Here is a 57,671-nt window from a genome sequence, read left to right on the forward strand (position 1 = left end):
TTAATATGAAAAAAAACAAACATACCTTTTAAAGGAAAATCCTGAACTGTAATGGTTTTATGAAAACCTTTTGAAATTAATTGACGTGAATTAAATTCTTGGGGAACAGTATTCTTTTCCTCAAAATAAAGGTTCAATCGTTCTCCTACTTTTTTTGATTCCGTAAGCTCAAAATGTGCTACTAAAATCTCAGGTAAAATCATTTTTATTAAGTCTAAATATCCCTCCAAAACTTATTCTTTTTTACAAAGAAAATCATTTTAGTCTAAATTCTTCCCCAACTTTTGTGACTGATCCGTAAAAGTCTCAAATAAGGAAGGCTTTTTCATAGAAGATGTTGATGTTTTATTAAGGGTTCAAGACGAAGATCCTCATTCCAGAATTGATGTTTTAATAAATAAAAATGTTCCTATTCAGACCTTCTCATCGTATAAGAGTAAGTTGATTGGTGGTGTTAGTTGGATGAATATTTCAAATATATTTTCAATTAATATGTTTAAATATCATACATGGTTTTTTGATGTTGAACTTGGGTCTCTAGAAATTCCGTTATCTCAACTTAATTTTTTTGAATATTTGGTTGAAGAGTTAGACCCCAAAGGAACAAGTGTTATTGAAATACAGAGTCGAACTCGACAAAGTATAGAGTTGGATAGTAAAGAAAGTGAGTTTGACCGAGACTATAAAGGGGTTGTAGCAAAGGTGGTGTATCCAAATCCGTCAAGATATGAGGCTTCTCTGGAAAGAATCAATCGACTTACTAAAGCGTCTGTTGATAAAGAGTTTTTTAGTGTAGTAATCAAAAATGAAGATTCAAAATGTATTTTTTGTGGATCGAAAAATCTTAATAGAGAACATATTGTTTCAAAGTGGATGAGGCGTTATTTTAAAGAGGAGTATTTTGATACTAATTTGATGCTGTTAGATGATGATACTAATTTAAATGATTCATTTAGAGTTGCAATTTCAAAAGGTAAAGAAAGTAATTATGGATATGTAACTAAAGATCTCGTCTGTAAAAATTGTAATGGTGGTTGGATATGTAAATTAGATGATAAGGTGTCAAATTTGATGACTGATAATTTAGCGTTCAAATCAGCTATTCAAATTGTACAATTAGAATTTAAAGATTTGAAAACTATAATTAGATGGTTGATAGTCAAAACAATTTTAATACCATTAAAAAATAACGTGGTACCTAGTTTACCAAAAAATATAGGTGAGCTTTTACGGAACGATATAATTGATGACCGTTTTATAGTTGAAGTTACTGAGTCTAATAACTATAATTTAAACTTTACTTTTAGAAACGGGAAAGGTTTGATGGATTTATCAGAACTCACTTCACTTGATTTGTCAATCGCAGAAGATTTAAAAAGGAAATTTTTTGTAGTGAGTTATCAAATAGGTTATTTAATATTTAGGATTAGTTTTTGGGATAATGAATTGGGGGTGCGGAGAGAGACTTGCGGTATACCGAGTTATGTTTTGTTTCCACAGAAAGCAAACATAAGTCATTCTTTAGATTCAGTTCTTTATGAGGAATGGAAAGGTTTTCCAAAAGAATCTCAGTTGTTGTTTTTTGATTCTACTTTGTATTTGACAGATAGATATAGGGTTTAATACTTTTTACATCAGTTTCTTGTCTAGTTGATTAATAAGCTCTTTTAATTCGGTGTCAGGGCTAAACCTCGTTAGCATAGAGCCTGTTTCTTTGTTTACCCAATCGTTAACACTTGGTAGATATTTTAGTGTGCTCGGGTTGGTTAATATCGTTTCTTTATTTTTCGGTTTGATGATTTGTTGAGGTAGATTATATCCATAGTGTGCAACAATATGTTTGCCTTCAAATGCTTTCATTATTGATAGTAGGCTCTTGCATATAATTTGTAATTTTTGCTTTTTATACCCTTTTTTGCATCTGGATCTGTAAAAATTTTTGTACCGTATTTTATAACCTCAACTAAGTGTTTTTCAATGTCCTTAATTTTTATGATTTTTTGAACAAAATGTTTTGCACGAATCTCTCCGAACGCAGTTAGCCATTCCTTTTTTAATATTAAAGCTGTTTTTAAATCGGGTGTGATAATATGAAAGTGTGGATTATACCATTGTTTGTTCGGGTTAAAATGGATCAAATGCAAAAGTTGTGGGTTTACATTTTCTAAGCAAAAATTTTAGACAACTTAATTAGGATGAATTTGGTGTTTCTAAATGATTTATAGGTTGACTATTAAGTTGTTTATATACAATCCAACACCATCGTCCACGCGCTTTTAAAAGCGTTCTCCTCGCACCCTAAATAAATTCCATTAATTTTGTTTAATCAAATACTGAAATGAATGAACAATATTAAGACTTCTTTTACCATTCAAGATTTAGAGCTTTTAAGCGGTGTTAAGGCGCATACCATAAGGATTTGGGAGAAACGATACAATCTTTTGAATCCGGAACGGTTGAATAGAAAAATAAGAATGTACAATATTAATGATCTTCAAAAAATGTTGAATGTCAGTTATTTGTATTTACAGGATTATAAAATATCTACACTGGCTAAATTAAGTGAGAAGGAGTTGGCAAAGGAAGTCGAAAAAGTTGCCAGTGCAGCCATCTCAAATAACTATGAAATTCACCAGTTGATTATAAGCTTGTATACTTTTAACGATCAACTTTTTGAAGATATTTATAAGCAGCAATCCAAAAAAATGGATTTCAAAGAAATCTTTGTTGGTACATATTTGCCATTATTACAACACATAGGTTTATTGTGGCAGTCAAGCACAATTCAACCTGTTCATGAACATTTTATTTCGAATTTAATTCATCAGAAAATTGTGCTAAATACTGTTGCTAACAGTAATAAACGCAAGGTTGAGGATGATGAGGTTTTTGTTTTATTTTTACCCGATGGAGAAATCCATGAAACAGGTCTTTTATTTCTAAATTATCTATTCCAGGCAAAAGGTTGTCGAACTATTTATTTGGGTAGAGATGTTCCTGTAGATAATTTAAGCCGAATCAATTCTCAGTTTAGTAAGATCAATTGGATATGTTATTTTTTATTAGAAATGACATATCCAGACAAGGAGAGCCTTTTGGTTGATTTCGAAAACTTATTGTCAGCAACGAATAATAAGGCAACTATTCTGGGAGGAAATTGGGATGAGATATCGTCTAAAAACAAGCAAATCAAGGTTGTTCCTGCACAAGATATACACACGTTTATAAAAGAAATTTAGGCGAATATTTTTATTTTGTTTAATAAAACAGTAGTTTTGTTAAACAATGAATGAAGAAATTGCAATATTAGGAGCTGGTTTTTCGTCGCTATCAGCGGCTAGTTATCTAGCAAAAGCTGGCTACGACGTAACTATTTATGAAAAGAATGGTCAAGTTGGTGGTCGTGCCAATCAATATCGAAAAGATGGGTTTTTATTTGATATGGGTCCGACTTGGTATTGGATGCCTGACGTTTTTGATCGTTTTTTTAACGATTTTGATCGTTCAACAAAAGAATTTTATGAATTAAAAAGATTGGATCCTGCTTACCAAGTTTATTTCGGTGAGAATGATAGTGTAAAAATTTCTGCAAGGCTTGAAGAGATTTATACGCTTTTCGAAAAAGAGGAAAAAGGAAGTTCTGTTCAATTAAAGAAATTTTTAAATCAGGCAGAGAAGAATTACAATGTTGCGGTTAAGGATATTGTTTACCGTCCTGGTGTATCTCCATTAGAATTGATCAGTTATAAAACGATCACGAAATTGAATCAAATGTTTTTTAGTATTCGAAAACAGATTCAAAAGAAATTTAATAATCCAAGATTAACGAAGATACTCGAATTCCCAGTCTTGTTTTTGGGTGCAAAACCTGGGAATACACCAGCTATGTACAATTTTATGAATTGGGCAGATTTTGGTCTTGGTACTTGGCATCCAATGGGTGGTATGTACGAAGTTGCTGCAGGTATGGAACGTTTAGCGATCGAATTGGGTGTAGAGATTAAATATAATTCTCCTGCTGAGAAGATTAATGTAGATGAAAATGGTAGGGTGAAAAGTCTTATTGTTAACAGAGAGGAAATTAAAGCGGATATTATTTTAAGTGGGGCTGATTATTTTCATACGGAGCAATTGCTCGAACCAAAATATAGACAATACAGTGATGAATATTGGTCGAAAAAGACATTTGCACCATCATCATTGCTTTTTTATGTTGGTTTTGATAAGAAATTAGAGAATGTCTCGCATCATACTTTGTTTTTTGATGAAGAATTTGATAAACATGCTGAAGATATTTACGACAATCCTAAATGGCCAAAGGATCCATTGTTTTACGCAAGTTTTGCAAGTAAATCGGATACGGCTTTTGCACCTGAAGGAAAAGAAGCAGCTACATTTTTAATTCCAATTGCTGCAGGACTGGAAGATAATGAAGCTTTCAGAGCAAAATATTTTGACATTATTATGACGCGATTGGAGAATTTGACCAATCAAAAACTAAAAGATCATGTCCTCTTTTCGAAATCTTATTGTGTAAATGATTTTGTAGAAGATTACAATTCGTTTAAAGGCAATGCTTACGGCTTGGCAAATATTCTAACACAGACTGCTTTTTTACGTCCGAAAATTAAAAGTAAAAAAGTGAAGAATCTATTTTTTACGGGTCAACTTACTGTACCTGGACCAGGTGTTCCGCCTGCATTAATTTCTGGAAAATTAGCAGCAGATTTAATTATTAAAAACTCATATCATGAAGCAATTATTCGATAAAATATCTAACGAAGGCAGTAAAGTAATTACACGGAATTACAGTACTTCATTTTCTATTGGTGTGCGTTTATTGGCCCCTAGTATTCGCCAAGCCATCTATAATATTTACGGTTTTGTTCGTGTGGCAGATGAAATTGTTGATAGTTTTAAAGATTATCCTCAAGCCGAATTATTAGATCGATTCGAGGCGGAGTATAATTATGCTGTAGAAACAGGTATCAGTTCAAATCCGGTGATCAATGCCTTTCAAAATACGGTGCGAGAGTATGAAATTGATCAAAAATTAGTTTTAGCTTTTTTGAGAAGTATGCGCGCTGATTTGACAAAACTGGTCTATGAAAATGATTCAGATATTACAGAATATATTTACGGTTCGGCGGATGTTGTCGGCTTAATGTGTTTAAAGGTTTTTGTACAAGGAGATCAAAAGGAATATGAACGATTAAGTAGCCCTGCGATGAAACTTGGTTCGGCATTTCAGAAAGTTAATTTTTTAAGAGATTTAAAGCAGGATTATGATGAGTTAAGTAGAATGTATTTTCCCGGTGTTGATCCGAATAATATCAGTGCAGAAGAAAAGAATAAAATTGTAATAGAAATAAAACAAGAATTCCAAGTTGCAAGAGAAGGTATTAAACAATTGCCTAAAGAAGCGAGATTGGGTGTATATGTGGCTTATAAATATTATGCCCAATTATTGAATCAGGTAGATCGTACACCCGCAGTTAAATTAAAGGAGCAAAGAATAAGTGTGTCTAATCTTAAAAAAACGTCATTGCTTATTCGTTCATACATGAATTTTAAATTGAATATTTATTAGTGTTTTATCTTTGAGGTAATTATAAGCTATGACAATTGTTTTCTACATATTTATTATCATTCTAACTTATGCTTTAATGGAGGTGGTAACTTGGTTGATGCATAAATATGTGATGCATGGATTTTTATGGTATTTGCATAAAGATCATCATCAACCAAAATATCAAAATACATTCGAAAAGAACGATGCTTTCTTCGTTATAGGTGCCATTCCGAGTATAACTTTGTTTTATCTCGGTATGTACCCATCGCTTAACTATAAGTTTTTCATCGCGATCGGTATTTTTCTTTATGGTTTGACTTATTTTTTAATTCACGATGTATTAATTCATCAACGTTTTAAGTGGTTTAAGCACACCAAAAATAAATATTTACTAGGTCTTAGAAAAGCACATAAAGTGCATCATAAACATTTAACAAAAGAGGATGGGGAGTGTTTTGGTATGTTAAATGTCCCGAATAAGTATTTTCATAAATTATCCAGAAAATGATGCCGATATATTTTATTGTGCTCGTTCTTTCTGGTTTGGTACCTCTTTTATATACCATTTATAAGCAAGATTTTATTAAAAACTGGTCGAGTTTTACCATTTCAACGATTATTATTGCAACAGTATTTTTAATTTGGGACGGCTTTTTTACCGCTCTTGGTATTTGGGGGTTTAATCCTGATTATATATTGGGGTTTAATCTGTTTCTAATGCCATTAGAGGAGTTTCTATTCTTCATTGTTATCCCATTTTGCAGCTTGTTTTTACATTATGCTATTTTTTATGCACTGCCGAATATGCGATTGAATAAGCAACTCACCATCGCCGTCTCATGTGCATTAATTCTCTTATCAATTCTACTTGTTGTGATGAATTTTGATAAAGCTTATACAGCAGTCAATTTTACATTTTTAGCGCTTGCTATCATTGTAGGATTAATAATGAATATTAAAGCATTGCAGCAATTCTATTTATCCTTTTTAGCTATTTTATTCCCTTTTATTTTGGTAAACGGAATACTAACAGGTATGGCTACAGAGCATCCCGTCGTTTGGTATGATCATATAGAAAATTTAAATATTCGTTTAATTACAATACCAATAGAAGATATAGGATATGCTTTTTCGATGCTATTCGGAAATTTATTGATATTCGAATCTCTGAAAAAGAGATGGACAAAAGTTTGATTATTGGGTTAAATCAAAACAAATGGCGCCAAAACTGAAAGGCTACTTCAGTTTTGGGCCATTTATCTTAGAAACTCGCATTTCAAGAAAAAAAATTAGCTAAATATTAACAGTTGAAGATATTAGTTGAAAATTCATGTAACTTTATTCATTCAATTACCCATAGTATAATCAATTTTCGAATGAATTCAGGCTTGACTCGTTTTAAACGAATTTCTACTCTTCTTGTGATTTGTATGCAGCTGTATTCGAATGTGTTGTTTGGGCAATTTGACTATGTTTTTAATAATTTTAATCGTGAAGATGGTTTGCCTACTTCCGAAGTATACGGGGCCTTGCAAGATGATGAAGGTTTTATGTGGTTCTGCACAGACCAAGGGGTAGCGAAGTATAATGGATTCGATTTCGAGATTATTACAATCAACGACGGTTTATTGGATAATGTGGTAATTAAAATGCACAAAGACAAGTTTGGAAGAATTTGGTTTATTGGCATGAGTGGTACGCTTTGTTATCTTGAAAATGGGACTATAATTCCTTATGAGTTTAATCATGTTTTAAAAAAATATGGCAAAGGAAGAATGATGATTAAATCACTTCTGATTCTACCAAATGGTGATATTGTAATTGGTACCACAAATCACCGCTCCGTTATTTTAAATGAACAAGGGGAATTAAAATTGTTTGAAAGTATTGATGAAAATGTCTGTATGACAATAGATGAAAATAATTACAAACATCTATTAATGTACTCTGGTCAGTCTAAATCGATCAATAAGCAAAAAACTATTTTTGTACAATATAAAAATGGAGATAGTGCGTTTTTTCCGTTTAAACATCTCTTTCAAAATCATTCAAAATTTATCGCGCTTGATGAAAATGCTTATGCGTTAAATATTGGAAGGGAATTGCATACTATGCAAAAAGATAAACATTCAATTATCGTTTTTGACAAGTTGATTTTAGATTTATTTGTCTTAGATAATTATCTATGGGTAACGACTATGAATGATGGGGTAATTAAATTTAAGTGGGAAAATAACGAACTTATAAAGGAGGGGCAATATTTAAAAGGTCATTCTGTAAGTAGTATTTTTAAAGATGATAATAATTCCATTTGGTTGACGACGACGGATAATGGGGTTTACTATATCATCAATGAAAGAATCTCTGTCATTAATAACAATCAAGTTAAAACGAGTTCAATCATAACAAGGGGACAAGAATTGTTTATTGGGTATATGAATCATCAATTAATCGGCTATGATTTATTGACGAATAAAGAAATTCTAAATCGAAAAATGGACGGTTTCGTGCATGATTTAGAAGTTTTGACGGATAATCGAATTGTAGTTTCTTCAGAAGAATTATCAATAATTAGTGCAGATTTGAAAAATTTAAAAATCGTCAATCAAACGGAATCTTATTATGTCCTGAGGAAGGGACTGGAGAACGGGTTAATGTTAGGTCGTGCTTCTACATTGATCGAAACTACTGATTTTAAATCATATAAAGTTTTAGTTGAAGGAAGGGTTTATGCGTATCATTACGATGATCAAAAAAGATTGATTTATTCGATTGATGATGGGGTTTTTAGTTTGGATACCAATGGAAATAGAACTTGTTTATTGTCAGGCTTGCGAATTAAATTTTTGTTGAATTCAAAAATGGGGCTGCTGGCATTTGACGAAACGGATAAAATGTATTTAGTCAAAAAAAATGAAGTTAAAGAATTCGATTTGAAACCATTACTGGATGAGTCGCTGATTAGAGGTGTTCAGTTGGAGGGTGATACGACATTGTGGATCGCAACGAATGATGGAATATTTAATGTGCGATTGGAAGATGAATGGCAACTTAATTCAATTTTTTATGGGATGCAAAATGGACTCTATAATGACGAAATTGAAGAGTTTATTGTGTTGCCTAAGTTTTTTATTATTCGAACGAAAGATGTTGTTATTAAGATAATAAGGGCAGATGTGAAACAACAATTTAAAAAACAAATTAAGGTTGAAAATTTATTTGTGAATGAAGAACAAGTCTTCATCACAAATAATTTGAATTTTCCCTATAATAAAAATGATATCAGAATTGATCTATCTATGTGTATGTTAAATGGGTTAGGTCAAAATGAGATTGAATATAGTATCAATAATAAAGTATTTAAAGTCAAGGATAATACGATCAATTTATTAAATCTCGAGCCTGGAGAATATCAATTGAAATTTAACTTAATGAATTCAAATTGGAGTGCTAGCTTAATGCATACATCCTTAAGCTTTACAATTGAAAAACCTTTTTGGAACAAGTTATGGTTCTATTTTATTAGTGCGATTTTAATATCATTTATTACTTTTTTGATTGTTAGATATTTATTTGTCAAACAAAAACAAAGTGCTTTGCAAAATGAACTAATTGTTAATTATCAACAAAAAGCGTTGCTGGCTCAAATGAAACCGCACTTTATTTATAATTCGCTTAATTCTATTCAAACGCAAGTGTTAAAGAGTGATAAATTTGAAGCACATAAATATATCTCGAAATTCGGTGAGCTAATTCGTAAAAATCTCGAATGGTCCGAATTTGAGCTTATTTCGCTTAAAGAGGAGTTAGAGCTGATTCATTTATATGTTGATTTAGAACAAAAAAGAATGGCAAAACAAATTGTTTTTAATGTCCTTCTTTCTGACAATATAGAAAAGGAAAAGGTTCGAATTCCTCCATTTATAATTCAGCCCATTATTGAAAATTCTTTTTGGCATGGCATTAATATACCAAGTATTGAAAATGGAAAAATAAGCTTAGAAATTGCCTTTTTCAACGATTTTTTGCATTTCACTATTATTGATAACGGAATTGGAATAGATGCATCAATGAAAAAAAATAAAGAAAAGCATTTATCCATGTCCTCAAAAATTACAATTAAGCGAATTAAACTTTTAGAGAGCAAGTATAATTTTAATTCAAATTATACGATTGTCGATTTAAGCAGGGAAGGTATAACAGGAACAAAAGTTGAATTTGTTTTACCTAAACTCTACGCATAATAAAGTAAAAATTGGCGCCATGTGATCATTGGTAACTGCAGACTCATAGGTGTGGCAGATTGAATTTTTTGATCTTCGACTTTTTATTTTGTTAGTGTAAATTTTACTTTAAAACACTTAGTTTTTTAGTTACATTCCCATCATTTGATTTTAATTGGAGGAAATATATTCCATTCTCAAAATTTGTTAAATCTAACTTATAGTCTCTAGGGATTGAAGTTGCCTTGTAAACTTCTCGTCCAAGTTCATCCAATATTGTCAAATTGACATTTTTATTTATATGATAACTTTCAATTGTGATGAAACCTTTACTTGGGTTAGGGAAAATGTTAAAATTGTTTTCTGTTAGCGTATTGATAGATAAACCAACAGCCTCTATACAATCAGTTGTATCAGTACATTCTCCTTGCGATATAATACAAGCATAATTCCCTACGGTTTCAGGGAAATAGTAAGCATTAGTTTCTCCTGGAATTGGATCCATAGTTGAACAATCTATCCATTGATATTCTGCTCCATCTGCTTCTTCATCAATATAAATAGTATTTGGTCCAGCACTGATTGAAGTATTGATGTCGCAACATGAAGATGTCACATTGAATAGTAAATCTACCTCCCAATCTAATAATATTCTATTATAGAATTTGAAGTCATCAAGATAGCCTGGCCAGTGATAAGATCGTGTGGGGTTACACACTTCACCGTCAGATCCCATTGCTTGGCCAATGGATAGGTGAGCAGTACCTACTGGAATATTACTTAATGTTCCAGCGCTGCCCTCAATGAATAATGTTTCACGAACATTATCGAGATAAATTTCAGCACGGGCTAATCCAGATTCAGCATCTGTACTTCCGTCATAGTTGATAACAATGTGATGCCATAGTGTGTCATTTATAGATGTTGATCCACTGGCTACAACATAATGTGTTGGTCCAGTTAGCCTTGAATAAAAGGTTAGTGAAATTTTTCCAGCAGGACTTTTCCTGATTATAAATTGTCTTTGATGTTCGTCACAACCATTTGGTCCATCCGAACCATATTTTGCAAGTATAAAACTGTTATTCGCTGACCTATCTGATAATTTTACCCAAGCAGAGACACTCCAGCTTAGATCAGGGGTTGCAAATTCGTCATTAAAATTATTTCCTAAACCAATCACCGATTGATCACCTGTAACAAAATTGTAAGCTTTACCTGGACATCCGAATCTGTCATTTGCAAGATACGCATTGCTTACTACACCGTCAACATCACCAACAGTTGCATCGGCCGTACCATCATTAAATAGATATTCTGCAAATAACCCATCAGTAACCTGACTAAAAGTGATGGTGTTGAAAATTAAAACGCAGAAAAGTAATATTATTCGATGTTTTTTCATTTGTAAAAGTTTCATAGTTAGGTCCGTTAAAGATACAGATGTTTTTGTTATAAGGTTTAAGTTCGTAGAAATTTATCCAAAAATTCAAATTATTTTTATTAAAGTAGCTTATGATCCTGCGCTCGAATTATAAGTCTTAAATAATTTTTGATATTTGTTGTCGTTTAAGGTTTATATTTAATTCTGGTAACCTTGTTAAACATAGATTTAGCCAAAATAAATTTTTTAGTAACCAGTTGTAGATAATGTTTATAAAATCACATTTGTATAATGCTTTTTTGTTGACTTCATTCATTTTTTTGTCTTGTTTTACCATGGGGCAAGCGCAATACGATTTTCATAATTTTAATAGTGAAGATGGGTTGCCGAGTGCCGAAGTGTATTTTTGCTTGCAAGATAATGGTGGTTTTATGTGGTTTGCAACTGATCAGGGAGTTGCGCGATACAATGGGTTTGAATTTGAGATTTTTACTATTAGAGATGGTTTAACTGATAATGTAATTATAGATCTAGAAAAAGATCAATTTGGTAAAATATGGTTTATTGGTTTAAACGGTAGTCTTTCCTTTTTTGATGAAGGTAGAATTATACCTTATCAATTTAATGATCACATTAAAGTTGGAGGAAATGAAAAAAAGAAAAGGATTAATTATATAAAGTCCATTTTTGTTTCGAAAGAAGGCGATGTAACCTTAGGTTCTGTTTATTCACGATCAATGAAAATAAGTGCGGATGGTAAAATAACATACTTTACTGCAGCTAATAAAAATGTATGTTTGATCTATGATCGTGATATTGATAATGGAACGCTATTGTATACCGGTTCTGACCGAGACTTAAAGCTTAAGAATAGTATTCAGATTTTAGAAAAAGGTGCTGTAGTAGGTTCGACAGAATTTGAAGGTTTAGATATCACTCACACCATGGCAACAAAAATTGAAGGTAAGGGATTCGTTTTAAATCAGTCGAATGAGCTTAAATATTTTCAGGACAGTCTAATTATTATTTCACCGCTCGATTATTATATTTTGCATACACGCTATGATGGTGAATTTTTATGGGTTGGGACAATATGCGGTGGTTTGTTAAAACTAAAGTTTGTCGATGGATCATTTAAATTAATTGATCAGTATTTAAAAGATAAAAATGTAAGCTCTTCTTATCGTGATAAAAATGGGTCCATTTGGTTAACCACAACAAATAACGGTGTTTATTATTTGATCAATGATCATACGGTTAATTATTACGTAGCAAACGATAAAATTACTGATATTGCCGTTAGTGACTCAATTTTATATATCTCTAACCTAAGTGGCAAAGTTTATGGTTGGAATTTAGAAAATAATAAGTTAATTCAAACTGAAGTGTTTGATTCTTATATTGATGAGATTAATGCCTATAAAGATGGTTTAATTGTATCAGGCAAAGAATTGCATTTTATTAATGTTAATCGTAAAGAAAAAATTAAATCAGGTCTGACGATGTCACATTTAAATATTGCCGGAAATAGAGCGGGTCCACTAATTTTTTATTCCTCTTCTAATTTGTTTTATACAAGAGATTTAACCGATTTTAAGAGGATTTATGAGGGGAGAACATTTGATAATATATGTTACGATGATTCCACAATTGTTAGTGGTGTTGATGATGGTATAATTAGGATTGATACTTTAGGTAATGTTGAAAAGATTTATACTGGTGATCGGATCATCAAATTGTCAAATTCAAATTTTGGATTGATTGCCTTATCTATTAAAAGTGAAGTTTTAATTATAAACGAAGACAATGTTCAGGCTTATAGATTTGATGATAAAGGTGAATATATCAAGAGTTTTTTAATTGATGATGATTGTTTATGGTTGGTTGGAAATATTGGGCTAATAAGACTATCTAAAAATAGTCAGGATGAATTTGTTAAAGAAACCTTTCTACTATCAGATGGGCTTTTGTCAAATGAGATTTTTAAAATAGCTGCAACAAAAGATTTAATAATATTGGCTTCAAAAAAAGGTGTTCAATCATTCCCGAAAAAGGAATTAAAAAAATTAAATAGTGGTAAACTATCAATTGAAAACGTTGTTATTGATGGTGAGTCGATAGATTATTCTAAAACACTTGAAATTAAGTATGATCAAAATAATATGGAGGTGGTTTTATCTGCTTTAATGATAAATGCTTTAGGAAGTAAAAATATTGAGTATCAGATTAATAATAAGCTTTTTAAAACGAATAATAGTAGAATTAGTTTGACCAATTTAGCGCCGGGAAATTATGTTCTTAACTTTCGTTTGAAGAATGATAATTGGGAGGAATTAATTGCTCAAACTACTCTAAAGTTTACGATTAAAAAACCTTTTTGGAATACAGTATGGTTTTATTTTTTATGTGCATTATTGATCTCCCTCTCCACGTTTGTAATCGTTAAAAATCTATTTGACAAACAGAAACAACGATTGAGGCAGAATGATTTATTGGTGTCATATCAACAAAAGGCGTTGTTGGCCCAAATGAAACCGCACTTTATCTATAATTCGCTCAATTCTATTCAAACACAAGTGTTAAAAAGTGATAAATTTGAAGCACATAAATATATCTCGAAATTCGGTGAGCTAATTCGTAAAAATCTTGAATGGTCCGAATTTGAGCTTATATTGCTTAAAGAGGAATTAGAATTAATTCAATTGTATGTTGACTTAGAACAAAAAAGAATGGCAAAACAAATTGTTTTTGATGTCGTTCTTTCTGTTGATATAGACATAGAAAAGGTTCGTATTCCACCATTCATAATTCAGCCTATAATTGAAAATTCTTTTTGGCATGGTATCAATTTGCCAAGTATCGAAAACGGTAAAATTAATTTAGAAATTACACTTGCCAACGATTATTTACATTTCACCGTTGTAGATAATGGAATCGGAATTGATGCCGCGATGAAAATGAATAAAGAAAAACATTTATCGATGTCATCAAAAATTACAATGAAGCGAATTCAACTCTTAGAGAGCAAGTATAATTTTAATGCTAATTATAGTATTGTCGATTTGAGGAATGAAGGTGCTACCGGTACAAAAGTTGAATTTATTTTACCCAAATTCTATGCGTAAAAAAGTAGTTATTGTTGATGATGAAAAGGCTGGTGTAGAGAACTTGACTCTTCTATTTGAAGAATTTTGCCCGAATTTTGAACTTGTTACAAGTTTTAACGACCCAAATCTTCTGGTAGATTACCTCGAGAATAATGATTATCCAGATATTTTGTTTTTGGATATTCAGATGCCCGAATTGTCAGGTTTCGAATTACTTGAAAAAATTAATAACGAAGTTATTGATGTTGTTTTTGTTACAGCCTTTGCTGAACATGCCATTGAAGCTATCGATTATAAACCTTTTGCCTATCTGCTCAAACCTGTTGACATAGATAAATTGATTAATGTGTACAAAAGAATTTGTGTAGATGATAAATCAAATGCAATTGATACAATTCAAATTTCAGCTCAAGAAGGGGTCAGGTTAATTAAAATTGTTCAAATACTTAGATTAAAAGCAGATAGAAGTTATTGTCAAATTCTTCTCGATACCAAAGAAGAAATTTTGGTGTCTAAAAGTTTAGGGCAAATCATGAAAGGGGTAAACCATCCCGATTTATATAGATGCCACAAGTCATTTGTGATTAATATCAACGCAATATCAAGTTATTTATATCGAAATGGTGGTGCAGTGTTATTGAATAACGAACATGAAATTCCTGTTTCTCGTGCTAGAAAAGACGAATTATTGAAAATTATAAATCTCTAAATGACAAGTTTAATACCGTTGGGAAACTCAACTTTGCAATTGGGAAACTTGGGTTTTTTAATTGCAAAATAGGGTTTACATTTGAACCAGTATTGAAAATCCTAACTTTCAACATATATAAATGGTGTTATTTTTTAGTAACACCATTTTTAATAAAATTACAAAAGACAGGATCAACTCTGTAAATGTAACTTGTTATTTTCTTATTGAATTTTGTAAATCGAATTATTAGAATTTAACCCAAAAGACCAATGTTTCAGCATTGGTTTTTTCGTTTAAGTTAAATCCTGTCAATTTCAATTCGGGAGAAAAATTATTTAAAAATGAATGGTAATTCAGTATATTTTTGTACCATTATATTCTTATGAAAAATCTGTGCTTCCTCCTCTTAATGCTTTGTCCAATGTTGGCAATTTCTCAAACCAAATCAACTGATGTTGTTGGTGTTTGGTTGACAGAATTGAAAGATGGTAAAATTGAAATTTATCAAAAAGACAATAAATTTTTTGGTAAAGTTGTTTGGATTGCTAGTCCTAATGATGAAAATGGACAGCCCTTAAAGGATATTAATAATCCAAAAGATGCTTTAAAATCTCGACCTATTTTAGGGATGAATACAATTGTTAATATGAGTTATGATGATGGTGTTTGGTCCGGCGGAACAGTTTATGATCCTAAAACAGGTGATTCCTATACGTGCAAAATTTGGCTTGAAGGTGCGAATTTAAAGGTGCGTGGGTATTGGGGTGTTTTCTATGAAACCAAAACCTGGACAAAATCTAAATAGTCTTTTTACTAGTGTTAGTTCGAATGGCTTATCGGTAAAATTTGCCCTTTTAACGATCCTTTTTTTAATTTTGGTATGAAAAATGCATTAGCAATTTTCAAAGTAAGTTAAATCGAGTTGAGATTTATATCTTGCGAATTATAAATTAATTATAAGCGTATGAAGCAATTTTCTACACTATTTCTATTATTCTTTTTATTTGTCGGACAAGCTTTTTCTCAAAGTCATATCAATTATGATCGGGATTCAAGATGGTTTATTGGTGTTAACATGGGAGGAACATGGACAACCAGAACTGAGGTGAAATCCAATCTTGGTTTAGGATATGGATTTACTTTTGGAAAATCTTTTGGGATGGAACCGGATAAGGCAATTGCCTGGGATTGGAGATTTAGATTTTTACATGCGCAATTTCACGGTCAAGCGACTGAAAGATATATGCTTAATGATTCAAGTGTAAACGGTTTACACATGTATGATAATGCAATCATTAAAAATTATAAAGATTCTGTAGGATACTTTATTCCTAATTACCATACAAACTTAATTAGAGGTTCATTTGAGCTTGTGATGAATACTAATCGGTTGCGCCAAAATACAGGATGGAACATAATGATTTTTGGAGGTATCGGTATAACTGGTTATCACACTAAAACTGATTTAGTTGATAATGGTGGTATTTATGATTATGACCAAATAGACAAACTGTCTAAATCAAATATTAAGTCTGTGCAGGATGCAGATTTTGAAACGGATGTCGTTGGCGAAGCTGGTCACTTTAATGGTGATATAATGCCGAGTTTTGGTTTTGGTTTAAGTTACCAAGTCCATCCTGCCGTTGCTTTAGGAATTGAACATAAAATTACTTGGCCGCAAACCAATTTATTTGATGGTATGCCGAATGGAAATTCGGGTGTTAATAGTGAAGAAAATGATGTTTACCATTATACTGCGTTAACCGCAAAATTTCATTTATTCAGAAGTCGTTATTATCAAGAGCATGAAGAAGAAATAGAGGATGAAGTAGTCATTAAAGAGAATCCTGTAGATCAAATACAAGTGCAAAAACCTGTTGTCGATATCTATGATCCTAATAATAGCCCATATACGGCCGAAACGAATTCTTTTTTATTAAAAGCAAAAGTTTATTATGTAGATGGAAAGCGGAATATCACCTTCAAACAAGATGGTAATGTTAATTCAAATTTTAATTATAATCCGTCAACAGACGAGTTTGAGAGCAGAGTTGTACTACATACTGGACAAAATCTTTTCGAAATAACTGCTCAAAATGAAGCCGGTGCCGATTACGAAACGGTCGTTATCATTTATGATGAAAAGAAAATAATAACTCCCCCAATTGTAACCATTACCAATCCTTCTGGTAGTTCGACTCAAACAAGTTCTTCGCCGTTTAATTTTTCTGCACAAGTATTAAATGTCAATACAAAATCGGATATTCAATTGTATTTGAATGGCGTTAATTTAACTGGATTTAGTTATAATTTATCGAATAAAGTATTGAATGCTACTTTGCATTTAAATGAAGGAACAAATACTGTTATAGTTACTGGTACTAATCGTTATGGGAGTGATAGTAAAACCACTAAAATAATCTACAAAAAACCAGTTTCAATTCAACCGCCAATTGTAACATTTATTCAGCCTACTGTTGATCCTTTTTATTCTGATGTAGCTTCCACTAGTATTAAAGCTTCTGTTTTAAATGTTGAGGGTAAATCAGATATTACTGTTTGGTTGAATGGAAACAATTTTTCAAGTTTCTCATTTAATAATATAACAAAGGAATTAATTTTTACGGCTCGACTAATTGAAGGTGCCAACCAAGTAAAAATTCAGGGTAGAAACGCTGCTGGAACAGATATTGAATCAACTACAATTATTTATAATAAACCGCAAACAATACAACCACCTGTTGTTACAATTCTAGACCCTTCTTCTAGTCCAACAAATGTATTTACGCCAACTTATAATCTTGCTGCAAAAGTTGAATATGTTAAGGATAAAAGTAAAATTCGTTTAACAATTAATGGTGTCGCATCAACTAGTTTCAATTATAGTAACTCTTCTAAATTAATGAACTTTACAACCAGTTTGTTAGAAGGGTCTAATGTGATTGAAATTAAAGGTGTCAATGCTTATGGGAATGATACGAAAACAACAACAATTGTTTATAAGCGTCAACTTACTAAGGTTCCACCAATTGTGAATATTACTTATCCAGGGTCGGATAATCAGATTTTCACTACGGCAAATATTAATTTAAGTGCTTCCGTGTTAAACGTGACGAATAAAAGTAGTATCAATATAGTGGTTAATGGGAATACTACATACGATTTTACTTATAATTCAGGAACAAAAGTGGTTGATTTGCCTCTAGTCTTGCGTGAAGGTGATAATTCAATCACAATAACTGGTACCAATGCCAATGGAACAGCATCCAAAACGAGAATAATTAAATATGAGAAACCAATAGTAGCCCGACCACCATTCGTAAGCATTATTCATCCGTCTAGCTCTCCTTTTATGGTTGTTGTGCCGGATTTTACTTTTACGGCCAATACGACAAATATTGAATCTAAATCTCAAATTCAATTTAAGGTAAATGGTATTCACGTTTCTGATGAATTTTATTCGTTTACTGCTGGTCGACAAATTGTTTATACAACAAGATTAAGTAACGGTAATAATATTTTTGAGGTTACTGTAACCAACGAGTTTGGGTCAGATAATGCCGTCGCTATTGTGAATTATACAAAAGATGAAGCGCCTTGTATTATACCAACGGTAGGTTATATTTCTCCTGTCCCTTATTCAACTGTTGAGGTTGCGCTAGTTAATATAGATGCGCAGATTAATAATCATTCTGATGATACGGAAATTAGTATCAAATTAAATGATGTCAATAAAGGATCGATGACTTATAATCCAGGAACTTCTATTGCTTCTAAATCAATTACGCTCAATGAAGGGTCAAATGCTATAACTGTTATTGTTACGAATGCATGTGGATCGAATCAGGCCACCTTTACATTGAATTATATTAAGGAAAGTGATCCATGTACTTCACCGTTATTATCTACCGCTGAGGAAACATCAATTACTACCCTTGCAGAAACAATAAGCCTAATGTTGAATGGTACCGCGATTGGTGACTCAAGAGAGTTGTCTGTAAAATTAAATGGACGTTCAATTCCATTAATCTTTGATGAAGGTTCTGGAAATATTCAAGTGAATGCTATTCCTTTAATAATTGGAACAAATACAGTGACAATAAGTGTGGTTAACGATTGTGGAGCTGATAATTTAGTCTATACAATTGTGAGAGAGGAATGTAAATTGCCTAATAATTCTGCCTTATCTCATCTTGATGGAGCGGTAGTTGAGAATGGAGAAATTGTATTTGAAGCGACAGTTTTAAATGTTTCTGAAGAAGATATTACAATTGTTCACAATGGAATTGCTCAAGCTATAAATTATAATGGCATTACTAAAAAGGTAAGTGCTGCTTTAAGTTTAACTGAAGGAGTAAATACTATCCAACTAAAATCCACTAATGATTGTGGAGAAGATGTTGAAACGGTTAAAATCACAAGAAAAGTACCTTGTACGAAAATTACAACGAATTATTTAGTGCCAAATACGCCGGTGGTAACTTCAACGACTAAACTTTATACTGTTTTATTTAATGCAACAGGCATTACAAGTAAAGATCAAATTGTAGCAACTTTTAATGATGTTAAGATTGATGTTGATTTCGATTTGGTCTCAAATAATATTACTGCTAAAAATTTAAAGTTAAAAGAAGGAGTAAATATTTTAATCTTCCAATTAAAAAATGATTGTAGTGAAAGAAAAGTAACCTATACAATTAATTATAATGGATGTAAAGCACCTATCATTAAGTTTAACGGTCTTACTCCAGGTATGGAAGTCGGAGAATCAGGATTCAATTTGGCTGCTTTGGTTAGTAATATAACAGATGCTGAAGATTTAAAGTTTTATTTCAATGGGGTATTAACTGATTTTGATTTTAATCCAGTATCACATTTATTAACTGCGGTAGTCGCACTGAATGAAGGGAATAATACATTTAAAATTTCAGCTAGAGGATGTGAAAATGTGAATGAAGAAATATCTATTAATTATAAGTTGCCATGTGAAATTACTGCTTATAGTTTAATGATTCCTGCAACAACAACAGCTGTTTCTATTGAGGATAATTATTCAATCAGTTTGACTGCTACTGGTGTTGAAAGAAAAGAACAAGTAACCGTAAAAAAAGGACTTGCAGATCTAGCCTTTACATTTATTGCTGAGACTGGTGCAATTCGTATTAATGATATTAGTTTATCCGACGGAGAGAACAATATTCAGGTAAGTCTAAAAAATGATTGTAGTGAAAATACTGTAAATTATAGTATTACATATAACGGTTGTGAATCGCCAGATATTTCAATTAATACTGTTATGTCTGAAGTGTATGAGTCCGAATTTTTATTCAATGCAAATATTAGCCATATTGAAGAAGCTGGACAAATCACATTGACTTTGAATGGTGATAGGATTGATTTTGTTTATGATTCGGAAGTGGGTGTTTTAGATGCGACTTTAATGCTTAATGCAGGGGAAAATATTGTGAATATTGAGGCGGATGGATGTGAGACAGCAAATGAGACAATGCGTGTTAATTATGTTGTGCCATGTGAACCTATTGTGTATAGTTTAATCACACCGGCAGAATTAATTGTTGAGGTGGGGGAAGATACTTATGACATCGCTTTATTTTTAGAAAATGCTACTTCTAGAGGAATAGAGGTTCAATTAGATGGTGCCGACTTGCCATATGTTTACGCCGACAATATCTTGAATATAAACACTATTAATTTAGTGGATGGCGTGAATATGATTCGCGTTAATTTATCTAATGCCTGTAGCGATGAAACCTTAACTTTTGAGGTGAATCATGCTGGATGTAGTACACCTATAATTGACGCAAGTAGTAATTTGATTTCAGTTGAATCTGCTGGTTATAGTTTGATGGCGACGATTGAAAATATGGAAAGTGATGATGCTGTAGAGGTTAAATTAAACGGTACAACTATACCCAGTGAATTTAGTGCACTCAGTAATTTATTAACAGCTTCTTTTGATGCACGGGCTGGTTCTAATACGATTGATATAATTGCCAATGGATGTGTGAGGATAACAGAGCGTTTATCGGTTGAATATATTGCGCCTTGTTTTCCAATTACATTCGAATATATTACACCGGCAACTTCGGTTGAACTGATTGATGGAGATCGATTCGAAATGAGCTTGTCTACAGAGAATGTTGATCCAGCATTAGTCTCTGTTTCCGTTAATGGTACGGAAGTGCCGCATACTTTAAGTGCAGGAATTGTTTCTTTTACAGCAGTTGACTTATTTGATGGGCCAAATAATGTGGAGGTCAACTTATCTAACGCCTGTAGCAGTGAATTGATAGTTTATACACTCGATCGAGCAGGTTGCACAACCCCTGAGATCATTTTGGGCGATTTCAGAGATGGTTTAATTCTTACTGAACCAGAATATGCGTTTGAGGTAAATGTAATGCACGTGGATGATGCCGGTATAATTGAGTTGCTTCTTAATGGCGTTGCTGTTCCTTTCGAATTTGATAGCGGTTCTGGTCAGATTACTGCTGATTTGAGATTAATCGTCGGTTTAAATGATGTAACAATTACTGTTGATGGGTGTGAATTAGTTATGAATATTGTAAATGTAACTTTGGATGAGCCATGTGTGAAACCGGCTTATAGCTTAATTATTCCAGGTGCCCTATTAGAGCGCACGGATGCAAGTCCATATTTAATAAACCTAAACGCGACGCATGTTGGTGCTGATGAAATTACTGTGCTCCACAATGGATCAAGTCACGTATTCGATTTAACTGATGAGATATTAACTATAGAATTGGATTTAGTTGATGGTGCAAATACTGTACTTGTCACAATGGCGAATCATTGCGGTACTGAAACTGTTGAGTATGTAATTAATTATAGTTCACCTGATGCTTGCGTACCGACTATTACAGTTGATTTTGAGGAAGATTTTTCTGCTGTTTCCGTTCGTTCAGATAAAGAATTGATCAATGTCATGTTGAATTTGAGCGGGGGTGGAAACGAATTGGTTGAAGGACTATCTGGTTATACGACTACACTTTCACCTTCAGGAGAGAATGTAGGGAAATGTATTACTGGTGTATGGGTGCGTTCAGGATGTAATACCAGTGCAGCAGGCGAACCTTTTGGTGATTATATTAATGACGATCGTTGGACAGGTATATGTGATTTAGCGGAACCTTGCGAACCTTTAACTTATCGTTTAATTAGTCCAACAAGCAGAAGCGCTGTAGCGGCAACTAGTCCTTATACAATAGTTTTAAGTGTTGAAAATATGGATGGCGGATCGGTTGCAGTATTGGTGAACGGAATAGCTAAGCCGGCTAGAGTAGAGGGGGGCATGTTGACAATTAACACAATTAATTTGCGTGCTGGTTCTAATACTATTCGAGTTGATTTGACTAATGATTGTGGATCAGAAACCATTATTTATACCGTTTCTTATACTACTCCTGTCATAATAAAAGATGATGGGGCAAAAGATGATGATAAGGTTGATGGGGCAATCAAAAATAAAGTTGAATCGGGTAAAATAGATGGTGACAAGACGGACGGTAGTACGGATCTGAAATTAAAAAAAGAGGATTTAGAAAAGGAAAAAACGAGTTTTACAAAACCTGATCCAGTAATCTTGCCTATAATGCCAAAGACTACTTTGTCCAATGTGGCCTCAAAAAATTATTCGTTTAAGGCTAAAATTGAAAACTTAACAAGCGCCAAAGATGTATCGCTATACCTTAATGGGATCCGTTTAAACGATTTTAACTATAACCTTTCAACAAGGACTTTGTACGCAAAATTTGTATTAAAGAACGGTGTTAATCTAGTTAAGGTTGTAGCCACATCAAATGGTAAAAAGGTTGAAAAGGTATTTACGATTAAATTGAATGCGCAATTAGAGAATAAGGTAGATACACCAACTAAATTAGATTTAAAACCTGTATTCACAAAAGTTAATCCAAGATCAACTTTTGCCACAAGTAAAACGGCACAGTATAAAATAACAACTAAGGTTAAAAATGTAAAAAGCAAAACTGATATCGTTGCGACTATAAATGGTAATAGAATTTATAACTATACCTATAATACAGGTTCAACCGAATTAATTGTCAATGCAAACCTTAAGTCAGGAGCAAATAAAATCGTGATCACCGCAACTAATGGGAATCAAAAAACGACATCAACTTATACAATTACGTATAAAGCCGAACAAAATAAAGTTGATGTGAAACCAACAGGTGTAAGTAGTAAAGTCGTGCAAACACCTAGTTTTAAATTGGATTATCCTGCAAGTACTACGTTTAAAGTAGAATCGGCAAGTATAGCGTTGAAGAATAAAATTGCTAATGTAAAAAGTAAAGCTGATATTGTATTGACTGTAAATGGTGTTAAAGTAACAAGTTTTACTTATAATGCAGCGAGTGATCAATTCTATTCGAATATAAAATTGAGATCTGGTAAAAATACAATTAAAATAACGGCTAAGAATGGGGATAAAGCAAAGTCGTTAACATATTATATCACCTATACGGCTAAAGTATTACAAGCTGAACCTATCGATAAAGATGGCGGGAAATCTAAAAGTAAATTAACTCAACCGAAGGATAAAGACGAGAAAAAGCCGACTTTAACTTCGCCAACTAAAGGGAAATAAAAAAAGGGGATTCGTTTAGAGTCCCCTTTTTTTTTGAAAATCAATCTGAATTTAATTGCCATTGTCATTAAAAATCCAGATTTTTTTCAAATTTTCCAAATGTAAATCATTTATCATAAGCGTGTTTTAAAGATTTAATTCATGTTCCAATCTAAAGAGAATTAATTAAATTTTATACCGTTAAGAATTTTAGAGTTGTAGCTTTTTATTAAAAGGTGTTAAATTTAGATTCTATGGTTTATAACAATTTTGTATTTTTAGGTAAATTATACTCAAATAGAATAAGAATTAGTGATACAGGGTGTTTAGAAGTGGTGGGAAAGAATATTTTAATAACTAAATAGAATTTAAGGATGGCTTTAAAAGCAATAATAGTAGATGATGAGGATTTAGCACGTAAAAACCTAATGATGTTGTTAGAGGAGTATTGCAAGGATATTGAAGTGATTGGTGATGCTGGTAATATTGATGATGCGGAGTTGCTGATTGAGGAAAAATCTCCAGATGTCGTGTTTTTGGATATCAGAATGCCGAGTGGGGCAGAGGGATTTGATTTATTAGATAGAATAAAAAAGCGAAATTTTTTGGTTGTTTTTGTAACTGCATTTAAAGATTACGCTTTGAGGGCATTCAACGCCAATGCAATTCATTATGTTTTGAAACCTGTTGATATTGACGATTTAGTTATTTCTGTTGATAAGGTATTAGAGGCAAGAAAAATTATGGGTGATAACCCAACTAATTTTGAAACTTATTTTGAATCAATTGATAATCTTGCTAATTCAATGACAACGCAAGGTTATGGTAATAAAGTTGCCATTAGTCATACCAAAGGAATTAAGTTGATTGATATACATGATATAATGTATTTGGAAGCTTCGGGTAACTGTACTGTACTTTATTTTAATGACGGCACAAGATATTTGGATACAAGAACTTTAAAAATATATGAGGGTATTTTGAATCCCGCATTTTTCTTCCGTATCCATAAATCACATATAGTAAATATGGAGTACCTGAAAGAATACCTAAATGAGGATGGACATTTTGCGATTTTGAAAAATGGTAAATTATTGTCGGTTGCAAGAAATAGAGTTTCGAATTTTGTGAAGACATTAAAATCACTTTAGGTGCGTTTTTTATTCCTCGTTTGCCTACTTAATTTTGGGCATATTGTTATTGGTCAACAATATAATTTTATAAGTTATAATGTTGAAGACGGATTGGCTCAGTCACAAGTTCGAGATATCTGTCAAGATCAAATGGGATATTTATGGGTAGGTACAGTCTCAGGATTAAGCAGGTTTGACGGTGTAAATTTCGTAAATTATTCGATTGATGACGGTTTGCCAGATAATAATATCAGAAAGCTTTATTTGGCTAAGAATGGAGTGATTTGGGCTGCAACCCCTAAAGGTATCGTGAAAATTGAAGATCAAAAAATTAAATCTTATTTGTTTGATGATCAGTATCGTATAAATGATATCACAGAGTTTAATAATGAATTGTATTTGGCGTCAAATTCTGGTCTAATTCGTTTTGATGGAAAGAATTTTCACAGTGTAGAGTTAGCAGAAGGCCATTATATAAGATCAATAGAGAATTATAATGATTCGGTTTTGTTTTGTGGAGGTAAAGACGGCTTGTCTGCTTTAACAAAAGAAGATTTTCGCGTGTTAGAAATTGAAGATAGTCCAAATTTGAATATTATGGATTTGAAGATCTTCAATAATCAAATCTATTTCGCTGGAAGGAATGTTGGATTTATGAAATACAATGTTTCAGAAAATAAGGCCTCAATCTATCAAGAGGTAGGTAACACTATTTTGACATTTGCAATTACTGAAAAATTTATGTTTGGTGTCGGAACCAATTCTGGCGGATATCTGATTGATAGACAAAAGAAAGTTGATTATTTCACATCACAAAATGGACTGACTACTGATAATTTAACGAGTGTCTTTATTGATGCTGAAAAGAATATTTGGCTTGGTACAGATGGTAAAGGTCTACTTAAATTTTCTGGTAAATCTATCGTCTCTTATTCGCAAAATGATCGGTTAAGTAGTGATTTAGTATTGTCTATTAATCAGGATGCTAAGGGGAATTTTATTTTCGGGACTTATGATGCAGGTATTACTAAATGGATGAAAGATGGCGCGCATAAGTATATTGTTGGAAAAGATAAAATTGCAGACAATACTATTTGGACAGTTGATTACGACGAGCAAGGTAATCTTTGGTATGGAACATCTTCGGGCTTAACAATTCTAAACAGTCAAGATGAAATTTTAAATCATCCCTTATTAGGTGTTAAACGGAAATTCAGATCTATTCTCCGATTAAATGATTCTCTGGCTTTATTAGGTGGTGATGACGGCCTAACTATCCTAAGTAAGGACAGTTCTTATATTTTGCATAAAAATCTAAATATTAACAAATTAATTAGGTTGAATGGTAAAGTGTATAGTGGTGGGTTTAATGGGCTTTATGAATTTAGTAAAGATTTTACAAGTTATAAAGAGATAAAAATGCCCATTAAAGATATCAACTCTCTTTGTGTTGATGCTGAAAACAATTTGTGGATTGGTACCATGAATGGTTTGTATGTGATGAAGCAAGATTATGAAATGTATTTGTTCCCATTAGACGAATTAGAATATAGAGCAAAAACAATATTGGGCTTAATTCGTTCAGCTGATAATAATATATGGGTGACAACAATGAACGGTGTTTATACCATTGATTTTGATGAAAATTTAAAGGAAGGATACAAAATATTTAATTATGGGGTATCAGAAGGGATGGTTAATATGGAGTGTAATATAAATGCGCTTTATGAAGATGATGAAAGAAAAATTTGGGTCGGTACTTCTGGTGGACTCATTCGAATTGATCCAGCGCTCAATTCACAACTTTTTAATTTTTCACCGCCAATCGCACATATAACAGGATTAAGATTGTTTTTAGAAACATTTAATTATTTAGATTATCCCGTGGAAATGGATACCGTGCTGGATATTCCAAAAATGATTACGCTTCCTTCTAATAAAAATCACTTGACTTTTGATTTTATTGGTATAAATCTTAAAGATCCTAAATCTGTACAGTATGAATATAGGATGATAGGTACATCAGAAGAATGGTCCCCAATTTCATCAACTAATTATGCCACTTATTCTTTTCTACAACCAGGAGATTATGTATTTGAAGTGCGGGCGATGAATAAGAATAAATTATGGTCCTTGGTCAGATCAATCACATTTAAAATCACACCTCCTTATTGGCAAACTTGGTGGTTTATATCTTTGTTGTTATTAGCAATTTCGGGGATTATTTACCTGATTTTTCAAAGTAGAATAAAAGCCATAAAGCAATCTCAAGTCAACGATCAATTAGGTTTACAAAATCGCCTTTTATTCCTAGAACAAAGGTCTTTGAATGCAAGTATGAATAGACATTTTATATTTAACTCGTTAAATTCAATTCAATATTTTATTAATAGTTCTGACAAACGATCTGCTAATAAATACCTTTCTAATTTTGCAAACTTAATACGTAAGAATCTAGATAGTTCGGCCGCGAATAATTTTATTGTTAGTTTAAACGAAGAAATTGAACGAATAGAATTATATCTCTCACTCGAACAAATGCGTTTTGCAGGAAAGTTTGATTATGTAATTGATCTTGATCCTGGTTTGGATGGGGAAAGTATTGAGATTCCTTCAATGATCTTGCAGCCTTTTGTTGAGAACAGTATTATACATGGTGTTTTGCCTTTGGAGGCAAAAGGAAAAATTGAAATCAAGATTTTTGAAGAACTAGATGAGGTAATGTTTGTTGTCACTGACAATGGGTTCGGTATAGATAATAGTATAAAAGCAAAGAAACGTACCGTTGACGGTGATCATGAGTCGAAAGGTGTGGAAATAACGAATAGACGAATTGAACTTTTGCGGAAATTGACAGGTGAAAATCTTTTTATTATCGGTCCTTTTCAATTGAACGATTAAAACGGTGTCTGCAAAGGAACAAAGGTTATTATAAAGCTAGGAAGTACAAGTAGATTTTAAAATTATTGGGTAAACAGTTGTATTATAAGATATTTGTATGTATATTTGTTACAATTGTATAGTTATATTATAAGCAATGAAAAAGATTTTATACATATTCGGACTTTTAGTTTTCATGTTTGCATTCAATGCATGTGAGAAAGAAGTGATTACTATTGTCGAAAAGGATAGCGTTTCTGATGAAATAGAAGCGAGTTCAGCTGCTACGGGTGGTGGAATAGGTGTTATTATCGATCGTGATGATAAGGATGATGATGTGGAGGATGATAATGATAAAATTATTGATCCGGATGATGATGATGATGATGTTGAAGAAGATAACAATAAAAAAGTTGTTGGCGCTTAATCAAAAAGAATTATTTAAATAACAAATATGAATGCACCTCAATAAGGTGCATTTTTTTTGTGCTTATTTTTGACTATCGATGAATCGAAATGTTATTGCCTTAGGAAGTTTAAAAGCGTTTTGCATTGGTTCTCTTTATTAGATGATAGATAATATCCTACTTATTTTAATTGAACGTACAATCTCAATACTTTTCATATTTCCAAATCGAAAATAGGATTAATGCATAGGTCTCCGTTTCAGAATTAATCTTTATCATGCAATGATCACATCTTTTTATTTTCTGTTTAGGTCGTTTTAAGGAACTTTTTAAGTAAAGTTAACTCACTTGTTGTTTGCGTTTCCAAACTGTTCTAATTACCGCTCTTATATGTCTTAATTTTTATGAGGTTAAAAGGTCCTAGAAAGTCATTCGATTAATGTGGTAAAATAGATTTAAATTCAAATAGGAGAGTGCCGTTTTCGTTGTTGATGTTTATAGAGTCAAGGTGCTAAAAATAAAAAAACGCATCAGCCTAAACCGATGCGTTTTTGAAACTTAACATATTTGGGTAAGTTTAATCTTTTACTAGTTTAATAGTTTCAACTTGATTGTTTGATTCAATTTGAACTAAGTAGATACCAGTTGCTAATTGACCTGTTTCCATTTCAAGCGTATTATATCCATTTCCTAATTGACCGTTGTAAACATCTAATACACGTGAGCCCATTGTATTTAATACTGTAATTTTATAATCTTCACCTGCTTTTGCTGTGATGTTTAATGTTGTGTTTCCTTTTGAAGGATTAGGGAATAGCTTCAAGTTTAAAGCTTGTTCGAATTCAGTTAAACCAGCCATTGACGCAGCATACATATTGATTTCATCGATATATATATTGTTTCCGTTATCGTTTTCGAATTCAATTTTATATCTGAAATCTGATACATAATAATCAGAAATGATATTTGTTATATCAACTTGATACCATTCGTCTACTGAAGCCGGTGTATAAGCTGAGCTATTCGTTACTTCACTTAAATTGTCACCTTGAATATTTTTTCTGAATGCCCATGTCTCACCACAATCTTTAGAGATGTAGAATTTTAATTTTTCTAAATCGTCGTCTCTACGAAGGTTATAAGCATATTTAAAGTTGAAAATCATATCGTCATCAGGATCTACTTCACTTAAATCAATTGATCCTGAAATTATACTTCGAATAGAACCATTGTCCATATCGAAATTTTCAAGTTTTAAACTCTTAGATCCGTGTGATGCAGCTTCTGACGTGATTTCCCAATTTGCGAGATCTTCAGATCCTTCAACCATAAATCTATCAAAATCTGGAAAAGGAGATAAAGTTTCAAAACTTTCTGAGTATGGTAGACTCGATCCAGGATTAGATAAAACAGTAATATAATTAGTAGTTGTATTGCTTACAGAAGATCCACCATTGTTTGCTACTAAAGTAACAGCATAACGACCGGGTGTATCATAAGTAATTGTTGGGTTAGTTAGAGTTGATGTTGATGGTGTACCTCCTTCAAATGTCCAAGTTCTATCTGTAACAGTATGGAAAGAGTTGTCGCTAAAATCAACTGAACCGCCAGCACAGATTATAGTTGTATTTGAAGAGAATTCAGCAGCACATAATTCACCCGGTGCATCTACACCAGTTGCCGCTAAATTTGCAGGCGTTGATAATTTATACCTTTGAGCAGTACCACCTAATAAAGCAGCTTGAACTCGAGCAGCTTGTCCTTCAGTAAACATTGTTGAACAATAAGAATAGTCCATAATGTTTTGTACGTTATCTAAACTTCCACAAGTGCTTCCATAAAGATCACTGCAATTATCCCAACCAATTGTATTTGGAGTGTCATCAACACCATCATCAATACCACAGTTACTAATTAGTGTTGGACTATTAGATCCGCCCCAAGGATGTGATAAGTTTAACCAATGTCCAACTTCATGACTTAAAGTGTGTCTTCTTCCTATAGAGCCAGTTCCAATAATTCCCATATAATCATGACTCATGTAAATCGATCCATCCATTCCTGATGCTGAATACCAACCTGCAGGATTATAAGTGTAACCTGCCGCACCATTTGGATCAATACAAACAAAAACATTCATATATTTATTCTGTGGCCAAGTTCCATGTTCGTCTTCAACTGCTTCTACAATAGGATGTCCACTTCTGTCTCTTCCTTCATCGTAAGTTGTACTTGAATAAGTTCTAGTAATACCTGAATGACAAGCCCCTGAAGGATCTTTTGTTGCTAATTTGAACTCTATATCACAATTACCTCTGATGTCTGCAAATTCTGCAATTGTTTCATCCGAATCATCGTTTAACATATTGAAATCATCATTTAACTGCTCAATTGCATTATAGATTTGCTCGTTTGATATATTTTCTTCACCACCTAAATGAACAACATGTACTACTAAAGGAACAACATAAGTTGATCTGTCTCCAGGGCTCCATGATGTCAGAAATTCTTCATACTCTTCTTGCATACGCGCTTGCTCAGCTTCTGTTGCATGTTCGAATTCTGGATTGTCAATATATAATTGTTGAATTGCTTCTGTTGAACCACATTTTAAATGTTCCTCAGCAAGTTGAGACCAAGAAAATAATGTGGACAAAGTAATTACTAGTGAAAGCGTAAATTTTTTCATGTATAAATTAGTCTTATGATTTTTCTAATAGCCCAAGATACGGAATTTAGGCGACCTAATTTTATATAAATGTTTAAAAGGTGTCATTCCTTGATTTATCTGTGATTTGAGATTCCAAGGATAAAGTGTCACAAATTCTAATTTAAAAATCGCGTACTGACATTAAACATTCCTTGAATAACTTGGGAGACTGAATAACTTGATAAAGTTTTTTGGCAACAACAGTAGGGTCGGTTAGTTCATTATTGCTCTTTAGGAACATAAACTTGTCTAAGGCTAAAAAGTCAGCAGGTTTACTTCTTCTAATTTCAGATTGCATTTGTGTATCAACAACTCCGGGTGCAATACTGTGTACATGCCAGTTCTTGATGTCTCTACTTTTTAATTCCGACCAAACAGTTTCACTGAATAAATCAATAGCCGCTTTCGAAGCGCAATAACTAGCCCATGCATCTATGGCATGTTTACCTGCCCCTGAACTTATAGAAACGATGTGTCCAAGACTTACTTCGGATTGGAATGTATTTAGAAATTGATTGATTAGTATTTGTGGTGCAATCGAATTGGCGGTCATTACATCTTGAATAGTCTGACTATCTAATTGACCAATAGGTTTTACGATTCCAAGCATTCCAGCATTATTAACCAATACTACCTGATCAGCTGAATGTTTGAATTTGTAGTTTTTTACCGCCTCTAAATCTAATAAATCTAAAGATTCATGTAGAAAGTTAGGATGACTAAAATCATTAGTCCTCGAAATTCCGAATACAAAAAATTTAGCCTCAATTAATTTTTTAACCAAGGCTAAACCAATACCACGGGAACTCCCCGTAACGTATGCAATTTTATTTTGTTGGACAATCATTGTCAACCCAACTCATTATACCACCACTTAAGTTCGTTAAATCAGTATAACCTTGCATACTTAAAAAAGCACAGGCATTCATACTTCTTCCTCCCGAACGACAACCAACAATTACATTCACGTCTTTTGGAATTTCATTCATGCGTGATTGAATCTCGCCTAGGGGAATTAATATTGCATTCGGAATATCGTATGCTACTTCATCAATTTCATAAGGTTCTCTTACATCAACAAAAACACTTCCGTTTTTTACTGCTTCTAATACCGCTGTTGGGTTTATTTCTCCTATTGCCATCTTATTATAAATTTTATATTTTTAATGCTTGCTCTAAATCTTCTATTAAATCCTTTGCGTCTTCAACACCAACACTTAGACGAATTAATGAGTCTACAACGCCTATTTTTTCTCTATCTTCTTTCGGAATGGCTGCGTGCGTCATTGTTGCTGGATGACCGATCAGTGATTCTACTCCTCCTAATGATTCAGCCAAAGTAAATACTGATACTTTTTGAACAACATTCAAGGCGTCCTGGATATCGTTTCCTTTGAAAGAAAAAGAGATCATGCCCCCAAAATCGTTCATTTGCCTTGCGGCAATCTCATGATTGGGATGCGATTCGAATCCTGGCCAATAAACTTTATCAATTCTTGGATGATGGGCTAAGTATTCTGCAATAAGTTTACCGTTTTCGCAATGCCTTTGCATTCTTAAATGTAATGTTTTAATTCCTCTCAAAACTAAAAATGAATCCATAGGGCCAGCGATTGCACCACTCGAATTTTGAATGCGGTAGATTTCTTTTGCGATTTGCTCGTCTTTACAAACCAATGCGCCCATCACTACATCAGAATGGCCTCCTAAATATTTAGTAGCCGAATGCATTACAATATCTGCCCCTAAATCCAAAGGTGTCTGCAAATATGGGGTCGCAAACGTATTGTCAACCGCCAACATTATGCTGTGCTTTTTAGCAATCTTCGCCGTGGCAGCAATGTCTATAATATTCATCATTGGGTTGGTTGGTGTTTCAACCCATATTAAACGTGTGTTTTTATTGATGTATACCTCAATATTGTCAGCATTGTCCATGCCAACAAAATGGAATTTGATTCCGTATTTTTCGAATATCGTTTTAAATAATCGGTAGGTTCCACCATATAAGTCATTCGTCGAAACGACTTCATCTCCTGGATTGAGCATTTTAATAATACAATCGATAGCTGCTAAACCACTACCGAAACATGCTCCATAATTTCCGTTCTCTAATGCCGCAATACTTTTTTCTAAAGCATCTCTAGTTGGATTGGAAGTGCGAGAATATGCATAACCTTTATTTACCCCAACTTCCGACTGAACAAAAGTTGATGTTTGATAAATAGGGGTCATTATTGCGCCTGTAGCCTCATCAGGATGTACTCCTGCATGAATGGCTTTTGTCGCGAATTTCATCTGCTTTTCTTCCAAGGTTGTTTTATTAGATACATTACAAAACTAAAGAAATTATTAGATATCTTGGTTACTTCTTATTTAATTGAAGCGTACTTTTTACTGAATTAATAAACGTTTAAAAGAAAGCCCTTAATTCCATACCGCCTGAATGAATGGCATTACTCTTTTCTGATTTTCTACCATTATAATTGAAATTGATCTGAAGATTTTTCGCCACCTTTCTTTGATATGTAAGACCCCATGTAAAGTTGTTGCCAGGTTGTAAACCTTCTAACATTTCAAATGCTAATGAACTATTTTGACTTGCATTATAATCAATTTGAATAAAGTTTAAACGACCGGTTAAACTCCCTTTCTGCGCCTGATTTATTCTCGATTCAATGCCGATATCTTTTATTTTTGCCGCTTCTTTTAATTCTGATTGATTCTCTTTTTCACTATATTTTGTATTAATGGCAAGTCGAATTGCTGTATTGGGTTGATATGAAATTTCGGGTGCAACATCATAATATTCAATAAAATAATCTCTGCCAATTGTATAGTCACTATTACTTTTTTTACGACCCAATGTACTTGCGACTCTTAGACTTAATTTTTTACTTAAATTCCACCTTAACTGACCTTCGTGTGATGTGTTGAGGCGAGAGTCGAAACCGTTTGATAAAAGAATTTTTGACGCATTCTCTTGATAGGTATAGGTTAAGCCAAAAACAGAATTAGATTTATTGAAATAAAAGGTATTTCTAAAATTAGTACTAATAGACACTAAGCTGGTGTCTGAAATTTCATACACAAATGGGTTAAACCGTTGCAGATCGTTCTCAAAACTTGTTTTCCTATTAATTTTATAGATCGTTTGATTGCTAAATCGAGCGATTAATTTTTTTAGTCCGGCTTCCGATCTCCACACTGTTTCTGGTCGTAAGAATAGGCTTGTGGAGAATTGGTTGGAATAGGTTCGCACATATTCGTTGGTTGGTACAAAAACACGAATGTAATTCCCTTGGTCAGCGAATACTGCTACTTCAAATTCGCCGAGATCTTGAATGCCATCTTCGTTATAGTCAATCCATGCATGTGTTCCTTGTCCTGGATTGACTTCTAAATAAATATATTCTTTCTTTAATTCGAGCCCCGATCCTATTTCATAAAATGTAGTGGTTGAAATGGCACCTTTTGCCAATTTCATGACATGCTCAATTCGGTTTAATATTGTGTTCTCAGGTTGTGATTGATACAAAATAGTGTCTAAAACATCGAGTTTTCTATAATTCAAATTTATTTTTAAAATATTGTTCGGGTTTTTAAGTAAAGCGCCTTCTAAACCAATATTTTGTGCTTTCGTTGCTCTTCTCAGGTCTGTCGAATCACTGAACCAATCGTAACGTTCGCGATAATAAATACTCAATTGATTGACGATAGAATCGCCTGTTGATATATAAGTCTTCCAATCGTAGAAACGATAAGATACAGGTGATAGATCTGGACTCAATTCATCTCTTATTCGATTGGTTTCTTGAATGTCTTGGAAACCGACTTTTAAGAACTTCATATTTTTAGACAAATCCATTTTATGCCTCAAATAAGATGTGTTTTCTACCCCGTTAGAGGTCAGTAAACTCGCGTCAGCAATGTATTTCCAGCCTTTTTTATTCAAGTTGACATCAATATTGTGCCTAAAGCCAGTATAATCAAATCCCCAAATAAAATTTTCAAAATTATAACCTATGCCACCTAAGTCATTTGCAACCAATCGCAAACCTGCATCAGAAAGATATTGATTGCCACTATATGCTTTATTTCTTACATTCCAATCTCTGTCAAACTCAACACTTCTAAACCATTGTATCGGTTCGAATGTTCTTTCATTAAATTCAAAATCAGCAACTGTATTTAAACGAATGGTTTCCTTTTTATTGATGAAATTGCTGCTGCTCCATTTCCATTTTAAAGCAACACCTTGGTTATTAGCTTTGTCAAGTTTTGAAAATGTGTTTAAGTCGTGGTTGGACATCGCCAATTCGACTGAAGTTTTCATGTTTTTACTCACGTAATATTCTGTACCTACTACATACATCTGTTTCTTTTGCGGAGCGATTAATAATTGTATAGGTTCGTAATCTCCTTGAGGTACGCCGGCAATTGGTGCTACCCATTTATAAACACGCCCATTTGCCGTATACCTATCAAAAACATAATTCCCTTGACCAAGTGGAACCTTGGCAAAGCTTGCATGATAAATTGCCAGACTCGGTTCACCTGTAAAAAGTAAAACAGAATCAATCCCTAAGGTGTCAATCAAAGTATAGAGAACTCTGTTTTCTGAATAACCAACACTATCAATACTATTGGAAAAAGCATTTTGTAATGAGTCACCGACTTGACTTAAAATCACTTTTTTTTCGTCAGTTAAGGATTGTTGTATTGTTTGATTTTTTGCATCCTGTTCTGAATAAACATTAATCCACGTATTGTATTTTTCTCCTTTAATTTCTGCATTATAAGCAAAAAGCGATCTTGCATAATTTAAATCGGAATATTGGAATTCAATCACTAATCGAACATCTTTGGTGATTAAATTATTCGCTGTAAAAACAATTTCAGCTGTATTATAATCAATGGTATAATCAAATTCTTGTCCTCTTGTCAATAATTTACCATCCAAATATACTTTTTCCGTTCCTGCAAGAACAACGATATAAGTTTCATTTTCTGCACCAATTAATCTATATGGACCTTGATTTCCTTCAATACCTTGTACAATATTTCGTGAGAACTTCCCTTTTGAATAGGCACCACTTATTTTATGATTAGCATGACCTTCAAATCCTAACATGCCCATATCATGGTTGGCTTCGACAGATACTCCTTGCGTTCTTTTTGCATAATTTAAGAAATATCCTGCAGGTTTACGCAACCAAAAATCACCTCCAATCACCGCAAAATCATCATTATAAATTTTGAGGTAAACTTGATCAAATTCTTGCAACTTTTGCGTATTCCCTTCGGGTTGAAAAGGAATATTGTCATCAGAAATTGATCCTTGCATGAATAAATTTGGTGCTATTTGCCCGTCTAATTGTAGGTTGAGGGTTGATTGTAATGACAAACTTTGCGCGTTTCCAACAGTTATTCCCCTAGATATACTTCCTTGTTTATTCAGTTTAGCGGAGCCGAATAAATCTTCGTTCGGAGCATTGGTAGAAATTGAATAAATAAAAGGATCAAAATTCGCAGCGGATGTATCCGTAACAATGATGTCTGTCGATTTATGTTTGAATTCTTGACCGAGGTTCACCGGGATCCTTTCATATTGCAACGTAACTGTCTTGGCCCTAATCGAATCTTTAATATATAATCTTGCGTGGAGAGGATCGAGCCAATATTCGGTTGATAATAACCGGCCCGATTTTGTTTTGATTTCAAAGCCAGAACGATAAATTGCTGTGGTGTCAAATTGAATAGTATCCCTACTAACATTTATTTCTTTGATAAGTGTAGTTTGTCCATTTACTTTAGGTAAAGCAAATAGTGTTAAGATGAGTAATGCTATGTAGCGTAAATATATCGTCAATGATCAACCTTCAATTCAAGTATAAAGATATACGGAATTATTGACTGTAAATTGTAATTTTTAGAAGTAAACAGGACTGTTAAACCTAAAATCAATAGATATTCTTTAATATAGAACGGCCGAACAATTACTGTTCGACCGTCTAATTCTAACCCAACTTTTCACGATTCTATAACGAAATGGTTTGTTTGGTTACAAAATTGTCTATCTTAAACCATTATGTTTTCCACTAAAATTAAATGGGTAAAGTTTGCAGATACTGTGGCAGAATTGGAGGAACAGTTAAAAAAAAAGCCGTTAAAAAAAGTTTTAATCGATGGAAAGTCGATGTTACTTTTAAAAGAACAGGGTGACTTTTATTTGGTGAAGAATAAATGTCCGCATCAAGGGATTGAATTAACTGGAGCTGTTTGTGAAAATGGTAAAATCGTATGCCCATGGCATCACTATGCTTTTGATTTAAAAACCGGTCGAGGCGGAGGGTTGCATCTTGAAAATTATCCAATCGAAATTCGAGTAGACGGTTGTTATGCCGGAATTGAGTATTTCAGTTGGTTTTAAGTTCTATTTTTAAAAATATCACCTATCGCGAAGAATATAAATTGAGGTACAACTCTGATATATCTTTTGAATAATCTTTTAGGTTCTTTAAGCATTCTATAAAACCATTCTAATCCAATGTTTTGGATCCATTGGGGTGCTTTTTTAATATTACCAGAGTGAAAATCGAACGCAGCACCTATTGGAACTATAAAATTTACTGTTACATATTTGGCTAATTCTGCGGAGAAGTAAATTTGTTTAGGTGCCCCTAAACCGATCCATATAATATCAGCTTTAGATGCCTTAATTTTTGTTGCGAGTGCTTGAAAGTCTTCGTTAGTAACGGTTTTGAAAGGAGGTGTGTTTGTTCCTACGATGTTGTTGTTTCCCCATTTTTCGCATTGTAATTTTAATTTTTCTGAAATTCCATCGGCTCCTCCACAAAGAAAATGATTGATAGATAGATCTTTACTAGCCTTAATTATTTGTTCAAAAAAATCGGGTCCGCTGCATCTATTGGCTTTCTTTGCTCCTTTTAATTTTAAAACCCAAACCGAAGGAACGCCATCTGGTAAATTCCAGAAATATTGGCGTAAAACAGAACTGAATTCAATATTCTTTTTTGCTAAAACCAGAACGTTTGCATCAGATGGACTGACCAATAAGTTTTTTGGTGTGGTTTGCGCTAAATCTAAAAATTCATCGACTGCATTTTGTATGCCTTTATCGTACAACTCTGTTCCTAGTACTTTCATACTTTTTTGTTTGCAATGGTTAAAGCGTAAATGTCCATTAATTGGCGATAGTTTGATTCAGGACTGTACAACTCTAAATAATCTTGGTAAGCGACTGTGCTAAGTTTAATTGACAAGTTTGAATCGGCTACAATTTTTTTCATTTCCGACAACAAAGCAATTGCATTGCCAGGTTCAAATAATAAGCCATTTAGTTGATGCCTTATCATACTGGCCATTGCGCCAGAATCAGAAGCAATCACAGTTGTATGAGAAGCAAAAGCTTCAATTATAGTCATTGGCATTCCTTCATACCATAATGAGGCAAAGAGAAGTGCTTTTGCACTGCTTATTAATTCTAAAACTTTTTGATAGGGTTGTTTACCTAAGACTTCTATATTTTTAATTTTTCTTAATTCATCGGTTAACGATCCTTCGCCAATTAATTGAATAGGAAAAGGACTCTTTGGAGCAATCTCCATGATTGTGCGAAGTCCTTTGTCAGGTTCTAATCGACCAACATAAACAAAGTATGGTGCTGTATTGTTTTTTTCAAAGACCGCAGGTGTGGGAATAAAATTGCCTTTAACTATGAGTTTATTCTTTGGTAAGCCATGTGCAATAAATTTTTGTTTTGCGAACTGTGTTAGGCAAATATAAGTGGTGACATCGTTGTTCCATGTCTTTCTTTTTTTGTGTTTTTCCAACATACGCGCTACGGCAAATGTTTGAATTTTACTGTTGCGGTAGCAGTTAAATTTTACAGCATTATAACTTGACTTGTTGAGGCATTTTTCGCAGATTTTACCATCTTTAAACAGAATGCCATTTGTGCATATCAAACGATAGTTGTGCAATGTTTGTATGACGGGAATTTGCTGTTTTTTGCAAGCTTTATAAACTGCAGGAGAAATGAGGGGTAAAAAGTTATGGACATGACATACGTCCGGTTTTTCTTTGTTTAAAATAGCCGAAATTTCCTCTGCTGTTTGCGTCGAATATGTGGTGTCTTTTAAAAGTTTAACTTTATTAATTAAGTTGAATTTATCGATTTCTGAATTGTTACGATAATAAGTGATTACTTCATGACCATTCTGTTCAAGTAGCTCTTTTTCGTTGGCAACAACGGTGTCTTCGCCGCCGCCAATCTTATAAAAGTTATGTACTTGTAGAATTTTCATTCTTCATTTGGATTTATAGACCACAAGGTAGGGTTCCAATAAAACAATCCTGCAAAAAAGACAAAAAAGAATAGCCCTTTTTGCGTTCGTAAGGTTGATTCAGTTAAACTAAACAACGTAAATAAGATGATAAAGGAGATGAAGATAACGTTCTTTTTCTTTATCGCTTTTAAGAATAAGAGTAATAAACCAAGCGTGAAAAGTCCTAAGGCAAGAATTCCATTTCCAAGCCAATATTGTAAAAACATATTGTGTGCATTGAAATCGTTTGCTAAACCAATTTGAAATTCATTGGATTCATATTTTTCAACCAGAGCATGATGTCCATCACCTGTTCCTGCTCCTAAAACCCATTGGTCTGTAATGGCTTGCCATGTGCAGTCCCAAATAGATAAACGAATTTCGATTGGAGAAGCACTGGGATTCTTCATGTCATAGTCAATCGTGAAATTTTCTAATTTATTATTTATACTGATGGTTGTAAATAAGATTAAACCAGCGAATAGAATAGTCAATTTAAGTTTAGAATAGGTTAAAATATTTCGATATCGATTCAAAATAACAATTCCGCAGCATATCGTAAATCCAAATGCAATATTCGCCGATTTTAGAAGGTAAAGCATGCCGATAATAAATAAGAAAATGCATAGGTGTAGTACTTTTTTTGGACGGCTCAATTTTCGGTTTAAAAGGCTATACAGTATTGTGATGTTGGAGAAGGCTAGAAAGATAGAAAAATAAACCGCATGCATTCCAATCGGATCGCTTAATCGATGGTGCATAAAATGATTGTACAAGAAATGAGTATTGTTCGGAATAACAAAAAAGCTTTGCGATTCAATCGTGTTCAAAGTGGCAATTCCTAAACAAACAAGACTGGCAAAAATACCTGATACAATAAAAATTTTGATAAGAATTTGTTGTTTTTCTCGCGATAAATTGATTATAGCTTTAGCAGCAAAAGGAATAAATAGCAAAGCTAAATTTCGTTCAATGATTGTCCAGCCTTCCTGTAAATCTTCGGAATACAATTGGCCTAATATTAATGTGAAGAAGAGTGCCGGTAAGAATGAAATGCCCCAGCCACCATTAATGTTTATTTTTTTAAAGATTAATTTGAAACCATAAAATATAATGATGAGCATAGCGATAAAGCCATTTATCCGATAATGTAGGAAAAATGAAATCAAGAATGCAGAAAAAAGCAATAAGTCGACATGCGCGATGTTTATTGCCTTAAAGTTGATTTGCTGTTTCATTTTGGTTTGTAAAATAATTCCATCGCATGATTAAAAAGCCTGTTGCAATCCAAAAAATAGAATTCTCATAAATTGGTATTGTAACACCAATAGTTAACAAAGGAAGAATAAAAATACCAAAAAAGACGGCTTTATTCCATTTTGGGTTCGGTAACCATCGAATGGCTTGGTTATAAACCATTTTAAAGATATAAACTATAAATAAAACCCCTATAATTCCGCTATTGATAAAAACACTGAGGATGGCATTGTGGGTGTCATAATCTGTGTCGGTGTTAGGGTCGATCGCCAAAAGGTACCACGTTTCTGGAGTGGCATAATCAGCGAAAATATCAAAAGATGTACCCATCCCATTTCCGATGAAGTAATTCCACCAAGTAAATTCTTTTATTCGTTCCAAATAGATGTTCCATATTGCACCGCGACCCGTGAGTAAAGTAGGTGTAAAATAATATCCGGTATAAGAATGAATCATCATGAGATATTGATAAATATAAATCCCAACAACACAGAGAATACTGATGGAATATAACCAGAGCCGCTTCCTTGTCATTAACTTTATTTTTGTGCCAATTCCGTTACTCACAAAAAAGATATAGTAGATAAAGAGGATGACTACACAACCAAACAAAGCTTTGAAATAGGTCATCATTGCCGCAATGCAAATCAATAACAGCATCCAGAAAGCGACCTTAACACCTTTAAAATATTGGTACAACGCGGCGAAACAAATAATCACAGACAATTCAGAACCATGGTATAAAAAACCATTCGGACGTGGAATAGCAACGTCTCCGAAATATGCGAAATTTACATAAGTTGCATTCCAGAAAGTAATTGGAAATATGTTCATAAATTGAAGCATTGCAATTATAATAGGGATCCATAAAATGGCAAAAAAGCGGACGATATATTTTTCTAATGTCTTTATAGGTAGCCGTTTGTTAATGTGCAGGTCTAACAGAAAAATAAAAACAAAAGGCCCAAAAAAGTAATCGATATAACCTTTTAAATACCACTGTTCATGTGTGAATTGAATAAATAAGAAACCCAAAGCAAAATAGAGTATCCACTTTTTGTATTGATCTAACATTAAAGCATAAATCACGATCAGAAAAATAAGTCCAAAACCAATATGATGTATTTTCATCGGAATGGGTGGTACAATATTTCCTAATATTATTAAGATTGGTGTTAAACTTAAAAGCTCAAGCAAGATCAATTGAACGGAATTCTGTCTAGTTAATACTCGTTCCATTAAGCCGTGATTTTATTGCGAATAATCCTTAAATATTGAATTGGTAAAGCAATTGCAAGTGGCGCGAGTACACAACTGGTTGCAATAATAACGCCTGTTATTCCCCAAAGATCTAGTAAATAAAAAGAAAGTGGAATGTTAATTATCGCAGAGACTACAATTACGACGAGTTGTAAATTTGTTTTTGCAATGCTATTGAGATAATAGGCGAAAATATTATTCCAACAAGTAATCAAAATTGAAATGGCCATAAAAAAGGAGAGTTCAAACGGTATGTGTACTACTTTACCAATCCAAATTTCGTAGGCGATTGGAGCAAGGAAAAGCATTAAGATTGATCCAAAAGCCATCAGGGTCCACAAAAGAATTAATCTTTTAATATGTGTTTTTATCCAGGGGACATCATTTTTATGATCGGCTTCAGTGAATGCTGCCCAATAAGGTAAGAGAACAATGTTAAATAGTATAATAATGATGTTGAAATATTTGAAGGCGATATTATAAGTCGTCACATCTGTTCCATTCAATCGGTTAAGGATAATTAAATTATCAGTACTGTAAATAATAAGTGTTGCAATCTGAATAAGAAAAAAAGCCAGATTGATTTGTTTGAGCGATTGAATTTTTTCTTTGGTTGATGAATTGAATTTTGGTTTTAGATCAGGTAAAATTTTACGGTATGTAATCATATTCGCAAGGCCCCAAATTATAAGTGGTATTGCTGAGAACCAAAGGCAAATAAATGATAAAGAAGGCGTTAATTCAAAAAAGGAAAACAATAGAATGCCAACCAATAGCACAACTTTTTGTAAAGCACTAATTATATAGGTTATTTGGGCATTGTGTGTAGCAAGTAATACCGATTGGAGAAAAAAGAAGATGTAATAAATCATGTACATCGTAAAACTTAATTGGAATACCCAATTAAATTTTGTGGATTGATTGTCAAATTCAAATCCTGTTAAATTGTAAAGGATAACGCCCAATAGAATCATTCCTGAATAAATGATGGTGGTTGCTTTATATCCTGAAGAGATCCAAATGCGGATATTGATATAATCTTTATCAGAAAAAAATTTAGTGAGGTGGTTTCTAAAACTACTGCTTACGCCAAATTCGATAACAGAAAACCAAGTAAAAAACGATAATATGGTCAACCAAATACCATAATCTTCTGCACCGAAAAAATCTATTGCAAATCTAACAAGTAAGAAGTTGAAGATAACATCAATGGCTTTGAAAAGAGTACTGCCATAAATATTTCGTATTAATTTGTCGGTTATCCCCTGTTTTTGCGGATTCATTTATCGCGTTGTTTTGCGCCAATTCAACAGCAGTATGATCAGAATGGTAAATGAAAAGAAGAGTAGTGCTCCCATCATAGTTCTTGCCAATCTGCCGAAGCCAGTTTTTTCACCATATGGATTGATATGTGCACTTACAAAATAACATTTTTCATTCTCATGTAAACGTAAATCGAGCTTAGAAATTTTATTGGCATAATAAAGATATCTATCCTGAATATCTAAGGCTGTAATATTGTTTTTAGTATTGGTTTCACCTAGAACAAGGTTCGTTGTAGAACCGCTATTTTCACCATTTTTTGCTTGTTCAACCATTGCCAAATTCATCACCTTCGATAAAGTATCTAGTTTTACTAATTCTTTAGCGTAAATATCTCTTTGGAAGTGAAGTGTTTTTGTGCTTATTGCGAGCAATTTATTCAATTCCTCACTTCTAGAAATAAAAGCCAAAAATGGCGCCTCAAGCTTAGAGAATATTTTGTGATCAGAGGCAGTAAAACTTACTTTGAATTTGACGCTCAATTCACTGTCTTCTGATGCCAATAGTTCTTTATAATTCAATTTAGCAAGCAAAGAAGTATCTGTGCTTAAATACAATTGATTTAGCGCATTAATTTTTTCTAAATATGTAGGATCTGACTTGACCGAACATTCAATAATTGTCCCAGCTTCTTCGGGTGTTACCTGTAGTAGATTGCCTAATACTTCCGTGTCTTTACTGGAAATTAAGGCATTGATATAAGCTGCATCATTTTCGAGTTGTGCTTTAGAGTCCACATTGATTTTAACCACCATGCTTGATTTATACATTCGCGGAAACCAATTGATACTTAAAAATCCCATTAATCCTCCAAGTGCAATTACTACTATGAAAAGTATGAAGTTTTTGAGGACAGAATTAATGATAAAGCCAAAACCTGAAAATATTAATTTAATGAATTTCCAAATGAGTTGAATGAATCTATTGAACAATCTTTCAAGATCTCTAATTATAGGTGTAACCGTTACTTCTTCTGAGATTTTGCTTTCTTCCATTTTTTATAAATCTATAATTCCTTAAAAACTAAGTTAATTTAATTTGGCGAATACACCTCTCTTTAGACTAGTTTATCATGTTGATCTATTGTTAAATAATTATTTCTCAACTAAAATTGGTAATTTTCAACTTCACAAGAAACGTTGTTTTTGAAAACACCAAAAATCATTAGAATACAATATTTAGCGCTAAATGGCATAGCAAGTTTGTTATCTCCTTTTACAAGCCTACTATTCGCATATCTCGTTGTTCAATTGACAGATAAAGATATTTGGGGTCTTTTTGTTGATTACTTCTTGTATTTTTTTATTGCAAACATCTTCTATAATTGGGGAGTTGGAACCTATTTACAGCGTAGTTTTAGTCAGGATCCACGTTCGATAAATGCGAGTTGGCAAATGTTTTTCTTAACAAGAATGCCTTTGCTTTTAATCGTTATTACACTGTCCGTTTTATTGTTGCCATATCAATTTGTTTTTTGGCTCTTATCAGGATATCTCATTAACTCTATTCAACCATTACTCGTTTACAAGCGCAGTTATTTGGTGATTATAATTGGTGAATTAATCGCGTTTTCTATACTGGCGATATTACTTTTTAATTCTACAATAACACTAGATTCTCTTTTAATAGCATATAGTGTTTATTTGGGTGTAAAGGCATTTATTTTTTTAATTTCTCAAAGTCAAATTTTTACTGGGTGGAAATGGTTGTTTAATCCCTACATGTTAATGGTCACATTACCTTTCTTATTAATGAATGCGGCTGGATTTTTACAATCAAAAATCGATTTGTATGTATTTGCTTTTTTTAATACGGGAGAACCAGTAGGGGAGTATCAAATAGTTTCTGGGTTTTTTATTTTGGCTCAAACAATTCCAACTATCCTCGTTATACCATTTTTGAAAAATATTTATAGAATGAAAGATCAAGGAATAAGTAAAATGCGCAAGAATTTGGCCTGGTCTGGTTTATTTATCAATACAATATTGATGCTCTTAATTTTTATAATTCTAAAGTATTTCTTTGCTATTCAGCTTAACTTAGTAAGTGTTTTAGTGGGGTTTGCAATAAGTTTCCCTCCTTACCTCTATTCAATTCTAGTATTTGAAATGTTTAAAAAGAATAAAGAAAAAAAGGTGTTGAATATTATATTGATTTCTATGCTCTTAAACTTCATATTAGCGGTAATATTATTATCTTGTAATTTTGGGCTTGTAGGTGGTTTAATTGCTAACGCTTGCTCACAAATAGTTTGCCTTTTACTTTATTTTAAGTACTCAAATAATGATAGGATACCTCAATTACTTGAATAAAAAGAAGATGCCACGGCACTTTTTTTTTCCGCCAGAATGGGTGGTTTTAGGGGTGAATAATGTATGCAATTTACATTGTAAGATGTGTGATGTTGGAACCAAGAATATGGACAGTAATTTCGCGCAAAATTTAGTTGGAACACATCCCTTAAATATGCCGTTGGACTTGGTGAAAAGAATCATTGATGATACAGCAGCTTATTACCCAAAAGCAAAATTGGCTTACGCTTTTACGGAGCCTTTAGTCTATCCTCATTTAGTTGAATCTTTAGTCTATGCAAATGAGAAAAAACTATATACAACGGTGACAACAAACGCTTTAACTTTAAAGCGTAAAGCTGTTGATTTGGCGAAGGCAGGTTTGGATGAACTTTTTATTTCTCTTGATGGTCCGCAAGATATTCACAATGAAATTCGCGGCAATGCAAAATCATTTCAAAAAGCAGTGGAAGGAATTGAGTTGATTAAGGCGCAAAAGAATTGTCCTCGAATCAGTGTTATTTGTGCGATTACTGAATGGAATATAGGTCATCTTAAAGATTTAATAGATAGTTTAAAACATTTACAAATTGAAGAGTTTGCCTTTATGCACACACAATTCAATAGTCAAGAAACTGCAGTATTGCACAATGAATCTAAATGGGGCATTGATTATCCTACAAGTGATTCGAATATTGATATAATCGATTTTAAGAATATGGATTTGAATGTATTGATGGATGAAATCAATCAAATTAAATCTCTTAAAACACCATTTAAAATATTTTTCTCACCTGAAATTAAGTCAATTGAAAAACTAGAAACTTACTATTTGAAGCCTAAAGAAATTCTTGGGGATCATTGCGCTGCAGTTTTTAATAGCTTAATGATTAAGTCTGATGGCTCTGTTATTCCTGCTCACGGACGTTGTTATAATCACGATATAGGGAATGTTTACAAACAGAATTTAAAAGAAATTTGGAATGCGGATGCATTAAAAAAATTGCGTGGTGACCTCGGTGAGGCTGGTGGTCTATTTATGGGATGCAGTAGATGTTGTAGTGCTTTTTAATTCGAATGTATGGAGCAAAAAGAAGCCTTGTTTGATAATGCAGCACAAAGTTATGATGATCAATTTACGCATAGTGAAATTGGTAAGTACCAACGACAACGTGTATATTATTGGATAGATAAGTTAGGACTTATAGATGAAGTTCAATCAGTTTTCGAAATTAATTGTGGAACAGGCGTAGATGCTCAACTACTGAAAGATGAAAATATCCATGTCACTGCAACTGATGGCTCACCAGAAATGATTGCTTATGCGAAATCTAAACAATCAAAAGATATTGATTTTTTTGTGCTTGACTTTAAAGACTTAGATGATAATTGGATCAACTCGGACTTGTTATTTTCAAATTTTGGTGGCCTTAATTGTTTAGATCAGCAAGGGTTAAAAAATGTCGTAAATACGAGTGCTAAACACCAAAACAAGGGGGCGTATCTAGTTTGGGTCATGATGCCTAAATTTTGTATGATGGAATCTTTATATCTGTTGACCAAGTTTAGATTTAAGTCCTTATTCCGCAGAAATACAAAGAAAGGTGTCCTCGTCGACGTAGAAGGTACAGCGGTTAAAACTTTTTACCATTCACCAAGAGAAGTGAAAAAAATGCTGGCAACAGAATATTCGATTTTGGAAATTAAACCAGTCGCCTTCTTTCTTCCCCCTTCTTATTTAGAACCATTTTTTCAGAAAAGACGAAAGACATTAAAATTCTTAAATCACTTAGAAAGGTATTTTGGTCGATTTTCTTTATTATCTTCATATGCTGATCATTATATCATAATCGCGGTAAAAAAATGAAGATTCTATTAACACATGGCTATTTTTTATGCGAAGATGAGATTGAGCAAAAAATCTTGAAACCATATCCACCGCTTGGATTATTGTATGTTTCGGCTTATCTAAATGAAAAATCTATAACACATCAAGTTTTTGATACCACATTTTCAACTATTGATGATTGGTGGAGCAATTTACTCAAAGAGAAGCCAAATCTTATTGCTTTTTATGTGAACTTGATGACCAAAGTCCGTGTGATTGAATTGATAAATAGAATAAAGAAAGAACCTAGTCTCACTGCTATGAAAATAGTACTTGGAGGACCAGACTTAACTTATAATCAAGAGAATTATTTGGCTGCTGGTGCAGACTATCTAATTATTGGAGAAGGTGAAGTAACAATGCTTGAATTGGTAAATACTTTGTCTGATAATGGTGATATAAGCAATATTACCGGGTTGACTTATCTTGAAAATAATTCGATTAAAAAGAATCCACCTAGAGCGAAATTAAAAGATTTAGATCTTATACCAAATCCAAATCGCGCGGCTGTACCTATTCAAAAATATTTAGATTGCTGGAAAAACGCGCATGGACAAAGTGCGCTCAATGTCAGTACACAGAGAGGTTGTCCTTATACGTGTAAATGGTGTAGTACTGCAGTCTATGGTCAATCTTATAGAAGGAAATCTCCTGAAAAAGTAGTGGAAGAGTTATTGCTGCTCAAGGAGACCTACCAACCAGATACTTTTTGGTTTGTTGATGATGTGTTTACTGTAAGTCATAAATGGTTGAGAGGTTTTAATGATGCGATTAAAGCAACTGGCTTAGAAATACAATATGAATGTATTACAAGAGCTGAACGGATGAATGATGAAGTGATTCAACTGCTTAAAGAATCGGGTTGTTTTCGCGTATGGATTGGGGCCGAAAGTGGATCTCAAAAAATTATCGACGCTATGGATCGACGGGTTGATGTAAATCAAGTCCGGGACCAATTAATTGCCACGAAAAAAGCAGGGATAGAAACAGGTACTTTTATAATGGTAGGTTATCCTGGAGAGACTTATGAGGATATAATGTTGACAGCAGAATACCTAGAGAAGGCTTTGCCGAACCATTTTACTATTACTAAAAGTTATCCGATCAAAGGAACACAACTTTACACTGAAATAGAATCGAAAATTACCGTAAAACCAGATTGGAATACTACAACTGACAGGCAAATAAATTTTGAACGTAAATATTCTGATGCTTTCTATCGATATGCCATTCGCTACATCTATAATCGTGTTAATTTAAAGAAACAACAACGTAATAATTCTTTAAAAATTAAAGTCAGAATTAAACTTTTCATAAGCAGTATAATGCTAAGAATTTTAGCAAAATAAATGACAAGAGAAAAACTCATAGCAATAGACAACCTCTTTTATCCATTTTATTGGTTGTTAAAATCGTTTAAAGCAATCAATCCAACTAAAAATAATGACGCATCAAAGTTTATTATTATAAAGTTTTTTGGTTTGGGAAGTATTACTAGAATAGTCGCTGTTATTGAAGATTTAAATATCGATAAACAAGCTATATGCTTTGTAACACTTGATAAGAATAAACAGATATTGAATGAACTGAATTTTGAGTGTTTATTAATTAATACCAAGAATCCATTGGTCATTTTTGGTTCGGTTTTGCAATCGTTTAGTCAAATTTGGAAAAGAAAACAAAGTACGATATTGGATATGGAAAGGACATCTAATTTGTCCGGTATTTATAGTTTAATTGCAGCAATAGGAAAACCGCGGAAGTATTTTACTTTTCATTCGAATAATTCAGGAGATGGTATATCGCTATCAAATAAACCCGCAATACAAGCTATTGAAGAGATGTTTGATTCGGATATAATTGTTCGTACCATAAGAAGTTCGAAGAAGAAATCTGTTTTGAAAAAAATAATGGTCAATATAAATGCCGGAGATTATCTGCCGCAAAGACGCTTTCCACTCGTTTTATTTGCTGAATTAATTTGTGATATTCAGCAGTTATTTCCGCAAGTAAATTTTGTTTTAACTGGAATGCCTAAAGAAAAGGAGAGAGTAGATGCTTTTGAGCAATTGTTAATGGACAATAAAATAAATGCGAGCAAGGTTTTAAATTTATCTGGAGCGCTTAATTTAGCGGATTATATTACAGAATTGAAAGAAGTAGATGTTTTAATTACAAACGATTCGGGTCCTTTGCATTTGGCACATTTCTTAGGTGTGAGGACAATTGGCATTTGGGGTCCAACATCAGCGAATTTAGTAGGCTATCCTAATAGCAAAATAATGCTTAACTTAAAATCTAACTTGCCGTGTTCACCTTGTTTTATTCATCCTAAATCTCAAGTTGCAAAAACATGTAATGGTGAGGTTACTTGTTTTAAGGAGATGCCTATTAAATATATGGTAAATCAAATTAATCAATTTATTTTGGAGGACTAGATGAACAATAAAAAACGAATTTTATTTCTCAATCCACCTGGTGTGAAAATATATATCAGGGATTACTATTGTTCAAAGGTTTCGAAAGCCTATTACTTGCCTCAACCTGTCGATTTATTAGTGCAAACATCCTATTTTGATTCAGTAAAATACGAATTACAAGTAATAGATAGTATTGCAGAGAAAAAGTCAGTACAACAGAGTGTGGATGAAATATTTGCTTTTCAGCCAACACATATTATTGGGCAATTAGGTTCCGTTAGTCTAACTGAAGATGAAGCTTTTTATATGCATGTAAAAAGCCTTTTACCCGACGTACAAATAGCTTGTTCTGGCGATGCTTTACTCGATCAACTGAAAGAAAAGTTATTGCAGTATAGTTGGTTGGATGTTATTGTAACTAATTTCTTCATGGATGGTACATTAAAATGGGTTGAAAATAATTTAAATGACGCAACTGGAATCTGTTTTTTAAAAGGTGACCAATTGATCAATGAAGCTGGAAAAAGATCTAAAAATTTAGCCTTGTCTATTCCTAAACAAGGCTTGTTTACAGGGAAATATCGCATGCCTTTTGCGGATGCAGAACCGATTGCGACGGTTTTAACAAATTATGCATGTCCTTATCCTTGTACATTTTGTATTATGTCAACCTTGCCTTATACAACACGTTCAGCCGATTCTATAATAAACGAATTGAAGTATTTAAAAACGAATGGGTATAAGTTTATCTATTTTTCTGATCAAACTTTTTTTCAATCTAAATCTGTAACAAAAACTGTATTGGAATGGATGATTGAGGCAGAATACGGCATCAATTGGATGTGTTTTTCTCGGGTTGATGTATTAAACAAAGAAGAACTTCAACTAATGAAAAATGCGGGTTGTAAACTTATTATGTTTGGTGTAGAGTGGGCCGATAATGAATTGCTTGAAAAATATGAAAAGCATTATACTGTTGCGCAAATAAAAAAAACATTTGCATTGGCAAAAGAGCTCAAAATTCAACGTTTAGGGACCTTCCTTATTGGGGTGCCCAACCAATCAAAAGCGTCAATTGAACACACAATTAAATTTGCTAAAGAAATAGATGCAGATTATGCTTCTTTTAACGTAGCTGTTCCTCGAAGTAATACGTCATTTAGAACGGAAGCATTGGAGCAAGGAATTATTAATGAAGACACTGTAATAATGGATCAATCGGGTGATCAAATAGAACATGGAAATGGTACACTTACTAAACATCAATTACAAAATTTAAAGAATAAAGCTTACCGCAGTTTTTACTTTCGACCAACCTATATCTTAAGCCGATTATTTAAAATTTCAACATTTACAGAATTTAAAATGCACTGCTTTGAAGGGTTTTACGTCTTAAAAGGAATACTCAAAAGAAGTTCATCCTCCGAATGAAAAAAAGTAAATATATCCTAGGGTCATTCTTTTTATTGTGCTCACTTTCATATATTATTTTGAAAGGTGTTTTACCTGGGTGGAATAATTTAAGCACCGATTTTAATAATTATTACGTCAGCGCTAAATTACTAGTAACGGGAGAACCTATACGTCAGTTTTATGATAATGATTGGTTTTATAATAAAGCGATTGAAATTGGCGTAGAAAATGGCGCAAAATTCGCTCCGTTCACTCCAGTAACTGCTGTATTATACGTTCCATTGACCTTTTGGGATTTATTGACAGCAAAGCGAATTTGGTTAATATCGAACATGCTATTGCTCTGTTTTATTCCTTTTCGGTTAAGTCGTTTATTCGAATGGAAACGCTTTGATACACTTCTTATTCTTTCCTTATTTTTTGTACCAATTGCATCCAATTTTAATTTTGGTCAGGTCTATTTATTTTTTTCTTGGTTAATAATAGAGGCGGTTGGAGCGAATAGGATGAAGAAAAAATTTCTTGTTCCTGGAATTTTGATCGGGTTATTGGCTACGGTCAAATATGTTCCCATTTTATTCTTGATTTATATTCGAAGCAAAGGACAATTGGCGCGCAAAGCATTAATCGGTTCATTTGTCGCTGTTCTAACAATTGTTATCTTATTTTTTTATGTGGATAGTAATGTGTTTTCAAGTTTTGCATCCGTTTTCTCTGACCATTTACAAGGTGACTTATCGGGCCAAGGAAAATTTGCAATCGGATTTCAATCAATTGACTCAATGCTGAATAACTTATTCGTTTATAATCCGGCAATAGGATATACAGTCGGATACGAAAGTAATGTTCTTCGAATATTGTTTAAAGTATTGTTAATACTCTATGTTTTTGTCCTTTCAATACTGATCTTTAAAGTAGATCAATTTAAATTTGACACGGTTAATTCTTCAATTTTTATATTTGGAGCTTTCGTTTTATTGCCTGCTAGCGCGTCATACCATTTTTTGTTTTTACTATTGCCTATCTTCTTCATCGTTCATTGGGTAAAATCAAATTCAAAACAAATTTATCTCATTAGTTTCATTTCTCTTTTATTGCTCACCTTTATCGTGCAATATCATCATGTGCCTGATCTTGTCAATTATAAATCATTAAATATAATCATTCATTATCCGCGGTTTTGGGGATTGTTCGTTTTGTTCTCACTTATAGGATATTGGAGATTGTATAAGGTTATTCCTCAGTCGAAATGATTCACTTCTATATCTGATTTTTCGCGTATGCTTGAAGAAACGGGAAGACCTTTAAAAGGAGCATAATTTTCAGTATCAAGCCGGTCATATAATTCTCCTAAAAATGGAAATTCGGGGTGGGTATGTGTTACTAAATTCGCCAGTCTTCTTTCAACTTCGGCAATCGATATATTCCACTCTTGACTCAGCCTATAGGCGGAAGGTTCCATAAATGAAATGTAAATTATTTCGGTATTTGTATGTGCCAATTCATCAACATAATCTACTCCCTTTAGAAGGGTTAATTGCTGATGAATTTGATTGTTTCTAAAATAATCGAGGGTGTCTCTAAATTGAATATATGTTAAATATCCTTCGTGATTGTCTTGCACAGCTAAAAGTGGTTGGATTCTTGACTCGTGACACCACATGCATTTGGCAGGTTTTCCAGCTGATGAATTTGTTGGGTCTGATGCATTGATTCTTTTTCCACTGGCATCAAAAATGCCAAATCGCAATTGACCATTTTCCATTATTTCTATAGTTTCAAACTCTATTAATGTTTTCGCATCGTTCAACTCCTTGGCAACAAAAATTTGCTTAATGCCTGACGGATTTGAGAAAGTAATTTCTCGATTTATACGTGACACTCCAGAATTGTTGACAAAGCCCGCTAAGTCGCTAAATTCGTATGCATCTAGTATTTCATTGATGTGATTAGGAACACCGGTTAATGTGTAATAATGCTCTGTAGCACCAATAATTAGAGAAATATATCTACCTAAATCAATTCCATCATTTGTGTAGTACTCTTCTGATGATTTTAGTTTTTGATGGAATGCTATTAATTTAGCTTCATTGAGTTGAGGAAAACCTAATAAGGTCGGATCGATATGAAACTTATCATTTCCTATTTTATATATTCCGTTCCGCTCAAAATCTGATGCGCCAATAGAAGATAGCGCCCATTCTAGTCCTGTTTTTACTGAATTGTATGTTTCTGCTGGATAGGCTTTGCTCCAAATAAGCAGTATTGAATTTTTGTCTGTTGGTTCATTTACATCTTTTCGGCATCCACTCAAGAGTAAACCTATAAAGAGAATTACAGTAAGTATTTGAAAGTAATATTTCATCTGATTGATTCAAATATAGGGTTTTAAAAATACAAACTGTATATTTGAAGGAGTGCAATAATTAAATCTAAAATGATTGGTTATTTTGAGAAATTCTAAGAAAAATAAAGTTCTCCTATTTAATCCGCGTAGTGGACGATGGAAACATCGCGTTCCAAATTCTATTCTTCAAGTAGGTGCATCTGTGCAAGAATCACACGAAGTTGTTTATGTTGATGGAAATATGGAGCATGATCCTTGGGTGAAAATATCTGCACTTTTATCTACAAATGAATTTGGTTATTTCGGTGTTACAGTAATGCCTGGCCCACAACTTAAACAAGCTATCCCTTTCTCTAAAAAGGTAAGAGAATTGTTCGGTTCGATAAAAATTATTTGGGGAGGCTATTTTGCTACCAACCAATACAAAGTAGTTTTAGATAGTGGCTTTGTTGATGTGGTCATTGCTGGTCCCGCAGACATGGCTTTTCCATCTTTATTGAGGGCATGGGAAAATAATGAATCACTTGATGAGATCAAAAACTTAATTTACAAAAAGGATGATACAATTGTAAAAACCCGAAAGGAAGAATTATTAGATCAAAATAGTTTACCTCGACTACCTTATACAGAATTTGATAAATACTATCCAATTAATGGGTATTTATCGAAGACGTTTATGGGTAAAAAAACCATGGCTTATCATTCTAGTTTTGGCTGTCCGTTTACTTGTTCTTTTTGTGCTGTAGTCCCAATTTATAATGCAAGATGGAAAGGTAAGTCAGCAGAGAATATGTATCAAGATATTAAAGAGCTGAAAGATAAATACGGCGTTGATTCAATTGAATTTCATGATAATAATTTTTTTACATCAAGAAAACGTGTTGTCGAATTTTCTAAATTGATTTTGAAGGACAATATTCAATGGTGGGGGGAAGGTAGAATTGATACTTTGGACAAGTATTCAGATGAAGATTTGCAATTATTGAGCGATGCAGGATGTCGAATGATATTTTTTGGGGCAGAATCGGGAAGTGAAGAAGTCTTGAAGCAAATGGATAAAGGTGGAACACAAAGTCCTGAGCAAATTGAGAATTTTGCCGTTCGCTTAAAGAGGTTTAATATTATTCCTGAGTATTCTTTTGTACTTGGAATGCCAGGGGATGATCCTAAAAAAGTGATGAAACAGATTAAGGAAGATATCTCTTTTATAAAAAAAATTAAGCGACTAAATCCGGATACTGAAATCATTATATATCTATACAGTCCGGTCCCTACGGAAGGTTCAGACTTGTATGAACAGATTACAGCTGCAGGGTTTGCATTTCCTGAAAATTTAGAAGATTGGTTAAATCCAGCTTGGGAAAATTTTGACTTGAGAAAGAATCCCTTAACCCCTTGGTTAAATGGTGCGATGGTTGATAGAATCAAAAATTTTGAAACAGTATTAAATGGATACTATCCTACGTCGTCAGATTATAAAATAACACCTTTTAAACGCGCTGTACTGAAGGGGATCGCTAGTTGGCGTTATCAATTCGATTATTACAAATTCCCTTATGAAATAAAATTGATGCATAAAATTTGGCGTTATCGACAACCTGAAATAGAAGGTTTTTATAGTGAATAAATATGGGGGTACAACGGCGTCTAATCAGATTAATCAGTCCGGGTTTAAAAATATATGTCAAATATTATTTTAAGAAAACTCGTTTCTGGAAATATAAGGATTTAAAGTACTCGATATTACCTACCGTATTCTTCCCGCATTTTACACACAGCACAAAAATATTATTGGGATTCTTAGAGACGCTTCCTCTAAATGGGAAGACTTTATTAGAATTGGGATGTGGAATAGGGGCAGTTAGTGTTCTGGCTGCTAAAAAAGGAGCAAAAGTTGTTGCTACTGATATAAATCCAGTTGCAGCTAAAAATGCTCAGATGAATGGGGTGAATAATGGGGTTAAAATTGATGCAATAAATTCAGATTTATTTGATAATATTCCACCCCATCAATTTGATTATATAATGATCAATCCTCCGTATTACCCGAAGAAACCTGTAAATGATGCGGAATATGCATGGTTTTGTGGTGAGGATTTTGACTATTTTAAGCGCTGTTTTAAGCAATTAGCGAATTATTTTAACGCAAACAGTGAAGTATATATGATTCTTTCAGAAGACTGTGAGTTAGATAAGCTTATAGAAATCGCAAGCGAGAATAGGTTGAGTTTAACTCCTGTGTATCAAGAAAAAATCTGGGGAGAATTTACGGTGATTTATTCAATTCAAAAAATAGATTAGTCTTTCGAGTTTCCTTTCATTGAACTTAATTGTAAATATTCAAGATTCGAGAAAAATTTAAAATAAAACCATCTAGCAAAACGATTGAATTTACCTTTCCTAAAATCCGCTTCAATTTGCTTTTGTCGAAACCTTTTATGTATAAATCGATGTAATTTTTTATAAAATGCAGGTGCATAAGTTCCTTCATACATCATTAATAACTCATCGGAGTCTTCCCAATTCGATTTGTCACTCATTTCTGACTTCACAATATCATAGAACTTTGTTCCAGGTAATGGATAGGATACTGAAACACCTATATCATGAGGCATCATTTCAAATAGTAAATTTAAAGTAGCTTTTATGTCTGTCCAATTTTCTGATAGATATCCGAATTGAAGAAAATAGCAAGGCTTTAATCCATGTTTTTTCATGATAAGCGTAGACTCTTTAATTTGCTCAACCGAAGTGCCCTTATCCATAGCATCTAATATTTTTTGAGCGCCGCTTTCAGCACCAATCCATACCTCGTCACACCCAGATTCAGCCAAACTTATAATTGTATCATCCTTCAACAATAAATCAGCTCTAGATTGAATCTTGTATTTTATTTTTATGTTTTCCGCTTTTAATACTTCATTAAATTCTTGTACCCAAGCTGGTTTTAGACCAAAAATATCATCACTAAACCATATATGATCAAATGAAAAGAGTGTTTGCAAATATTTAATTTCTTTAACGACATGCTGCGGTGATCTTGAATTGTATCGATTCCCGTAAATTGGTTTTGCACACCAATTACACTTATATGGACAACCTCTCGTTGTGGCAAGGTTGATTGAAAAATAACCATGATTTTTCCAAGCATTTTTATACGGATGAATATCCAATAAATCCCATGCGGGCAATGGTAAAGTATCTAATTCGGTTAGGATAGCACGTTTTGGGTTGACAATTGTTTCGTTTCCCTTTTTAAAGGCTATGCCATGAATGTCGTCGAAAGTCGTTTTGTGCTTAATCGAATTTACCAAAGCTAATAAACTGATTTCACCCTCACCCATCACAATAAAATCCGCAGAGTGTTGCAAATAGTCTTCATAATGATCGGTCGAATCACTGCTGGCAATAATTACTTTAATTCCTTTATCATGCGCAGATTTAGCCATCTCAAATGCCGCATTGCGCATCTTTGTGAGACACATTTTTGTTAAGTAATTAAACCCGTCATCATAAATTACCAAACAATCTGGTTGTTGTTTTTCCAATACTGGAATTATTTCATTCGAGTTTTTACTAAATGAAACATCGAAAAAACTAACGTCATACCCCTTTTCTCTTAAAAAACTTGTAGCATTTAATGTGCCCACAGGAGGGTATGGTTTACTTAATGCGAGCTGTTTAGGATCGAAATTTAAGAAATAGCTATGTGTAAATAAAACTTTCAAATTTCAGAATTTATTTGCTCCATTCGTTTTGTAAATTCTTTGAGGACAGATTGTTGAAAATCTCGAGGATGATGTTTTGATATTCCTCGATTCGTTCGCATAGTCAATTCGAATTTTTTAGCATCAAAATGTTTAAATTTTTTGGTCCATTTTTTATAAGTGAAACGCATTAAATAAAGGTCTAATTTATCACCTGTTTTACCTTTAAGCAACCATTCAAAAATATGACTTAATTTTCTTTTATACTGCAATTCTTTAACTTTTACCGGATGTCGAAAGTTAGCTATATATGTTTTTGTCCAATAATTTTCCTGTTTAAATTGTTGTATAAGTTCAGGATTATAAACGGGTAATAAATGAGTGATTTCTATCGCTGTAAATATGTTTTCATCTAATATTTTTAGATTCTTTTCATCAACAAAATAATTAACGCAAAAATATTTTTTAGAGTTAAGGAGGAAAATCTTTTTGAAAACGACTAGCATCGTTCTGCAAATCCAAAGTCTTCCCGGTTTTGTAATAATGAAATAATCAATATCCCCATTCTCGTGCATCACGTTTTTTGACAATGATCCCGAAATTCCAAAAGCACTCACAAAAGGAAAAGATTGAATTAATTTCGCGTAAAAAGGGAGCTTGTCAAAATAGTGTTTTGCCTCT

42 protein-coding genes (1 of these 42 running past the window's edge) are annotated in these 57,671 nt (G+C 33.0%); 24 read left to right on the plus strand and 18 right to left on the minus strand.

Annotation, left to right across the window (positions count from 1 at the left end):
- Positions 1-230, minus strand: a 230-nt coding sequence (locus tag T367_RS0110470; protein WP_027419800.1) for an ISAon1 family transposase N-terminal region protein, incomplete at its 3' end; no start/stop codon positions are given.
- A 211-nt stretch (positions 231-441) separates the two neighbouring features.
- Here T367_RS0110470 and T367_RS0110475 point away from each other — a divergent pair.
- Positions 442-1,623: a hypothetical protein gene (locus tag T367_RS0110475; RefSeq protein ID WP_027419801.1), complete on the plus strand. Its 1,182-nt coding sequence runs from the start codon at positions 442-444 to the stop codon at positions 1,621-1,623.
- Positions 1,624-1,629: 6 nt separating this feature from the next.
- On the opposite strand, the gene T367_RS0110480 is transcribed toward T367_RS0110475, so the two are convergent.
- Both T367_RS0110480 and T367_RS0110485 read right to left on the minus strand, forming a co-directional pair.
- Positions 1,630-1,860, minus strand: coding sequence for a hypothetical protein (locus tag T367_RS0110480; RefSeq protein WP_027419802.1), 231 nt, complete (start codon positions 1,858-1,860; stop codon positions 1,630-1,632).
- Positions 1,860-2,144 carry a hypothetical protein gene (locus tag T367_RS0110485; RefSeq protein ID WP_027419803.1) on the minus strand — a complete coding sequence of 95 codons (285 nt, stop codon included), beginning with the start codon at positions 2,142-2,144 and terminating at the stop codon, positions 1,860-1,862. Before T367_RS0110485 ends, T367_RS0110480 begins: the two co-directional genes overlap by 1 nt.
- A 198-nt stretch (positions 2,145-2,342) precedes the next feature.
- Between T367_RS0110485 and T367_RS0110490 the strand changes: the two genes are divergently transcribed.
- The 6 genes from T367_RS0110490 (at position 2,343) to T367_RS0110515 (ending at position 9,816) form a co-directional block, all read left to right on the plus strand.
- A complete protein-coding gene (locus tag T367_RS0110490; RefSeq protein ID WP_027419804.1) occupies positions 2,343-3,239 on the plus strand; it encodes a MerR family transcriptional regulator in 897 nt (298 codons plus the stop codon).
- 46 nt (positions 3,240-3,285) lie between these two features.
- On the plus strand, positions 3,286-4,770 hold the full coding sequence (locus T367_RS0110495; protein ID WP_027419805.1) for a phytoene desaturase family protein: 1,485 nt from the start codon (positions 3,286-3,288) through the stop codon (positions 4,768-4,770).
- A complete protein-coding gene (locus T367_RS0110500) occupies positions 4,751-5,590 on the plus strand; it encodes a phytoene/squalene synthase family protein (protein ID WP_027419806.1) in 840 nt (279 codons plus the stop codon). The genes T367_RS0110495 and T367_RS0110500 overlap by 20 nt, the downstream gene beginning before the upstream one ends.
- A gap of 28 nt (positions 5,591-5,618) precedes the next feature.
- Complete coding sequence (locus T367_RS0110505; protein ID WP_027419807.1) at positions 5,619-6,080, plus strand: sterol desaturase family protein; 462 nt, start codon at positions 5,619-5,621, stop codon at positions 6,078-6,080.
- Positions 6,077-6,766, plus strand: a complete 690-nt coding sequence (locus T367_RS0110510; RefSeq protein WP_035843237.1) for a lycopene cyclase domain-containing protein — start codon at positions 6,077-6,079, stop codon at positions 6,764-6,766. The genes T367_RS0110505 and T367_RS0110510 overlap by 4 nt, the downstream gene beginning before the upstream one ends.
- 113 nt (positions 6,767-6,879) lie before the next feature.
- Complete coding sequence (locus tag T367_RS0110515; RefSeq protein WP_157454198.1) at positions 6,880-9,816, plus strand: sensor histidine kinase; 2,937 nt, start codon at positions 6,880-6,882, stop codon at positions 9,814-9,816.
- Positions 9,817-9,919: 103 nt separating this feature from the next.
- Here T367_RS0110515 and T367_RS0110520 read toward each other — a convergent pair whose 3' ends face one another.
- Entirely contained in the window at positions 9,920-11,200 is a 1,281-nt protein-coding gene (locus T367_RS0110520) for a T9SS type A sorting domain-containing protein (RefSeq protein WP_169736052.1), read from the minus strand.
- Positions 11,201-11,514: 314 nt separating this feature from the next.
- On the opposite strand from T367_RS0110520, the gene T367_RS0110530 reads away from it, so the two are divergent.
- From T367_RS0110530 to T367_RS0110565, 7 genes are all read left to right on the plus strand, one after another.
- Complete coding sequence (locus T367_RS0110530; protein ID WP_027419812.1) at positions 11,515-14,304, plus strand: histidine kinase; 2,790 nt, start codon at positions 11,515-11,517, stop codon at positions 14,302-14,304.
- A complete protein-coding gene (locus tag T367_RS0110535) occupies positions 14,297-14,995 on the plus strand; it encodes a LytR/AlgR family response regulator transcription factor (protein WP_169736053.1) in 699 nt (232 codons plus the stop codon). Before T367_RS0110530 ends, T367_RS0110535 begins: the two co-directional genes overlap by 8 nt.
- Positions 14,996-15,359: 364 nt before the next feature.
- Complete coding sequence (locus T367_RS0110545) at positions 15,360-15,782, plus strand: DUF2147 domain-containing protein (protein ID WP_035843241.1); 423 nt, start codon at positions 15,360-15,362, stop codon at positions 15,780-15,782.
- Positions 15,783-15,941: 159 nt separating this feature from the next.
- Positions 15,942-23,624 (plus strand): hypothetical protein, encoded by a 7,683-nt coding sequence (locus T367_RS0110550; protein ID WP_027419815.1) that lies wholly within the window; start codon positions 15,942-15,944, stop codon positions 23,622-23,624.
- Between the two features lie 353 nt (positions 23,625-23,977).
- A complete protein-coding gene (locus T367_RS0110555) occupies positions 23,978-24,754 on the plus strand; it encodes a LytR/AlgR family response regulator transcription factor (RefSeq protein WP_027419816.1) in 777 nt (258 codons plus the stop codon).
- Positions 24,755-27,637: a ligand-binding sensor domain-containing protein gene (locus T367_RS0110560; protein WP_027419817.1), complete on the plus strand. Its 2,883-nt coding sequence runs from the start codon at positions 24,755-24,757 to the stop codon at positions 27,635-27,637. It begins immediately after the preceding gene.
- A 136-nt stretch (positions 27,638-27,773) separates the two neighbouring features.
- Positions 27,774-28,043, plus strand: a complete 270-nt coding sequence (locus T367_RS0110565) for a hypothetical protein (protein WP_027419818.1) — start codon at positions 27,774-27,776, stop codon at positions 28,041-28,043.
- Between the two features lie 557 nt (positions 28,044-28,600).
- Here the strand turns inward: T367_RS0110565 and T367_RS0110570 are convergent.
- The 5 genes from T367_RS0110570 to T367_RS0110590 form a co-directional block, all read right to left on the minus strand.
- A complete protein-coding gene (locus tag T367_RS0110570) occupies positions 28,601-30,712 on the minus strand; it encodes a M43 family zinc metalloprotease (RefSeq protein WP_027419819.1) in 2,112 nt (703 codons plus the stop codon).
- Between the two features lie 142 nt (positions 30,713-30,854).
- Entirely contained in the window at positions 30,855-31,580 is a 726-nt protein-coding gene (locus T367_RS0110575; protein ID WP_035843242.1) for an SDR family NAD(P)-dependent oxidoreductase, read from the minus strand.
- On the minus strand, positions 31,561-31,875 hold the full coding sequence (locus T367_RS0110580) for a rhodanese-like domain-containing protein (protein WP_027419821.1): 315 nt from the start codon (positions 31,873-31,875) through the stop codon (positions 31,561-31,563). Before T367_RS0110580 ends, T367_RS0110575 begins: the two co-directional genes overlap by 20 nt.
- 13 nt (positions 31,876-31,888) lie before the next feature.
- A complete protein-coding gene (locus T367_RS0110585) occupies positions 31,889-33,046 on the minus strand; it encodes a cystathionine gamma-synthase (RefSeq protein ID WP_084274390.1) in 1,158 nt (385 codons plus the stop codon).
- Between the two features lie 100 nt (positions 33,047-33,146).
- Positions 33,147-36,605, minus strand: a complete 3,459-nt coding sequence (locus T367_RS0110590; protein WP_027419823.1) for a hypothetical protein — start codon at positions 36,603-36,605, stop codon at positions 33,147-33,149.
- Positions 36,606-36,824: 219 nt separating this feature from the next.
- On the opposite strand from T367_RS0110590, the gene T367_RS22065 reads away from it, so the two are divergent.
- On the plus strand, positions 36,825-37,166 hold the full coding sequence (locus T367_RS22065; RefSeq protein ID WP_051568489.1) for a Rieske (2Fe-2S) protein: 342 nt from the start codon (positions 36,825-36,827) through the stop codon (positions 37,164-37,166).
- Here the strand turns inward: T367_RS22065 and T367_RS0110600 are convergent.
- The 6 genes from T367_RS0110600 to T367_RS0110625 are packed head-to-tail and all read right to left on the minus strand — an operon-like array spanning position 37,163 to position 43,919.
- Positions 37,163-37,903, minus strand: coding sequence for a WecB/TagA/CpsF family glycosyltransferase (locus T367_RS0110600; protein WP_027419824.1), 741 nt, complete (start codon positions 37,901-37,903; stop codon positions 37,163-37,165). The genes T367_RS22065 and T367_RS0110600 overlap by 4 nt on opposite strands.
- Positions 37,900-39,063, minus strand: coding sequence for a glycosyltransferase (locus tag T367_RS0110605; RefSeq protein WP_027419825.1), 1,164 nt, complete (start codon positions 39,061-39,063; stop codon positions 37,900-37,902). The genes T367_RS0110600 and T367_RS0110605 overlap by 4 nt, the downstream gene beginning before the upstream one ends.
- Positions 39,060-40,322 carry an O-antigen ligase family protein gene (locus T367_RS0110610; protein WP_027419826.1) on the minus strand — a complete coding sequence of 421 codons (1,263 nt, stop codon included), beginning with the start codon at positions 40,320-40,322 and terminating at the stop codon, positions 39,060-39,062. Before T367_RS0110610 ends, T367_RS0110605 begins: the two co-directional genes overlap by 4 nt.
- Positions 40,300-41,580, minus strand: coding sequence for an O-antigen ligase family protein (locus T367_RS0110615; RefSeq protein WP_027419827.1), 1,281 nt, complete (start codon positions 41,578-41,580; stop codon positions 40,300-40,302). The genes T367_RS0110610 and T367_RS0110615 overlap by 23 nt, the downstream gene beginning before the upstream one ends.
- The gene (locus tag T367_RS0110620) at positions 41,580-42,884 is read right to left on the minus strand and encodes a lipopolysaccharide biosynthesis protein (protein WP_027419828.1); all 1,305 of its coding nucleotides are present in this window, start codon (positions 42,882-42,884) and stop codon (positions 41,580-41,582) included. The genes T367_RS0110615 and T367_RS0110620 overlap by 1 nt, the downstream gene beginning before the upstream one ends.
- Complete coding sequence (locus tag T367_RS0110625) at positions 42,885-43,919, minus strand: hypothetical protein (protein ID WP_027419829.1); 1,035 nt, start codon at positions 43,917-43,919, stop codon at positions 42,885-42,887.
- A gap of 150 nt (positions 43,920-44,069) precedes the next feature.
- On the opposite strand from T367_RS0110625, the gene T367_RS0110630 reads away from it, so the two are divergent.
- From T367_RS0110630 to T367_RS0110660, 7 genes are read left to right on the plus strand one after another with little or no spacing between them, the layout of a single operon-like run.
- Positions 44,070-45,236: an MATE family efflux transporter gene (locus T367_RS0110630; protein WP_027419830.1), complete on the plus strand. Its 1,167-nt coding sequence runs from the start codon at positions 44,070-44,072 to the stop codon at positions 45,234-45,236.
- A 7-nt stretch (positions 45,237-45,243) separates the two neighbouring features.
- The gene (locus T367_RS0110635) at positions 45,244-46,287 is read left to right on the plus strand and encodes a radical SAM protein (RefSeq protein WP_169736054.1); all 1,044 of its coding nucleotides are present in this window, start codon (positions 45,244-45,246) and stop codon (positions 46,285-46,287) included.
- Positions 46,288-46,296: 9 nt separating this feature from the next.
- On the plus strand, positions 46,297-47,082 hold the full coding sequence (locus T367_RS0110640) for a methyltransferase domain-containing protein (protein WP_027419832.1): 786 nt from the start codon (positions 46,297-46,299) through the stop codon (positions 47,080-47,082).
- On the plus strand, positions 47,079-48,452 hold the full coding sequence (locus T367_RS0110645; RefSeq protein WP_027419833.1) for a B12-binding domain-containing radical SAM protein: 1,374 nt from the start codon (positions 47,079-47,081) through the stop codon (positions 48,450-48,452). The genes T367_RS0110640 and T367_RS0110645 overlap by 4 nt, the downstream gene beginning before the upstream one ends.
- A complete protein-coding gene (locus T367_RS0110650; RefSeq protein ID WP_027419834.1) occupies positions 48,453-49,541 on the plus strand; it encodes a glycosyltransferase family 9 protein in 1,089 nt (362 codons plus the stop codon).
- Between the two features lie 42 nt (positions 49,542-49,583).
- Entirely contained in the window at positions 49,584-50,954 is a 1,371-nt protein-coding gene (locus T367_RS0110655) for a B12-binding domain-containing radical SAM protein (protein WP_211252702.1), read from the plus strand.
- Positions 50,951-52,189 (plus strand): glycosyltransferase family 87 protein, encoded by a 1,239-nt coding sequence (locus T367_RS0110660; protein WP_084274391.1) that lies wholly within the window; start codon positions 50,951-50,953, stop codon positions 52,187-52,189. The genes T367_RS0110655 and T367_RS0110660 overlap by 4 nt, the downstream gene beginning before the upstream one ends.
- On the opposite strand, the gene T367_RS0110665 is transcribed toward T367_RS0110660, so the two are convergent.
- Positions 52,177-53,301, minus strand: coding sequence for a hypothetical protein (locus T367_RS0110665; protein ID WP_027419837.1), 1,125 nt, complete (start codon positions 53,299-53,301; stop codon positions 52,177-52,179). The genes T367_RS0110660 and T367_RS0110665 overlap by 13 nt on opposite strands.
- Before the next feature lie 85 nt (positions 53,302-53,386).
- On the opposite strand from T367_RS0110665, the gene T367_RS0110670 reads away from it, so the two are divergent.
- Positions 53,387-54,910 carry a B12-binding domain-containing radical SAM protein gene (locus tag T367_RS0110670; RefSeq protein ID WP_035843259.1) on the plus strand — a complete coding sequence of 508 codons (1,524 nt, stop codon included), beginning with the start codon at positions 53,387-53,389 and terminating at the stop codon, positions 54,908-54,910.
- Positions 54,911-54,912: 2 nt separating this feature from the next.
- Positions 54,913-55,584: a methyltransferase gene (locus T367_RS0110675; RefSeq protein WP_035843245.1), complete on the plus strand. Its 672-nt coding sequence runs from the start codon at positions 54,913-54,915 to the stop codon at positions 55,582-55,584.
- Here the strand turns inward: T367_RS0110675 and T367_RS22070 are convergent.
- Together T367_RS22070 and T367_RS0110685 are read right to left on the minus strand one after the other, a co-directional pair.
- Complete coding sequence (locus T367_RS22070) at positions 55,581-57,011, minus strand: B12-binding domain-containing radical SAM protein (RefSeq protein ID WP_051568490.1); 1,431 nt, start codon at positions 57,009-57,011, stop codon at positions 55,581-55,583. The genes T367_RS0110675 and T367_RS22070 overlap by 4 nt on opposite strands.
- Positions 57,008-57,671, minus strand: partial view of a hypothetical protein gene (locus T367_RS0110685; protein ID WP_027419840.1) — the 3' portion only. 218 nt of this gene lie beyond the right edge of the window; the window shows 664 of its 882 coding nt (coding positions 219-882); the start codon falls outside the window, past its right edge; its stop codon occupies positions 57,008-57,010. The genes T367_RS22070 and T367_RS0110685 overlap by 4 nt, the downstream gene beginning before the upstream one ends.

The organism is Crocinitomix catalasitica ATCC 23190, from assembly GCF_000621625.1.
Classification (GTDB): domain Bacteria; phylum Bacteroidota; class Bacteroidia; order Flavobacteriales_D; family Crocinitomicaceae; genus Crocinitomix; species Crocinitomix catalasitica.

Excerpts from the sequence above, each read along its gene's own strand:
- T367_RS0110500 (WP_027419806.1), top strand. The coding sequence starts at position 4,751 with ATGAAGCAATTATTCGATAAAATATCTAACGAAGGCAGTAAAGTAATT.
- T367_RS0110615 (WP_027419827.1), bottom strand. The coding sequence starts at position 41,580 with ATGGAACGAGTATTAACTAGACAGAATTCCGTTCAATTGATCTTGCTT.
- T367_RS0110625 (WP_027419829.1), bottom strand. The coding sequence starts at position 43,919 with ATGGAAGAAAGCAAAATCTCAGAAGAAGTAACGGTTACACCTATAATT.
- T367_RS0110635 (WP_169736054.1), top strand. The coding sequence starts at position 45,244 with ATGCCACGGCACTTTTTTTTTCCGCCAGAATGGGTGGTTTTAGGGGTG.
- T367_RS0110620 (WP_027419828.1), bottom strand. The coding sequence starts at position 42,884 with ATGAATCCGCAAAAACAGGGGATAACCGACAAATTAATACGAAATATT.
- T367_RS0110550 (WP_027419815.1), top strand. The coding sequence starts at position 15,942 with ATGAAGCAATTTTCTACACTATTTCTATTATTCTTTTTATTTGTCGGA.
- T367_RS0110610 (WP_027419826.1), bottom strand. The coding sequence starts at position 40,322 with ATGAAACAGCAAATCAACTTTAAGGCAATAAACATCGCGCATGTCGAC.
- T367_RS0110490 (WP_027419804.1), top strand. The coding sequence starts at position 2,343 with ATGAACAATATTAAGACTTCTTTTACCATTCAAGATTTAGAGCTTTTA.
- T367_RS0110575 (WP_035843242.1), bottom strand. The coding sequence starts at position 31,580 with ATGATTGTCCAACAAAATAAAATTGCATACGTTACGGGGAGTTCCCGT.
- T367_RS0110505 (WP_027419807.1), top strand. The coding sequence starts at position 5,619 with ATGACAATTGTTTTCTACATATTTATTATCATTCTAACTTATGCTTTA.
- T367_RS0110675 (WP_035843245.1), top strand. The coding sequence starts at position 54,913 with ATGGGGGTACAACGGCGTCTAATCAGATTAATCAGTCCGGGTTTAAAA.
- T367_RS0110495 (WP_027419805.1), top strand. The coding sequence starts at position 3,286 with ATGAATGAAGAAATTGCAATATTAGGAGCTGGTTTTTCGTCGCTATCA.
- T367_RS0110510 (WP_035843237.1), top strand. The coding sequence starts at position 6,077 with ATGATGCCGATATATTTTATTGTGCTCGTTCTTTCTGGTTTGGTACCT.
- T367_RS0110665 (WP_027419837.1), bottom strand. The coding sequence starts at position 53,301 with ATGAAATATTACTTTCAAATACTTACTGTAATTCTCTTTATAGGTTTA.
- T367_RS0110535 (WP_169736053.1), top strand. The coding sequence starts at position 14,297 with ATGCGTAAAAAAGTAGTTATTGTTGATGATGAAAAGGCTGGTGTAGAG.
- T367_RS0110480 (WP_027419802.1), bottom strand. The coding sequence starts at position 1,860 with ATGAAAGCATTTGAAGGCAAACATATTGTTGCACACTATGGATATAAT.
- T367_RS0110545 (WP_035843241.1), top strand. The coding sequence starts at position 15,360 with ATGAAAAATCTGTGCTTCCTCCTCTTAATGCTTTGTCCAATGTTGGCA.
- T367_RS0110580 (WP_027419821.1), bottom strand. The coding sequence starts at position 31,875 with ATGGCAATAGGAGAAATAAACCCAACAGCGGTATTAGAAGCAGTAAAA.
- T367_RS0110600 (WP_027419824.1), bottom strand. The coding sequence starts at position 37,903 with ATGAAAGTACTAGGAACAGAGTTGTACGATAAAGGCATACAAAATGCA.
- T367_RS0110570 (WP_027419819.1), bottom strand. The coding sequence starts at position 30,712 with ATGAAAAAATTTACGCTTTCACTAGTAATTACTTTGTCCACATTATTT.
- T367_RS0110520 (WP_169736052.1), bottom strand. The coding sequence starts at position 11,200 with ATGAAAAAACATCGAATAATATTACTTTTCTGCGTTTTAATTTTCAAC.
- T367_RS0110660 (WP_084274391.1), top strand. The coding sequence starts at position 50,951 with ATGAAAAAAAGTAAATATATCCTAGGGTCATTCTTTTTATTGTGCTCA.
- T367_RS0110605 (WP_027419825.1), bottom strand. The coding sequence starts at position 39,063 with ATGAAAATTCTACAAGTACATAACTTTTATAAGATTGGCGGCGGCGAA.
- T367_RS0110650 (WP_027419834.1), top strand. The coding sequence starts at position 48,453 with ATGACAAGAGAAAAACTCATAGCAATAGACAACCTCTTTTATCCATTT.
- T367_RS0110640 (WP_027419832.1), top strand. The coding sequence starts at position 46,297 with ATGGAGCAAAAAGAAGCCTTGTTTGATAATGCAGCACAAAGTTATGAT.
- T367_RS0110530 (WP_027419812.1), top strand. The coding sequence starts at position 11,515 with ATGGGGCAAGCGCAATACGATTTTCATAATTTTAATAGTGAAGATGGG.
- T367_RS0110565 (WP_027419818.1), top strand. The coding sequence starts at position 27,774 with ATGAAAAAGATTTTATACATATTCGGACTTTTAGTTTTCATGTTTGCA.
- T367_RS22065 (WP_051568489.1), top strand. The coding sequence starts at position 36,825 with ATGTTTTCCACTAAAATTAAATGGGTAAAGTTTGCAGATACTGTGGCA.
- T367_RS0110645 (WP_027419833.1), top strand. The coding sequence starts at position 47,079 with ATGAAGATTCTATTAACACATGGCTATTTTTTATGCGAAGATGAGATT.
- T367_RS0110555 (WP_027419816.1), top strand. The coding sequence starts at position 23,978 with ATGGCTTTAAAAGCAATAATAGTAGATGATGAGGATTTAGCACGTAAA.